Here is a 56,262-nt window from a genome sequence, read left to right on the forward strand (position 1 = left end):
GTACAGGTAGACTTCGCAGTCTCTTTGATACCAACGATTTCAACTTCTTCACCAACTTTGATGATACCGCGCTCTACACGACCGGTAACAACGGTACCACGACCGGAGATGGAGAATACGTCTTCGATTGGCAGCAGGAATGGCTTGTCAATCGCACGCTCTGGTTCTGGGATGTAAGAATCCAGGAAGCCAGCCAGTTCGATGATTTTCTCTTCCCACTCTGCTTCGCCTTCCAGCGCTTTCAGCGCGGAACCACGAACGATTGGGGTGTCGTCGCCTGGGAAATCGTACTGAGACAGCAGTTCACGAACTTCCATCTCTACCAGTTCCAGCAGCTCTTCGTCATCAACCATGTCGCACTTGTTCAGGAACACGATGATGTAAGGAACGCCTACCTGACGACCCAGCAGGATGTGCTCACGAGTCTGAGGCATTGGGCCGTCAGTCGCAGCAACAACCAGGATCGCGCCGTCCATCTGCGCAGCACCGGTGATCATGTTTTTAACATAGTCGGCGTGGCCTGGGCAGTCTACGTGTGCGTAGTGGCGAGTCGGGGTGTCATATTCAACGTGAGAAGTGTTGATGGTGATACCACGCGCTTTTTCTTCTGGTGCGTTATCGATCTGGTCGAATGCACGAGCAGCACCGCCGTAGGTTTTAGCCAGAACGGTAGTGATTGCAGCAGTCAGGGTAGTTTTACCATGGTCAACGTGGCCGATAGTACCAACGTTAACGTGCGGTTTTGTACGTTCAAATTTTTCTTTAGACACGGCTATATTCCTTACTATAGTGCTCTCCCCTTCGGAGAGAGCACGGGACTTAGGTTTTAATCCTGTGGATTACTTACCACGGGCTTCAATAACGGCCTGAGCAACGTTGTTAGGCGCATCATCATACTTCAGGAATTCCATGGTGTATGATGCACGACCTTTGGTCAGAGAACGCAGCTGAGTTGCATATCCGAACATTTCAGACAGCGGAACTTCAGCGTGGATCTTAACGCCAGTTACTTCAGATTCCTGACCACGCAGCATACCGCGACGACGGCTCAAGTCACCGATAACGTCACCGGTGTTCTCTTCAGGAGTTTCTACTTCAACCTTCATGATTGGCTCAAGCAGAACTGGTTTTGCTTTCTTAAAGCCTTCTTTAAAGGCAATAGACGCAGCCAGTTTAAACGCCAGTTCAGAGGAGTCAACGTCGTGGTAAGAACCGAAGTGCAGACGAACACCCATGTCAACAACCGGATAGCCAGCCAGAGGGCCCGCTTTCAGCTGTTCCTGGATACCTTTATCAACGGCTGGGATGTATTCGCCAGGAATTACACCACCTTTGATGTCGTTGATGAACTCGTAACCTTTCGGGTTAGAGCCCGGCTCCAGTGGGTACATGTCGATCACAACGTGACCGTACTGACCGCGACCACCAGACTGCTTAGCGTGTTTACCTTCAACATCGGTAACTTTCGCGCGAATCGCTTCGCGGTAAGCAACCTGAGGTTTACCCACGTTCGCTTCAACGTTGAATTCACGCTTCATACGGTCAACGATGATATCCAGGTGCAGTTCACCCATACCAGCGATGATGGTCTGGTTAGATTCTTCATCAGTCCATACGCGGAATGATGGGTCTTCTTTCGCCAGACGGCCCAGAGCCAGACCCATTTTTTCCTGGTCAGCTTTGGTTTTTGGTTCAACCGCGATGGAGATTACCGGCTCTGGGAATTCCATACGCTCCAGAATGATCGGGTGATCCGGGTCACACAGGGTGTCACCAGTGGTCACGTCTTTCAGACCGATAGCTGCAGCGATGTCGCCCGCACGAACTTCTTTGATCTCTTCACGTTTGTTAGCGTGCATCTGTACGATACGGCCAAAACGCTCACGCGCCGCTTTCACGGAGTTCAGGATGGTGTCACCGGAGTTAACCACACCAGAGTAAACGCGGAAGAAGGTCAGGTTACCCACGAATGGGTCGGTAGCAATTTTGAACGCCAGTGCAGAGAACGGCTCGTCGTCGCTTGCGTGACGCTCAGCCGGAGTATCTTTACCGTCGTCCAGGATGCCGTTGATCGCAGGAACGTCAACCGGGGATGGCAGGTAGTCAACTACCGCATCCAGCATCGCCTGAACACCTTTGTTCTTGAACGCAGAACCACAGGTTACCAGGATGATTTCGTTGTTCAGAACACGCTGACGCAGAGCTTTTTTGATCTCTTCTTCAGTCAGTTCTTCACCACCCAGGTATTTCTCCATCAGCTCTTCAGAAGCTTCAGCAGCGGATTCGATCAGGTTCTGGTGCCATTCGTCAGCCAGGTCCTGCATCTCAGCCGGGATGTCTTCGTATTCGAAGGTCACGCCCTGGTCTGCGTCGTTCCAGTTGATGGCTTTCATTTTCACCAGGTCGATAACGCCGGTGAAGCCTTCTTCAGCACCAATTGCCAGCTGCAGCGGAACAGGGTTCGCGCCCAGACGGGTTTTGATCTGACCAACAACTTTCAGGAAGTTAGCACCCATACGGTCCATTTTGTTAACGAACGCGATGCGTGGAACTTTATATTTGTTCGCCTGACGCCATACGGTTTCAGACTGTGGCTGAACACCACCAACTGCGCAATAAACCATTACCGCGCCGTCGAGCACACGCATGGAACGTTCTACTTCGATGGTGAAGTCAACGTGCCCTGGGGTGTCGATGATGTTTACGCGATGCGGTTCGTACTGCTTAGCCATACCTGACCAGAATGCAGTAGTCGCTGCGGAGGTGATAGTGATACCACGCTCCTGCTCCTGTTCCATCCAGTCCATGGTGGCTGCGCCGTCATGAACTTCACCGATTTTATGGTTTACACCGGTGTAGAACAGAATACGTTCGGTAGTAGTGGTCTTACCGGCGTCGATGTGCGCACTGATACCGATGTTACGGTAGCGTGCGATGGGTGTTGTACGAGCCATTTGATTCCTCGTTTGTTTCTTTAGGCGTTCAGTTAAGTTACCCAGAGCGGGCGGCTTCTCTGAAGCGCCCGCCTGGTGACTAATACTCCGAAGGGATTACCAACGGTAGTGTGCGAACGCCTTGTTGGCTTCTGCCATACGGTGAACGTCTTCACGTTTCTTAACTGCAGTACCTTTGTTTTCTGCAGCATCAGAAAGTTCGTTCGCCAGACGCAGAGCCATGGATTTATCACCGCGTTTACGAGCAGCTTCAACGATCCAACGCATTGCCAGAGCATTACGACGAACCGGACGAACTTCAACTGGAACCTGATAAGTAGAACCACCAACGCGGCGGGACTTAACTTCTACAGTTGGGCGAACGTTGTCGAGAGCGACTTCGAAAGCTTCCAGTTCATTTTTACCAGAACGCTGAGCCAGGGTCTCAAGCGCGCTGTATACGATGGCTTCTGCAGTAGATTTTTTACCATCTACCATCAGGATATTTACAAATTTTGCCAGCAGTTCTGATCCGAACTTCGGATCTGGAAGAATTTTACGCTGACCAATGACGCGACGACGTGGCATGGGAATACTCCGTTGTTAATTCAGGATTGTCCAAAACTCTACGAGTTTAGTTTGACATTAAGATAAATCAGTTTGGCCTTACTTAACGGAGAACCATTAAGCCTTAGGACGCTTCACGCCGTACTTGGAGCGAGCCTGCTTACGGTCTTTAACACCTGAGCAGTCCAGCGCACCACGAACGGTGTGGTAACGAACACCCGGAAGGTCTTTAACACGACCGCCACGGATCAGGATCACGGAGTGCTCCTGCAGGTTGTGACCTTCACCACCGATGTAGGAAGTCACTTCGAAACCGTTAGTCAAACGCACACGGCATACTTTACGCAGTGCGGAGTTTGGTTTTTTAGGAGTGGTGGTATATACACGAGTACATACACCACGTTTCTGCGGGCAGGCTTCCAGCGCAGGCACGTTGCTCTTTGCAACTTTGCGTGCGCGTGGTTTGCGTACCAGCTGGTTAACTGTTGCCATTAAATAGCTCCTGGTTTTAGCTTTTGCTTCGTAAACACGTAATAAAACGACCTCATACAATATGAGGACGCGAAATTTTAGGGCTACGTCGAAAAGGTGTCAAGAAATATACAGCGATCTCGGATCACCAGTTCATTTGACTGGCGTGCGTCACAGTAAGATTGACGAAATCAGTATAGCCAACCACGTCAATTTTGGCTGAAATTTGACCAGAAAGACCTCGCGCGTCCAGATCGTCCTTCAGCGCAGAGACTGTTATGGGGGCATTCGTGAGAATTTCAACGAAACGGCTGCCTTCCAGAGCGGCAAGCACGCCGTCCTGAATGAGCAGCAAATCATCACCTTCGCGCAGCATGCTCAACAGTGTGTCGATATCACATTGCCACGGTGAGTGGCTCAGAATATGGAGCATGGCGGCCTCAGAACGTCAAAACGGTGTCGTAGTGGGAAAGGTGTTCACGCAGATCAGAGGAAGGTAAGAGCGTCACATCCAGCACAAAAGACGACTTATCACTCAAACCGCGCGCCGTTAAGGAGTCGGCACAGACATAGCAGGTTTCGATATCGTACAGCGGCAGCACTTTGAAGGTTGCGATGTAATCGCGCGCCAGGATGGCCTGCGGCTGTTGGCCCGCGAGCAGTTGAAACACCCCATCCCCCAGAAAAAAGACGCCGATATCTTCTGTTAATGCCGATGTCGCAAGTAACGCATCCAGCCCTTCGCGGCCCGAGGCGCTACCGTGCGGCGCAGAAGTAAAAACAAATGCCACGCGCTTCATCAGAATTGCACCACTCTGTCGCAGGTTAGCGCCGCCTGAGCCAGCTCGCCCAGACCACTCAACGAAAAGCCAGGCTGAAGGTTAGCGCCCGATAACCCCAGGCGATCGGCTTCGGTTGCATCCGTCACGCCGCGACGCAGTGCCGCCGCCACGCAGATGTTCAGCTCAACGCCCTGCTTTTCATTTAACGCCTGCCACGCGCGGACCAGATCAAACTCATCGCTCGCCGGTGACGTAAACTGGTTCGCGTTATACACCCCTTCCCGATAGAAAAAGACGCTCGCCAGTTCATGTCCGGCCGCCAGTAGCGCATGCGCAAACTGCAGCGCGCTGCTGGCCTGCTGAGTGCCGTACGCCGGGCCTGTCACCATTAACGCAAAACGCATTACTTATCTTGCCCTACGAAGTCGCCACTTTTGAACTGGCGGATGTAGAGGTAGACCGTATGCTTGGAGATATTCAGACGATCGGCCACCTGGTTAATGGCGTCTTTGATATCAAAAATCCCTTTCTCGTAGAGATTGAGTACGATCTGACGATTCTTGGCATTGTTCGAGACGTTGCGATCGGCATTCACCTCTTCAATCGTAAACTCAAGCGTTTGAGTCACCAGATCTTCTACGGAGGAGGCAAAGTTAACGGAGGAGCCAACGTCTGGCGTTTCAGGCGGAATAAAGGTGCTCATGATCTGCGAGAAAGGCACATCAAGGTTCATGTTGATGCACAGCAGTCCAATCACACGATGTTCGCGGTTTCGAATCGCGATAGTTTCTGATTTCATCAGCACGCCGCTTTTGGCGCGGGTGAAATAACATTTGGAGACGCTGCTGTCCGCGCCGGTCATGTCATGCAACATACGCAATGCAAGGTCGGTGATTGGCGAACCAATTTTACGGCCGGTATGCTCACCATTAGCAATGCGGATGGCGGAACACTTCAGATCTTGCAGGGAGTGCAATACGATTTCGCAGTGGGAACCAATGAGCATCGCTAACCCGTCCACCACCGCCTCATAGGATTTAAGAATATCGAAGTCGGTCTGGTCAAAAGGACGTTGATCCAGCAAATCAAGTTCACTGGTTTCGTTGGTTAAAAGCGACCTGGACATGAAAAAAACACTCCTTTTCAGGAGCCTGTCGTTAGGTTTTCAGGGCAGGCTCATTATCTACACGGACAACTAAATTAATACAGCGTACCAGACGCTTTCCAGTGTTAATTATATCTGCCCCGCAATAAAAAAACCGCCGCCTTAAAGGCGGCGGTTTTTATTACATTACTTCTTAGCGTCTGTCGCAGCTTTCTGATCTGCCTGCGCTTCCGGTTTCGCATCCGCTTTCGGTGCTGGTTTAATGTCCAGCAGCTCTACGTCGAAGACCAGCGTGGAGTTAGCCGGGATACCCGGAACGCCCGTTTTGCCGTAGGCCAGATCCGGTGGAATAACCAGCTTGATCTTGCCGCCTTTCTTGATGTTTTTCAGGCCTTCAGTCCAGCCAGGAATCACACCGTCCAGACGGAAGGAGAGCGGCTCACCGCGGGTGTAAGAGTTATCGAACTCTTTACCGTCGATCAGCGTACCTTTGTAGTTTACGACAACAGTATCGCTGTCTTTCGGCGCATCGCCGGTACCTTCTTTCTCAACTTTGTACACCAGGCCTGTAGAGGAAGTCTTCACACCCTTCTCTTTAGCAAAGGTATCGCGGTAGGCTTTGCCTTTCGCTTCGTTGTCTTTCGCGTCCGCTTCCATCTTGGTCTGAGCGGCACCCTTCACGCGTGCTTCGAACGCCTGCAGCGTCTGCTCAATTTCCTGGTCAGACAGCTTGCTCTTATCCGCAAATGCGTCCTGTACGCCTGCGATCAGCTGGGCTTTATCCAGTTTGATGCCCAGTTTCTCTTGTTCTTTCAGAGAGTTTTCCATGTAACGACCCAGAGATGCGCCCAGTGCGTAGGCGGATTTCTGGTCGTCATTTTTGAACGCCGCTTTGCTGTCTGCAGTGGCAGCAGGCTTCGCAGCAGTATCAGCAGCGAATGACAGCGGCGCGTTCAGCGCAACAGCCATCGTCGTCGCCAGCAGCGTTACTTTAAACAGTGATTTCATCCATATCTCCAGGGCCTGGGGACTCTCACCCCAGCGTTAAACGTAAATGAGTGACGTACTATAAAACGTTGCAGAAGAAATCTACAGACAGACACTCCCAATTCTCACCACTTTTCAGACTATTTTTGTTTAAATAAGTTTCTTGCCAGCGGGATAGAGACTGCACTTAAGGATAAACTCAGTTAAACTGCGCCGCCGCTGGACCATCAGGTAAATCAGACATAAACGAGGTGAATGATGAAGGATACAACGATAGAAGCGAGAATGGCTGAGCTGGAAAGCCGCCTGGCTTTTCAGGACATCACCATCGAAGAGCTAAACCAGACCGTCACAGCACATGAACTCGAAATGGCGAAACTGCGGGATCACATGCGTCTGCTGACGGAAAAGCTAAAGGCAACGCAGCCGTCGAACATTGCCTCTCAGTCTGAAGAGACACCACCACCTCATTATTGAGGCGTAAAAAAAGCGGGGTTCACCCGCTTTTTTATTTTCCGCTTAGCGGAATTAGTGGCAACCGCAGCCGCCGTTACCGCAACCACCTTTGCCATGGTCATGACCATGGTCGTGATCGTGGCCGTGACCACCGCAGCAGCCGTCGTGGCCGTGATCGTGGTCATGGTCGTGACCGTGCGCACCGTGAACGTGGCCATGCGCCAGCTCTTCTTCGGTCGCTTCACGGATCGCAACAACTTCTACGTTGAACTTCAGGTTCTGGCCAGCCAGCATGTGGTTGCCGTCAACCACAACGTGGTCGTCTTCAACTTCAGTGATTTCAACAGGCACTGGACCCTGGTCAGTTTCAGCCAGGAAGCGCATGCCAACCTGCAGTTCGTCAACGCCCATGAATACGTCTTTAGGAACGCGCTGAACCAGGTTGTCGTCATACTGACCGTAAGCGTCGTTCGCGCCGACAGCAACGTCGAATTTGTCGCCAACTTCATGACCTTCAAGCGCAGTTTCCAGGCCGGAAATCAGGGAACCGTGGCCATGCAGGTAGTCCAGCGGCGCACTCACCGGAGACTCATCAACCAACACACCGTCTTCTGTACGTACCTGATAGGCCAGGCTGACCACCAGGTCTTTTGCTACTTTCATGATATCTCCTGAGCGTGGGAAAATTGCTGGCGCAGATTGTAGCGGAAATCTGCACCCGTGTACCCTTTAGCTTAAAAAAACTCAGGGCATATCGCTAGTCCGGATGAAAAATGCCGATTACTTGCTCTTCTTTGCGAACATGATCGCGGGCCTCTTTATCGGCCTCACGCATCTGGTGACCGCACTTAACACACTCAACGATATCAATATTATTTTCTCGCCACATCGCCAGAGTATCTTGCGCCTGGCAGGACGGGCATTTTGCACCTGCGATAAAGCGTTTACGGACAGCCATCTTTCGTTACCCTTTATTCAAATTCATCCCAGCCATCAAGCTGGCGTCGTTCCTGTTGCATCTCTCGCTGGAAGATCTCCTCCAGCTCGCGACGCGCTTCCCGCACGCGGGAGATCTGCGCCGTGTCGGTATGTACCGGCATCAGTTCGCGCAGCATTCGCATATCCAGCCGACGGAAGTGCATCTGGGCACGTTGCGCCTGATGAGGATGCATGCCCAGCGAGATCAACGCCTTGCGGCCTAACTCCAGCGCACTGGAGAACGTCTCACGGGAGAAGTGTTTCACACCCGCCTGCAACAATTCGTGAGCTTCAACACGTCCCCGGGCACGCGCCAGTATATGCAGGTGCGGGAAGTGCTGTTGACACAGCTCCACCAGTTTCATCGTGTCTTCCGGATCGTTACAGGTGATCACGATGGACTCGGCGGCCTCAGCGCCCGCCGAGCGCAGCAGCTCAAGCTGGGTCGCGTCGCCGTAATACACCTTGTAGCCATATTTACGCATCAGGTTAACCGCACTGATATCGCGTTCCAGCACCGTAATGCGCATCTTATTCGCCATCAACAGGCGACCAATCACCTGCCCGAAGCGGCCAAAGCCCACCACTATCACCTGGGGTTTATCGTCTTCTACCCATGGCGCTTCATCTTCATCGTCCGTCGGGTTTAAGCGGCGCGACAGCAGTTTATCCACCAGCTTCATCAGCAGCGGCGTGGTCATCATCGACAGCGTCACCGTCACCAGCAGCAGCGCCATCTGATCGTCCTTAAACAGCTTCTGAGAGGACGCGGCGGAAAACAGCACAAACGCGAACTCTCCCCCCTGGCTTAACACGCTGGCAAACTGCATACGTTCCGAACTGCGCAACCCGTAAATACGCGCCATGACGTACAGCACCAGCATTTTCACCGCCACCAGGATGGCGACGCTGACCACAACCCAGAGCAGATGGGTATAAAGCACGCCGAGATTGAGCGCCATCCCCACCGAAATAAAGAACAACCCTAACAGGAGCCCTTTGAAGGGATCGATGGCAATTTCCAGTTCGTGACGATACTCGCTCTCCGCCAGCAGCACCCCGGCGATAAAAGTACCCAGCGCCATTGATAGCCCCAGAGCGTCCATAAACAGCGCCGAGCCAAGCACCAGCAACAGCGTCGCAGCGGTAAACACTTCACGCACGCCCGATGCGGCAATAAAGCGGAACACCGGACGCAACAGGAAGCGTCCGCCAATCAGCATGCCCGCAAAAGCCAGCACCTTCATGGAAATCTTTGCCCAGTCGAAGCTATCGTCGCCAGAACCCGCCAGCAGCGGCACCAGCGCCAGCGCCGGGATCACCGCTAAATCCTGAAACAGCAGCACCGAAAAGCCCAGCTGCCCGGCTTCATTGCGGTTCATCCCTTTGTCGCGCATCAGCTGCAACGCCATCGCCGTCGACGACATGGCGAGACCAATCCCGCCAATCACCGCGGCCTGCCAGGAAAAGTGGGTCAGCATTAGCAGGCCAGCCAGAATCGCGGCGCTGAACAACACCTGCGCGGCACCCACGCCAAAGATAGAGCGTCGGAGCTGCCACAATTTAGAGGGATTCAGTTCCAGACCGATGATGAACATCAGGAACACCACGCCTAGCTCGGAGAAATGGAGAATTTCATCCACATCGCTGATGAATCCCAGTCCCCAGGGACCAATGGCGATCCCCGCGAGCAAATATCCCAGTACCGCACCGATGCCGAGACGGGCGGCAAGCGGAACCGCGACGACGGCCGCAAATAAAAACAGTACCCCGGCGAGGAGCAAATTCGATCCTTCCATTAACGACCTCCTGCCGGAATCGGCGATGCCAGCCACTCGCCATAAGCTCTGGCGTGGCTGGCCAGTTCTTTCGGATCCTGACGCCGTGCCCAGTAGACAATGATCGGGCTCATCCAGTGCATACGGCACATCGCCGCCGTCAGCTCGAATGGCCGCAGGATATCGCTCATCGGATAACGGTTCAGCCCGTCGTGACGGTAAGCACTTTCGGGTTCACCGGTGGTGATCACGCTACGCCAGTACTTTCCCGCCAGCTGGTTTCCCCCCACCCCACTGGAGAAACCGCGGCTCAGCACGCGGTCCAGCCACTCTTTCAGCAGTGCCGGACAGCTATAGGTGTAAAGCGGGTGTTGGAACACAATCACGTCATGCTGACGCAGCAGTTCCTGCTCGTACGGAATATCAATAAAGAAATCAGGATAGTGCGCGTAGAGATCGTGCACCGTAACGTTACTGAGCTGTGTGGCCGGCTTAAGCAGCACCCGGTTCGCCACCGAGTCCTGAGATTCCGGATGGGCATACAGCAGCAGCACTTTCGCTGTCTGAGACATCATTCCCCTCCCGGTCGTGTTTCTGTTTTTGTGTATCGTTGTTGTTTTGGGCTACCATGGCGGCCCGGTGCGGAAAATGGCCCACACCTTACATTATCATAATGACAAATTAACATAGTCGGAACATACGGCGCTTCTATGATTGTTTTCTCCTCGTTACAAATTCGTCGCGGCGTGCGCGTTCTGCTCGATAACGCCACTGCTACCATCAACCCGGGCCAAAAAGTGGGTCTGGTCGGCAAAAACGGCTGTGGCAAATCCACGCTGCTGGCGCTGCTGAAAAACGAGATTAGCGCGGATGGCGGAAGCTTTACTTATCCGGGAAACTGGCAGCTCGCCTGGGTGAACCAGGAGACGCCTGCCCTGAGCGAACCGGCCCTCGACTATGTTATCGACGGCGACCGTGAATACCGCAAACTCGAAGCGGAACTCCACGCCGCCAACGAGCGCAACGACGGTCACGCCATCGCCACCGTTCATGGCAAGCTGGACGCCATCGACGCGTGGACCATTCGCTCCCGCGCCTCCAGCCTGCTGCACGGCCTGGGCTTCAGCAATGAACAGCTGGAACGCCCGGTCAGCGACTTCTCCGGCGGCTGGCGTATGCGCCTCAACCTGGCGCAGGCGTTGATCTGCCGTTCTGATCTTTTGCTACTCGATGAACCGACTAACCACCTCGATCTCGATGCGGTTATTTGGCTGGAGAAGTGGCTTAAGAGCTATCAGGGCACTCTGATTCTGATCTCCCACGACCGCGACTTCCTCGATCCGGTGGTGGATAAAATCATTCATATCGAACAGCAAACGATGTTCGAATATACCGGCAACTACAGCTCTTTCGAGCGCCAGCGCGCGACGCGCCTGGCCCAGCAGCAGGCGATGTACGAAAGCCAGCAGCAGCGCGTGGCGCACCTGCAAAGCTTTGTGGATCGCTTTAAGGCCAAAGCCTCTAAAGCCAAGCAGGCCCAGAGCCGCATCAAGATGCTGGAACGCATGGAGATGATTGCCCCGGCGCACGTCGATAACCCGTTCCACTTCAATTTCCGCGAACCAGAAAGCCTGCCGAATCCGCTGCTGAAAATGGAAAAAGTGAGCGCGGGCTATGGCGATCGCATTATTCTCGACTCCATCAAGCTCAACCTGGTGCCGGGTTCACGTATCGGTCTGCTGGGGCGTAACGGCGCCGGTAAATCAACGCTAATCAAACTCCTGGCGGGCGAACTTAACCCGGTCAGCGGCGAAATCGGCCTGGCGAAAGGCATTAAGCTTGGCTATTTCGCTCAGCATCAGCTGGAATTTTTACGCGCGGATGAATCGCCTATCCAGCACCTTGCGCGTCTGGCACCGCAGGAAATGGAGCAGAAGCTGCGCGATTACCTCGGCGGCTTCGGCTTCCAGGGCGATAAAGTCACCGAAAACACAGAGCGTTTCTCCGGCGGTGAAAAAGCCCGCCTGGTACTGGCGCTGATCGTCTGGCAGCGCCCGAACCTGCTGCTGCTCGATGAACCGACCAACCACCTGGATCTCGACATGCGTCAGGCGCTGACCGAAGCGCTGATTGAGTTCGAAGGCGCGCTGGTGGTGGTCTCGCACGATCGTCACCTGATCCGCTCCACCACAGACGATCTCTACCTGGTGCATGATGGCAAAGTTGAACCGTTCGACGGCGATCTGGAAGACTACCAGCAGTGGCTGACGGACGTGCAGAAGCAGGAAAACCAGCCGGACGAGTCGGCGAAAGACAATGCCAACAGCGCCCAGGCGCGTAAAGACCAGAAGCGCCGGGAAGCGGAGCTGCGCACCCAGACTCAGCCGCTGCGTAAAGAGATTGCCCGTCTGGAAAAAGAGATGGAGAAGCTCAACGCCACGCTTGCCACCGTTGAAGAGAAGCTGGGCGACAGCGGCCTGTACGATCAAAGCCGTAAAGCGGAGCTGACGGATTGCCTGCAAACGCAGGCAAAGACCAAATCGAGCCTCGAAGCGTGCGAAATGGCGTGGCTGGACGCGCAGGAACAGCTGGAAGCGATGCTGCAGGCCGACTAACACACCGGGAGGGTTATGCGTTTCGATACCACGAGCGAGATTACATTCCGCAAACTCAGCATCTTCATGACCTTCATGGAGAAAGGGAATATCGCCCGTACCGCCGAAACGCTCGGGCTGAGCGGTGTCAGTGTGCACCGCGCGCTGCACACGCTGGAAGAGAACGTGCGCTGCCCGCTTTTTACCCACAAGGGGCGCAATCTGATTGCGCTGCCTTCCGCCTGGACGCTGCTGGAATATTGCCAGGAAGTCATGCAGGTGATGGAGCGCGGGCTGGAAGAGTCGCGCAAAATCGCCGGTATCGGCCAGGGTCGGTTGCGCGTCGGTACGCTCTACTCGCTCACCCTGGAAACCGTACCGCGCCTGATTATGGGCATGAAATTACGCCGTCCGGATCTGGAGATGGATCTGACGATGGGCTCTAACGACACGTTGCTACACATGCTGGACGAAGGGTCGCTGGACGCCATATTGATCTCCATCTCCGAAAGCGATATCGACCGTAACAGCCTCGAAGTACTACCCCTGTTTCACGACGACATTTTCCTTGCCGCGCCCGCGTCCGCCACACTGAACGCACATGGGCCAGCGGATCTTCGTGATTACAAACATCAGAAATTTGTCTCGCTGGCAGAAGGGTTTGCGACCTACGCCGGGTTTCAGGAGGCGTTTCATATCGCCGGATTCGAACCGGAGATCGTCACTCGCGTGAATGACATTTTCTCAATGCTGAGCCTGGTGCAGGCGGGGGTCGGCTTTACGCTGATGCCGGGCAGGATGAAGAAAGTGTATGAGAACTCGGTGCAACTACTGAAGCTGGCGCAGCCGTATCAGATGCAGCAGTTGATCGCCATCGTCTTTGCCCGCAACCGCGAGCAGGATCCCAGCCTGCGCGCACTGGCCGCCGAAGGACGAATGTATGCGCGAAGCCTCACGGCAGATACCTCGGCCCCGTAAGCGGGGTGCATGCCCCCTGTTCCAAGGTTCACTAAAACTGAACGCCACATTTGACTTATCATCCGTTACCTCTGAATATCCACAAAAATAACATGGCTTAAAGTAGGAACAGGATGTTCACACTCTACATGAAATGGGATGCAGGCTGTGATTTAGCACCGGCTGATATTCAGTTCATCCTCACGCCACGCGATGCACTGGAAATGGCGAGCGTATTTTACGAACTGGATTATCTGAAATATGCCCCTCAAACCCGTTTTCAACATTTCACCATCCCCAGACGACGTGACGGCGTATACCACCGCTTCGCGGCGCAACCATACAAACGCAAGCACCACACGGAATACGACGGCCTTTATGATGAAGTAAAATGGAATCTTGAGCAGGGCTGGATGGTTGGCGTAAACACCGCAGAGAAGTGGGACCGTTTCCGCAACCCCTTCTTCTTCGATGACGACGGTAATCTGGTTTATGACTGTTTCATGGACAGCTATAGCGACAGTTTCCAGCGGGAAGTACGGAATATTTACGAACATTGCCTGAACGCACACCCGGGACGAAAACCTGCTCCGACCATTAAACAGTATAATTCCGATGCTCCCGTACAGCACGCACAGGCCACCAAAACCATCAACAGCAAAGCAGCCGGACGATTACTAGCGGCAGGTGGAATCTACAACGGCAACATTGAAGGCTTTAGGCAAACAGCGGAACAACTTGGTGGAGATGCACCAGCAGGTTACGATCAAGTGATGGAAAACAAAGGTATTATCATGGCCGGCGCTTCTGTTGCCGCTGGCTTTGGCCTGGGTCGGTTAGGAACAATAAGTGGATTATCAAACTACAGCAAAATACCGTCGTTTGCATCGCCATATGCCAATGGATTCACAACTGAATCAGGATCATTAATCAATGCCGAACACGCCGTTGTAGATTACAGAAAACTGTCAACTTACTCTTTAGATGTTACCCATCCAATTGGGGGGCATAAGGCGAGAGTATTTCAGTCGGCGCTGGGCTATAACCCGACAAATTCAGATGTGTTAGCCAGTAGAATCCGCGAGAGCATATTAACCACCCCAGCTAAAGTTTTGGAAGCGAACCAGTACGGGCAGCGAATGGCTGTAGACATGCCGATATTAGGCATTAACGGTGAGACGGTGATAGTGCGCAGCGGTTGGATTTATGAACCTGATGCCGTCGTTCCACGCATGACGACGATTTTTGTTAAGTGAGATACAGATTATGAGAAGAGAAGAATTTGAAGTGGTAGTGTTAGCGGAAGATTTGCCGGAGGAAGGGTTAACTAAAGGCATGCTGGGTGCCATAGTATTAGTACATGAAAAACCCCATCTGGCTTATATGGTTGAATTTGTTGATGATGATGGGCGAACTATTGCGATGCCTTCACTGTTACCCAGCCAGGTGGCAGATTATATCCAACCGAACTGAGAGGCAGGAACAATTGGAGAAGTGCTCAACAGAAACTGAACGCCACGTTTGACTTATCATCCGTTATCTCAGAATACCCACAAATTAACATGGATTAAACCAGGAATAGGATGTTTACACTCAACAGGAATTGGGATGCTGAATATCATTTGGCGGCGGGTAGTATTGACAACTGCAACATTTAAGGTTCAGACAAACAGTAAAAAGATTAAAGGGCTATATGGGAAAATAAAAACAATCTTGATGACGGAGGAACAAATACTTTTGAAAACCTAACGCTGATACAAAGTTCGCCCTATCATTACACGCTTTCAAAGGCCCAGGGCACAATAACGAAAGTTCTTCCCTATAATGAAAGCGCAAAAGTGTTATGGCCTGCTCCAAAAGATGTAATTTATCCCGCTGGCATTAAGGAGAAGAAATGAAGGATACCGATGAATTGTTAGGCATATTCAAGACCCTCATGACTGCTGATAGCTACCCGATAGCCAATCCTGTTCATTCTGCCGTGATGGCAGATCTCATGCGCAATGCTCCACCCGCCGAATGGGGTAGTCAGAAAAGAACGGTTTACGAGGATATACAGCGCCTGATGGTTACCCGACCTGACTACCTGAATATGTTCAACATTATGGATGGTCTGGAGTATAACGGACTGACTTTATATAACATAGTTCAGGCAGAAAATGGTGTGCCATTATGGTCAAATATCTACATCCGCAACGTTGATACACGCACCGATGAAATCTATCTTGATCAGAATCTCACTGATAAGGTGCTCATTGGTGAGGATGGTATATCCGTTATTGTCTACAGTTTCGCTGATGATTGCTTTCAGATCCGTGATAAAGTCTCAACGGATTATGTAATAGAATCACATAACCAATTTCACGGGTTGTTATCCGCACTAATTGATACGGTGAATTAATATGCGTCAAATCTCAAACTGGCAGGATCCACGAAAAACGACCAGTAGTTGTGCGTGAAACGTGGAAAATACTGATGTGAATATACTGAGTAGTGGGGGGCTGAAATGATAAATGGAATAAAGAAAACGTTAACCAATATTATTAACATACTGCGCTCAAACAATGAGAATGCATGGGCCAAAACCTTTGAGACACTTGGTAGTGAACTTGACGTCGACTGTGAAGCTTCAATATTCGCATTAAAAAAAGCTTACGGTGGAATGGGATCATTTAACGATATTGTTCTTCACAAAAATGGGATACCGCTCCGTAAAGAGAATGACGAGCTGGAAGATTTGAGCCATAGGCTTTACCAGCAACTTGAGCAGGCAATCGATTTAATAAAAAAGGGTGTTTACCCTAACACTCGTCATCAGCGTCGCTGACGCATGCTCAGGGAGATTTCTACCCTGAGCTATAAGTGCCAAACTTACCTTACGTTTTTCGAAAGCGCCGCCGGGCAAAACTCACCGCTGAAGCCGCCCCGCCAGATGCACCGCCACATCCACCCCGCTGCGTTCCAGCGAAATGGATTCCCCTTCCCACGCCGCCTGTCGCGTTAAGCAGGTCAGCACGCCGCCGGGCGGCATCTCGATTGCCAGCCGCGCATCGCGTTCATTCGCGGATATCACCGCCTCCTGCCAGCGCACGGTACGCGCCATATTCATCGCCAGATCGTCGGCGATCTTCTCCGGCTGCCAGAGCACGCGTCCGGTACTGCCGCTCAGATACGCGCAGCGTGGGCGTGAAAGCGTGACCGATTCAAACGCTGCCGCCAGCTTCTGCGCCGGGTCCGCCAGCAGTGCGCAGTGCGACGGCACGCTGACCGCCAGCCGTTTGGCCTTGCTCGCCCCTTTCGCCAGCGCCCGCTCGGCTACCTGCGCCATCCCTTCATCGGAGCCGGCAATCACGATCTGCGTTTCGGCGTTCAGGTTCGCGATATACGTGCCCGTGCCTTCGATAAGCTGTTCCACCTGCGACAGGGTCAACCCCATAATCGCCGTCAGGCCATAGCCGTGCGGATACGCCTGCTCCATCAGATCGCCGCGCAATGCAACCAGCTTAAGGGCGTCGGTAAATTCCAGTGCGCCAGCCATCACTGCTGCCGGGTACGCGCCAATCGACAAACCGCTCACAATGTCCGGCGTCACGCCGCGCCGTTCAAGCTCGCGTGCCCAGGCCACGCCTGAAATCAACAGACAAAGTTGAACCGCGCGGGTGTGGCGTAACGAGGCTGCACTGTCCAGTGTATCGACTTCGCTTCCCAGTACCTTACGCGCCTGAGCCAGCGCCGTTCCCGGCAGGTTATGCAGCATACCTTCATGCTGCGTGCCCTGCCCCGGAAAGGTAAACAGTATTTTCATTACTCCTCCCTGCGCCACGGATCCGTTACCAGACGCGGTCCGCGGCGGGTTTTCAGCAGCGTTTTGCCGTCGCGCAGCCACTCCGCCAGCGCGAATCCCCCTTCGGGTGTATCGACCTGCGTATCCGCCCGGCACAATGCGCGACTCAGCTGCGACTGCCATGCGGTAAACGCATCAGGGGAAATCGGCTGCGGGGCGCGGATCAACAGGTCGAGATCGCTGTCGGCGTGGATAACCGGAATACCGGTCGCCAGCGCATAGCCAGTACTGCCGGTAATGCCCCACGACCATGGCCACGGCTGCTGAGAAAGTTGTAGCGCCACCTGTACCGGTGGCTGCGTCACAAAGGGCGAGCGCAGCAGATCCGCCGTTACGCTCAGTGATTCGGGTGACACCACACGCGTTACGTGTTCTGGTTTCACCCATCCGGCCGCCCGCTGGTCGCGGCGCAGGCCGCGCACGCCAACGGGAATACGGCCAGCGTTATCAACATCACGCCGCACTACGACCGGCAAACCGGTATGCCAGGCCGCCTCCACCCAGTCGTCGGTGATGCCTTCCAGCGCGTCTCGCGCGGTAAGCCAGATGAGGTCGTGGGGGCGTAATGTTATGGTCATGATTACATTCCTGAGGTCAGCGAGATAAACAGCGGCAGCGACAGGATACACAGTACGGAGCTTAACAGCAGCACGGCTTCCGCATCCGGAGACTGCACGCCAAAGCGGTTACCGAACACCACACCGAAGAAGCCCGCAGAAAGCGCAATCATCAGGATAGCGGTGATCGCCACGGAACCGTGCAGACCAAAGAGTAAAACGATACCCCAGGCAATCGCAGGCTGAATCAGCAGCTTGGCGACAGTTGACGTGATCACCATGGTGTTGATCTGCAGCTTACGGGCAGAGAGGATCACCCCGGTCAGGAACAGCGCTGCAGCGGTCGCGGACAGCCCCAGCGGTTTAATCGCCGCCAGCACCAGTTCCGGCATTTTGATACCGATGGCGGACAAAATGACACCCAGCAGCGGGCCCATCACGATCGGTTTTTTAATCGAACGCCACATCAGCACCGGCAGCATGGAGAGCGTCGAGCCAGAGTTATTCCCTTCGGCGCGCGCTTTTTCACGTTCCAGAATGAGCAGGCAGAACGGGGTCATCAGCACCGAACCGCAGGCGATGGAGACCGCAACAGACAGTGATGTCGATGAACCTTCACCCAGCACGCTGCCCAGAATAGGCAGGCCGAGCGCCGCATAGTTTGGCAGGGCGACGGTCAGCGTCAGCACGGCGGCATCCTGCGGCGATTTTTTAAAGACGCCGGTGGCGAGGAAGTAGATGGCCGCATAGGTTATCCACATCGCCAGGGTCAGCACAAGAATCAGCGGCGACTGGGCCACAATGCCGGTCCACGGCGTTTGCACGGTGGCGCTGAACAGCGCGGCAGGCAGTGCAAAATCCATCACGAAAATATTAAGCAGGGAAACGTTTTTGTTATCGACCATCTTTGCCTTACCGGCCCAGAATCCCAGCAGCATGATGACGAAAATCGGTGCAAGAGCATGAACAATTACGTAAGTCATAATTCACCTGTAGTAAAAAAGTTTAAGCACTGGCGCGATGATTATTATTTTCAGGATGCAGGTTCCCGCGCGGACGTAACGGTTACGTCCGCGGGGTCGTGCATCTGGCAGGTCTCTTTTTACTTACCAGCTTGCCCGCATGCGTTCGCGTACGAGGGCAGAGCTGCGGCGGTTGTCAGCACCCAGACGATTGTTCAACGTGGTGTCCTGACGAGCGTCACTGATGGCCTGTTGCAGGGTGGTTTTCACCTGCGCCAGATCGTTATCGGAGGGGGCATCCGGGTTGCTGATGTCCAGCAGGTTTGAAAGCAGCCCCAGGGTGGCGTAGTTGCTGATGTCATAGGCCATCGGCGGAATGGTGGCCGCCAGTTTTTCCAGCGCGTCGACGGTTCGCAACGTAATGCGCGCCGCAGACTCTTTACCCATCGCGTGGATCAGCACCCCTTTATCGTTGAAAGCAATCAGGCGGTTAGCCTGGTAGCCATGCGCCAGAAATGCGCCGGACATCGCTTTACCGACGATAAGCCCAATCACCGGATGACCGGCCAGGCGCGCGTTGGCATACGCGGCGGCTGCCCCCGCCAGCGCCTGGTGGATACCAAACGCCTCTTCGCGACGGCCATAGGCCTGGCTTGGGACGTCAATCACCGCCACAATCGGGCGCTTCACGGACTTACTGGCATCCTCGGCCACGGTTTCGCTCACCACTTTCGCCAGCGTCCAGCCCTCCAGCAGACCGACTTCCCCTTTCGCCGCGCGCGGGAAATGGTTGTGGGCATCCGGCACCACGGCAACAAAACGCACCGCTTCACCGTTCAGTTCGCCGTCTGCCGCCTGCACGGACGGGCAAAGCCCTTCCACACGTTTTACATTCGGCGCGAGCAGAGTCATCCAGAGTTCGCCACGGCTTATTGCGTTAGTCATCATTTCACCTCCCGGGCAAAAAGCGCGTTAATTTGTTCGGCATCGGCCTGTTTGCGGGTGTCGAAATTCGTCAGACGGTTCAGGTAATCGTCGTAGTTATCGGTGCGGTGTTTCGCGGGTACGCCCCTGGCAATCGCGTCGTTCATCGCCGCTTTCACCGCGTTGATACCGTCACCGACCAGCGCGTCAACCAGCCCGCTTTGGTAGCGCACTTCGCCACCGGTCATGCTCCAGATAAACGGACGGTCACGGGAGTCGTACTCTTCAATCCCCGCTTCCTGCTCGATGACCTGCGGACCGTTCAGTCCGAGACGCGCTTCGCGGGTCACAATCAGGTAGCTGCACAGCGCCGCCGCGATGGACATCCCACCGAAGCAGCCCACGGTCCCTGCGACAATCCCGATAACGGGCGTGTAACGACGCAGGTCAACAATCGCCGCGTGGATATCGGCAATGGCGGCCAGACCCAGGTTCGCCTCCTGCAGACGAACGCCGCCGGTTTCGAGGCACAGCACTGCCTGAGTCGGAATGCCGTTGCGGTTATCTTCTGCCGCCAGCTCCAGCGCCGCCGCCATTTTGGCACCGGACACTTCACCCATGCTGCCGCCCTGGAACGCACCTTCAATGGCGACCACAACGGCTGGCTGACCGTTGATCGTGCCTTTCGCCACCACCATGCCGTCGTCCGCCTGCGGAACAATGCCCTGTGGCCCAAGCCACGGAGAGATAATGCCTTCAAACGGATCCAGCAGTTCGCGATAGCTACCCTCATCGAGCAGGGCCTGCGCACGCTGGCGTGCTTTCAATTCGATAAAGCTGCTGTCATCACGCATGGCTGACCCCCTCAAAAACCTGTTCGATACGAATGCGAGCCACGCCCGGCGTCGCGCCGAAATCATGAATGGTCAGTTTTCCTGCTGGCAGGCTACTGACCGTTTGCAGGCGGTTGAACAGTGCCTCCCAGCGACCCCGGCTGTTGTCGACGGAGGTGGTGATATCAATGGTTAACGTCTGGCCCGGTTCGGCGGTGAAGAGCACCTCCATATCCCCGGAACCGACTACCCCTGCCAGGGCCCTGCCGCTTAACGCGCGGCTGGCTGGCACGGTCAATGTGATTTTTTCCATAACATCCTCTTAATGCTTTGAATAAGGCGTTTCGACGCGATCGAGAAACAGCGTGGCAGCAAGCAGGTCAGCAGCGCCGCCTGGGGAGGCGTTTAGCGCCAGCATCTGACGGTCTAAGTTCGCCAGCGCCTGCTGGCCTGCAGTCGTTGCACAACCTCCGGCGTTCAGTACCGCTCGGGCACCGTCCTGCATGGCGTCCAGCCCCTCCAGCCCGGCACGCGACAGCACGCAGGTGTCGGTAAGCGACGTCATGATCGCCATCAGCGCATCAAGCCTGGCGTGCGTTTCGCTGCTGCCGTTGAGACGGCTCAGGCGAAGCTGCGGCAACGCGCGCTGCATAATGTGCGGGAACGCCTGCTGAGCCTCTTCGCGTGCACCCGGTACGCGGTAGCGGTGCGTGGCGCGAAGGCCTTTACTGAACACTTTCGGCGCCGCCTCGTCAGGGAGTTTCGCCAGCTGCGCGGCGGTGCGGGCGACGTCGTGTGCCCTGGCTTCCCCGCCCAGCATCGCCACCGCGCTGACCAGCAACCCCAGCGCCCAAATCGCGCCGCGATGGGTGTTTACGCCACACGTTGCAGCCATCATCTGCTGCTCGCCTTCGCGACCAAGACGGCCAACGGTTTGCCGAAGCGCAATATCTGCCGGACGCAGCCAGCTTTGCTGCGCCAGCGCCTGAAACGTCGGGGTCAGGCTGCGCGCGGAGCGCTCCATCAGCGCAAGGGATAAATCGTGGTGCGCACCGTTCCCCCGACTGTCCACCAGACCGGGTTTCGGGCTTAATCGTGCTTCGTCAATCAGACACTGCGTGGCGGTTCGCGCCAGCCATTCGGCACCGCCTTCAACCTGAATCTGGGGCAGAAGTTTCATTACCAGCTCCGGAATTTCGCAGGTGGGTTGTACAGACCGCCGGACCATTCAACGAGGTCTGACACGCTGCCCGCCGCCAGCAGAGAGCGGGTGGCGTCGGTGCGGCGAATACCCATATCTTCCGGATAAACAACCTTGCCGCTCTGGCGCAGTTCCGCCACGCGCTTAGCATCCACGCCCAGACCGATATCGGTGATCCCCGCCACAGCGGCAACCATGGCGCGACGCTCCTCAAGATCTTTGGCGCGATAGAGGTAAGCAATCCCCTCTTCCGTCAGCACGTGCGTCACGTCGTCGCCGTATATCATGACCGGCGCCAGAGGCATCCCGGACGCTTTTGCCACGTCAACAGCATCAAGTTTTTCCACAAAGGTCGGCTTCACGCCCGCCTGGAAGGTTTCCACCATCTGCACGACCAGTTTTTTACCGCGCTGCATCGGGTCAGGTTCGGTGATCATGTTCAGCCAGGCCGGTGTGGCGTGGCGACGACCGTGTGGGTCGTGCCCCATGTTTGGCGCACCGCCGAAGCCGGAAAGACGACCGCGTGTCACCGTTGAGGAGTTGGCGTAACCATCAACCTGCAGGGTTGAGCCGATAAACATATCGACCGCATACTGACCGGCCAGCTGACAGAACGCACGGTTGGAACGCATGGAGCCGTCGGCACCGGTAAAGAAGATGTCGGGACGGGCTCGGATGTACTCTTCCATCCCCAGCTCGCCGCCGAAGCAGTGCACGCTTTCTACCCAGCCGCTTTCAATTGCCGGGATCAGCGTTGGGTGCGGGTTCAGGGTCCAGTGCTTACAGATTTTGCCCTTCAGGCCGAGCTGTTCGCCGTAGGTCGGCAGCAGCAGCTCAATCGCTGCGGTGTTAAAACCGATCCCGTGGTTGAGGGACTGCACCTGATGTTCCGCGTAGATGCCCTTAATCGCCATCATCGCCATCAGGATGTGTTCCTGTTTGATCAGTCGCGGATCACGGGTAAACAGCGGTTCGATAAAGAATGGTTTGTCGGCAACGACAACATAGTCAATCCAGGAGCCCGGAATATCGACGCGCGGCAGGTCGCATTCGTCGTCCACCAGTTCATTCACCTGCGCAATTACAATCCCGTCGTGGAAGGCCGCGGCTTCCACCAGTGCGGGAGTATCTTCGGTGCTCGCCCCGGTGTAGAGGTTGCCTTTGCGGTCTGCTTTAAACCCCGCAATCAGCGCCACGTTGGGCGAGAGGTCGACGTAGAGGCGTGAATAGAGCTCGATATAGGTATGGATAGCGCCGATTTCGAGCTGACCATCTTCCAGCAGCTGGGAGATTCGCAGGCTCTGCGTCCCGGAGAAGGAGAAGTCCAGCTTGCGGGCGATGCCTTTCTCAAAGATATCCAGATGCTCGCTACGACCGACGCTCGGCATGATCATATGCAGATCGTGGACAATTTGCGGGTTCACTTCAGCCAGCGAGCGTGAAAGGAAATCGGCCTGCTTCTGGTTGTTACCTTCCAGAACGACCTTATCGCCAGGGGCGATCAGTTTTTCCAGCATGGCGACAAGATCGCCGGTTGGCAGTACCTTGCCCTGCACCGGTACGGACGCCAGACGACGCGCTTTTTCGCTGCGTCGCGTGTTCCATTGCCGGGTGGGTGTTTGCCCAGATAACATTATTAACCTCCTGATTCAGCTAATCATTTTGATTTGCTTAACGTTGAGTAAAGTGTGCGCTCTGGTGGGCAAGGCATCAATTAAGCGTAGAGCGGAATCATTAGCCTGAGAGTAATAATCACGGTAAAGATTTGTGATCGGGATCAGTTCATGTTTCGGAAAACCAGGCTAAACGGGGTACAATTCGGAAAGTATCGTTAATTTCCGACAAGAATCAGCATCGCGCTTATGACCCAAATCATTCCAACAGACTTCGACATTGCAGCCGAAGACAGCACCGAGTTCGTGCCCATGCGCGGTGTGTCCAACTGCCATTTGCAGACCATGCTGCCACGGCTGATCCGCCGTAAGGTTCAGTTCACGCCGCACTGGCAGCGGCTTGACCTGCCAGACGGTGATTTTCTGGATCTCGCCTGGAGCGAAGACCCCGAGCAGGCACGTCATAAGCCGCGTCTGGTGGTTTTTCATGGTCTGGAAGGGAGTCTGCACAGCCCTTATGCGCATGGATTGATTGAGGCAGCAAAAGCGCGCGGCTGGCTCGGGGTGGTGATGCATTTTCGTGGCTGCAGCGGCGAGCCAAATCGTCAGAAACGCATCTATCACTCGGGTGAAACCGAAGACGGAACCTGGTTTTTACACTGGCTGCGGGAAAACTATGGCACCGTGCCAACGGCGGCCGTGGGGTATTCGCTGGGCGGAAATATGCTCGCCTGCCTGCTGGCCAAAGAGGGCGACAGCGTACCGCTCAATGCCGCAGTGATTGTCTCCGCGCCGTTTATGCTGGAGCAGTGCAGCTACCATATGGATAAAGGGTTTTCCCGCGTCTATCAGCGCTATCTGCTCAACCTGCTGAAAGCCAACGCCGCACGTAAGCTGAAGGCTTACCCGGATACCCTGCCGGTCAGCCTGCGCCAGCTGAAAAAGGTGCGCCGCATTCGTGAATTCGACGATCTGATCACCGCAAAAATTCACGGCTTCGCCGATGCGATCGACTATTACCGTCAGTGCAGCGCCATGCCGTTGCTCAGCAAAATCACCCAGCCGACGCTGATTATTCACGCCAAAGATGATCCGTTTATGGATCATCACTCTATTCCCGCGCAGGAATTCCTTCCCGACAATGTTCACTATCAGTTGACTGAACATGGCGGCCACGTTGGGTTTATTGGCGGGACGCTGCGCCGCCCGAAAATGTGGCTGGAGGCGCGTATTCCTGACTGGCTTACTCCTTATCTGGACGGTGCAAAATGATCATCCCCTGGCAGGATCTGTCTCCCGAAACGCTCGATAATCTGATTGAAAGCTTTGTATTACGTGAAGGCACCGATTATGGTGAACATGAACGCTCACTCGAGCAGAAGGTCAACGATGTTAAACGCCAGCTGAAAAGCGGCGACGTGGTGCTGGTGTGGTCAGAACTGCATGAGACGGTCAATATCATGCCCCGCAACGCGTTTCACGGCTGACCTTCCAACCTTTTCAGTCAGGGAGTTGCTATGTCTGCCAGACATCCCATTATTGCCGTTACGGGGTCGAGTGGTGCGGGAACGACCACCACCAGCCTCGCGTTTCGTAAGATTTTCGCCCAACTGAATCTCCGGGCGGCGGAGGTCGAAGGCGACAGTTTTCACCGCTATACGCGACCTGAAATGGACATGGCGATCCGTAAGGCGCGCGATCTGGGTAAACACATCAGCTATTTCGGTCCCGAAGCCAATGACTTTGGCCTTCTTGAGCAAACCTTCCTGGAGTACGGTCAGAGCGGCAAAGGGCAGTCGCGTAAGTATCTGCATACCTATGATGAAGCTGTGCCGTGGAATCAGGTGCCGGGCACCTTTACCCCCTGGCAGCCGCTGCCGGAACCCACCGATGTGCTGTTTTATGAGGGATTACACGGCGGCGTAGTCACCCCCCAGCATGACGTGGCGCGCCATGTGGATCTGCTGGTCGGCGTGGTGCCTATCGTAAACCTGGAGTGGATCCAGAAGCTGACGCGCGACATGAGCGAGCGCGGCCATTCGCGCGAAGCGGTGATGGATTCGGTGGTGCGCTCCATGGAAGATTATATCAACTACCTCACGCCACAGTTCTCCCGAACGCACATTAACTTCCAGCGCGTGCCGACGGTGGACACCTCTAACCCGTTCGCGGCGAAAACCATCCCGTCGCTGGACGAGAGCTTTGTGGTGATCCACTTCCGCAATCTCGAAGGCATTGATTACCCCTGGCTGCTGGCGATGCTGCAGGGCTCGTTTATTTCGCACATGAATACGTTAGTGGTACCAGGCGGAAAAATGGGGCTGGCGATGGAGCTCATCATGACGCCGCTGGTGGAGCGGTTGATGGAAGGGAAGCAGATTGCGTGAGTTGTTCTGCCCGGTGGCGCTGCGCTTACCGGGCCTACGTTCATGCTTTTGTAGGGCGGGTCAGCGAAGCGCCACCCGCCAAAAGATTAAGCCTCGATCACTTCATACGAATGCGTGATTTTTACCGCTTTCTCCAGCATTAACGCCACAGAGCAGTATTTTTCCGCAGACAGATCCACCGCACGCGAAACCGCCGCGTCTTTAAGCGCTTTACCGGTGACCACAAAGTGCAGATTAATGTGGGTGAACAGGCGTGGCGCCTCTTCGCGACGTTCTGAGGTGAGTTTAACCTCGCAATCCGTCACGTCATGACGACCTTTTTGCAGAATCGACACCACGTCAATCGCGCTGCATCCACCCGCCGCCATCAGCACCATTTCCATTGGGCTGGGGGCTTTATCGCCGGAGTTACCGTCCATCAAAATCTGGTGCCCTGACGCGGATTCGCCCAGGAACGTTAAACCTTCAACCCATTTCACGCGCGCTTGCATATTCTTTAACTCCAACGTTGCATTTTCGGTGACAGATTACGCGTGCGTTACATTTCTCGCAACGGAAGGCGACCTGCATCATGCTGAAGCGAGACACCAGGAGACACGCGGCGAAAGCTATGCTAAAACACTCAGGATGCTACAGTAATACATTGACGTTACACATGTATGCAGAGGACATCAAACTTTACTGGCTGCGAAACGTTACGACAGCCGACTTCCCAGGGTATGGGTAAGAATTCGATTGCAACCCCAGAGTCCGGGTGCATCTGATGACTCTGGTGACAGCTTATAACAGAGGATAACAGCGCATGGTGCTTGGCAAACCGCAAACAGACCCGACTCTCGAATGGTTCTTGTCTCATTGCCACATTCATAAGTACCCATCGAAGAGCACGCTGATTCACCAGGGTGAAAAAGCGGAAACGTTGTATTACATCGTCAAAGGCTCGGTGGCAGTGCTGATCAAAGATGAGGAAGGGAAAGAGATGATCCTTTCTTATCTGAACCAGGGCGATTTTATCGGTGAACTGGGCCTGTTTGAAGAAGGCCAGGAACGTAGCGCCTGGGTTCGTGCAAAGACAGCATGTGAAGTGGCTGAAATTTCTTACAAGAAATTCCGTCAGTTGATTCAGGTAAACCCTGACATCCTGATGCGTCTTTCTTCCCAGATGGCGCGTCGTCTGCAGGTCACATCCGAGAAAGTGGGTAACCTCGCCTTCCTGGACGTCACCGGTCGTATCGCGCAGACCCTGCTGAACCTGGCGAAACAGCCAGACGCCATGACCCACCCGGACGGCATGCAAATTAAAATTACCCGTCAGGAAATTGGTCAGATCGTCGGTTGCTCCCGCGAAACGGTGGGTCGTATCCTGAAAATGCTGGAAGATCAGAACCTGATCTCTGCCCACGGTAAAACCATCGTGGTCTACGGAACGCGTTAATTCCGCTCAAACGGCGTGCCATCGCAAGGTGTCACGCCGTTTTTGTCTCTATTCCCCATGTGGCGCAGGCTGATCTATCACCCGGAAGTTAATTACGCACTGCGACAAACGCTGGTGTTGTGCCTTCCTGTGGCCGTGGGCCTGATTCTGGGACATCTCCAGCAGGGTCTGCTGTTTTCTCTCGTTCCCGCCTGCTGCAACATCGCCGGTCTGGATACGCCGCATAAACGCTTTTTCAAACGCCTGATCGTTGGCGGTTCGCTGTTTGCTGGCTGTAGCCTCGCCGTGCAGCTTTTACTGGCGCGCGATATTCCGCTGCCGCTGATCCTGACCGTACTGGCGATGAGCCTCGGTGTTACCGCAGAAATCAGTTCCCTGCACGCCCGCCTGCTTCCCGCTTCACTGATTGCCGCCATCTTCACCCTGAGCCTCGCCGGGAATATGCCGGTGTGGGAGCCGCTGCTGATCTACGCCCTCGGCACGTTGTGGTACGGGCTGTTTAACTGGTTCTGGTTCTGGCTGTGGCGGGAACAGCCGCTGCGTGAATCTCTGAGCCTATTGTATGTCCAGCTTGCGGATTACTGCGAAGCCAAATACACCTTGCTGACCCAGCATACCGACCCGGAAAAATCCTTACCGCCGCTGCTGACGCGCCAGCAAAAGGTGGTGGATCTGATAAGCCAGTGCTATCAGCAGCTGCATATGCTCGCCGCCAACAAGAATCACGAATATAAACGCCTGCTGCGCACTTTCCAGGTGGGGCTGGATCTGCAGGAGCATATCTCCGTGAGCCTTCATCACCCACAAGAGGTACAAAAGCTGGTCGAGCGCAGCCACGCCGAGGCGGTGATCCGCTGGAATGCGCAGACCGTCTCCGCGCGCCTGCGGGTGCTGGCGGACGACATTCTCTATCACCGCTACCCCACGCGCTTTAACATGGATAAACAGCTCGGCGCGCTGGAGAAAATTGCTCGTCAGCATCCGGATAACCCGGTCGGCCAGTTTGCCGCCTGGCACTTCAGCCGCATTGCCCGCGTGCTGCGCACCCAGCGCCCGCTGTATCCCCGCGACCTGATGGCGGATAAGCAAAAACGTCTGCCGCTCCTGCCAGCACTCAGAAGCTATCTCTCTCTTAAGTCTTCTGCCCTGCGCAATGCCGCGCGGATTAGCGTTATGCTCAGTATCGCCAGTCTGATGGGCATGGCGCTGCATCTGCCGAAACCGTACTGGATCTTAATGACCGTGCTGTTTGTCACCCAGAACGGCTACGGCGCCACGCGGGTACGTATTCTGCACCGGGCAGGCGGCACGATGGCGGGGCTGATTATTGCGGGCGTAACGCTACACTTCCACGTTCCCGAGGGGTATACCCTGGCAGGGATGCTGGTGATTACGCTGGTGAGTTACCTGATTATCCGCAAAAACTACGGCTGGGCGATGGTGGGCTTTACGGTGACGGCGGTATATACCCTTCAGCTGCTTACGCTAAACGGCGAACAGTTTATCGTTGCCCGCCTGATCGATACGCTGATTGGCTGTCTGATTGCCTTTGGTGGCATGGTCTGGCTGTGGCCGCAGTGGCAAAGCGGATTGCTGCGCCAGAACGCCCACGACGCGCTGGAGGCTGACCAGCAGGCCATTCGTCTGATCCTGAGCGACGACCCGCAGCCCTCCCCGCTGGCGTATCAGCGGATGAAAGTTAATCAGGCGCACAACGCCCTGTTTAACTCGCTCAACCAGGCGATGCAGGAGCCAGGCTTTAACGCGCACTATCTGGCGGACATGAAGCTCTGGGTCACGCATAGCCAGTTTATCGTCGAGCATATTAACGCCATGACCACCCTGGCGCGCGAGCACACGATGCTGACGCCGGATCTGGCGCAGCGTTATTTGCAGTCGTGTGAAATCGCCCTGCAGAGGTGTCAGCAGCGTCTGGAGTATGACGCGCCGGGTGAGTCGGGGGATTCGAACATTCTGGAAGCGCCGGAAACGCTGACCCACGGGCCGATGAGCACCCTGGAGCAGCATTTGCAGCGCGTGCTGGGCCACCTGAACACCATGCACACCATTTCGTCGGTGGCATGGCGTCAGCGTCCGCATCATGGCATTTGGTTAACGCGCCGGTTAAAACGAACCGAGTATTAGCCTTTAACGATCTTCGCGACCGCCGCGGCAAAGCGGGTTAACCCGTCTTCAATGTCTTTATCTTCCACCACCAGCGACGGTGCGAAACGCATCACGTCTGGCCCCGCATTCAGCACCATTACCCCTTCGTGGGCGGCAGCATGCAGAAAATCGCGGGCGCGGCCTTTGTACTGTGGCGTGAGCTCGGCACCCATCAGCAGACCCATGCCACGGATTTCGCTGAACACATCATACTGGTCATTGATCTTTTGCAGATGTTTTACGAACAGCTCACGCTTCGCGTTCACACCGTTCAGCACTTCTGGGGTATTGATGATATCGAATGCCGCACCCGCCACGGCGCTCGCCAGCGGGTTACCACCATAGGTTGAGCCGTGCGAACCGACATGAAACGCAGAGGCGATCTCCTGAGTCGTCAGCACCGCACTCACCGGGAAACCACCGCCGAGCGCTTTGGCACTGGTCAAAATATCCGGCGTCACGCCGTAGTGCATATAAGCGAACAGATCGCCGGTACGTCCCATTCCGCACTGCACTTCATCAAACACCAGCAGCGCCTGATGCTCATCACACAGCGCGCGCAGCCCTTGCAGGAATTCCGGGGTGGCCGCCGTCACGCCGCCTTCGCCCTGAATTGGCTCCACGACTACCGCGCAGGTGTGGTCGTCCATCACCGCTTTCACCGCATGCAGATCGTTAAACGGCACATGGACGATGTCGGCCGGTTTTGGGCCAAAGCCGTCGGAATACTTCGGCTGGCCGCCGACGGAGACGGTAAAGAACGAGCGCCCGTGGAAGGCGTTGTGGAAGGCGATGATTTTGGTTTTGTACGGGCTGTGACGCGTCGTCGCGTAATAGCGCGCCAGCTTAAAGGCGGTTTCGTTGGCTTCGGTGCCGGAGTTCATAAACAGCACACGCTCGGCAAACGTGGCATCAATGATTTTGCGGCCCAGACGCAGCGCCGGCTCGTTGGTGAATACGTTACTGGTGTGCCACAGGGTTTCGCCCTGGGTTTTCAGCGCCTCCACCAGCGCAGGATGGCAATGACCCAGCGCCGTGACCGCAATACCGCCCGCGAAATCCACATACTCTTTTCCCTGCTGATCCCAGACGCGGCTGCCTTTCCCCTTAACCGGGATAAACTCAGCCGGTGCATAAATCGGCAGAATCACTTCATCGAATGTTGCGCGGGTAATTGCTGGTTGTTCAGTTGCCATGTCATGCCCATCCATTTTATGTCACATTGATTGTGAAAATATAATCACAAAATATGCATAAAAAATCACAGCAAGGCAACAGATATTCAGCGATGGAAGAAATTAGCCAGCAGGTCATGCCCTTGCTCGCTAAGGATACTTTCCGGATGGAATTGCACGCCCTCAAGATCCCACTCGCGGTGGCGAATCCCCATGATCTCCTGCGTATCGCTCCAGGCGGTCACCTCAAAGCAGTCTGGCAGCGTCGGCGGGTCAATCACCAGCGAATGGTAGCGCGTCACGGTTAAGGGATTATTGAGCCCCGTGAATACCCCGTTACCGGTATGCGTGACCGGCGACGTTTTTCCGTGCATCACTTTCGCGGCACGCACGATGGTGGCGCCGAATACCTGGGCAATGGCCTGATGGCCCAGGCAGACGCCCAGAATGGGCAGCTTGCCAGCATAGTGCCGGATAACATCCAGAGACACGCCCGATTCCGACGGCGTGCAGGGGCCGGGTGAAATCACAATTTTCTGCGGAGCCAGCGTCGCAATATCGGCCAGAGTCACGTCATCGTTACGGCGTACAACCACCTCTGCTCCCAGCTCACAAAAATACTGGTAAAGGTTCCAGGTGAAGGAATCGTAGTTATCAATCAGCAGAATCATGGCGGCTCCCGAAAAAAATGCCGCCCTATTCTACTCAGATTCCCGCGCTTCGCTCACTACTTTGGCAAAGACAGCGTTCAGCGCAGTCAAATCGCCCGTCGCGCCGCTTCGGTTCGCCGCCACCCACTGCTCGGGATCGATACCCCGCCAGTCCAGCATATACCCGGCATGAATGGCCAGCTGCTCAAAGAAGACCCGTTGGGCAATACCATTGCCGCTCATAAAAGGATGCAGCATATTGATTTCACAGTAGTAGTGACTAACTCTGTTCACAAAGGTTTCTTTCTGAAGACCCACCAGATACTTTTCGCTTTCCAGGTCCGCCATCAATTCATTGCCCATCTTCTCGATGTACTCGAAGTGGCAGAAAGGAATGTCACCTTTAAAAATATCGTCGGTACGGTATTCGCCCGCCCGCTTCAGCTCTTTGCGATACAGATGGCGGTGAATAAGGCAAAGATGGGGTAAACCGGGCGCGGAAGGCCCGAGCTCCAGCGTCTCAATATGGGGTTCTGAAGGACCATGACCTTTTTCAAGGAGACAACTGGCCTGAAGATTGACGTTACGCTGCTGCTCCCAAATACGGGATTTTTGCTTGTCGGTGAGTTTTTTCACTTAACGCCTCCCTGAATAGTCCGTTTGCCACAAGTATAAGCAGCAAAACGCGCTTTCGCAGGGAGGGGCATTACACGGGCGAGCGCCGCCCGTGTCAAAGAAGGTTACGGCAGTACTTTTGCGGAGAGGATCATGACCGGTTTGGACGGCACATTCTGGTACGGGCCGACGTCATGAGTAGGAACCTGAGAAATCTTATCCGCCACGTCCATCCCTTTCACAATTTTACCGAAGACCGCGTAACCGAAGTCGCGCTGGCCATGGTCGAGAAAGGCGTTATCCGCCACATTGAGGAAGAACTGGCTGGTGGCGCTGTCTTTATCCGCCGTACGCGCCATGGAAATCGTGCCGCGCTTGTTCAGCAAGCCGTTGTCCGCTTCGTTTTTGATCGGCGGGTTCGGCTGCTTCTGCTGCATCTGCTCGTTGAAACCGCCGCCCTGAATCATGAAGCCAGGGATCACGCGGTGGAAAGTGGTGTTGTTATAAAAACCACTGTTCACATAGTCGAGGAAGTTTTTCACGGAAACCGGAGCTTTCTGGCTATTCAGTTCCAGCTCAATATTCCCGGCAGAGGTGGTCAGCAGAACGTGAGGGTCCCCTTTGGCTGCCAGCGCAGCAGGGGAAACGGCAGAAAGAGCAAACACAGCTGCGACAGCCGCCAGTGTTGATTTGAGCATGAGAATTCCTTAACAAAGCGCAGTATAAAAAGCGAATGGCTTGATTCTAAAGAGCAGTATGAACGGAGACCAGCCTTTTACCTAATTTTACGAAATTGAAACAGTTGTAACCACGCAAACGATTGGTTACGGCGTCTTTTTATGTGACAGAGATCACATAAAAAACTGCAATGAAGTTTAAATTTCTTTGAAAAGGTATGAATAGATCACTTTAATGTCTAAAATCTGCCCGCTCTCAGCGCCCTCCGGGCGCTTTTCTTTTTTTGAACAGGCCAGACATGACTAACAGCAATCGCATCAAGCTCACATGGATCAGCTTCTTCTCCTACGCCCTGACCGGCGCGTTGGTGATCGTCACCGGGATGGTGATGGGGAATATCGCAGACTACTTCCAGCTGCCCGTCTCCAGTATGAGTAACACCTTTACCTTCCTCAACGCCGGTATCCTCATCTCTATCTTCCTGAATGCCTGGCTGATGGAAATCGTGCCGCTGAAGACCCAGCTGCGTTTTGGTTTTGTGCTGATGGTCGCCGCCGTGGCGGGTCTGATGCTGAGTCACAGCATCGCGTTGTTCTCAGCCGCCATGTTCGTGCTCGGCCTGGTCAGCGGGATCACCATGTCGATCGGTACGTTCCTGATTACCCATATGTATGAAGGCCGTCAGCGCGGCGCGCGCCTGCTGTTCACCGACTCCTTCTTCAGCATGGCCGGGATGATTTTCCCGATGGTGGCCGCCGTTCTGCTGGCACGCAGCATTGAGTGGTACTGGGTCTATGCCTGTATCGGTCTGGTTTACGTAGCAATCTTTATTCTGACCTTCGGCTGTGAATTCCCGGTTCTGGGCAAAAAAGCGCAAACCGCCGCAGAACCCGTCGCGAAAGAGAAATGGGGCATCGGCGTACTGTTCCTCTCCATCGCCGCCCTGTGCTATATCCTGGGCCAGCTGGGCTTTATCTCCTGGGTACCGGAATACGCGAAAGGCCTGGGCATGAGCCTGAACGACGCGGGTAAACTGGTAAGCGATTTCTGGATGTCTTACATGTTCGGCATGTGGGCGTTTAGCTTCATCCTGCGCTTCTTCGACCTGCAGCGCATCCTGACGGTGCTGGCGGGCCTGGCAACCGTGCTGATGTATCTGTTCATCAACGGTTCCCCGGACAATATGCCGTGGTTCATTATGACCCTGGGCTTCTTCTCCAGCGCGATTTACACCTCGATCATCACGCTGGGCTCCCTGCAGACCAAAGTAGCTTCGCCGAAGCTGGTTAACTTCGTGCTGACCTGCGGTACCATCGGCACCATGCTCACCTTTGTGGTGACGGGGCCGATCGTTGCCCACAGCGGCCCGCTGGCGGCGCTGCACACCGCTAACGGTCTGTATGCCGTGGTGTTCATCATGTGCTTCGTGCTGGGCTTCGTGACTCGCCACCGCCAGCACAACGCGGTAGCGTCTCACTAACCTTCACGCCCCTTTGCGCTACGCAGAGGGGCTGTTTCTGGCAAAGCTGACCTCTTCACCCCCGATATCCATCTGGATCCACGTCTGCGCCAGCTGCGTCGTGGCAATCACCCGCCCCTGACGAATCGACCAGCGCACTGGCACCTGACAGCGCACCGCTTCAAACCCGCTTTCCGCAGGCAAAATCACCAGATTCGCCGGATTGCCCGTGGCAATACCGTAATCGCTCAGGCCAAAGGTACGGGCGCTGTTATGGGTGATCAGATCCAGGCCGCTGTCGATTTGCGGATAGCCCATCATCTGGCAGACGTGTAACCCCATGTGCAGCACCTGGAGCATATTGCCGGTTCCCAGCGGGTACCAGGGGTCAAAAACATCGTCATGACCAAAGCAGACGTTAATGCCTGCTTCCTGGAGTTCCTTCACGCGCGTGATGCCGCGGCGCTTAGGATAGTCGTCAAAACGCCCCTGCAGGTGGATATTGACCAGCGGGTTAGCGACGAAGTTAATCCCCGACATCTTCAACAGGCGGAACAGGCGCGAGGTGTACGCACCGTTGTAGGAGTGCATGGCGGTAGTATGGCTGGCGGTCACGCGCGGACCGATGCCGGCCTCGTAGGCCAGGGTAGCCACCGTCTCGACAAACCGCGACTGTTCGTCGTCAATTTCATCGCAATGGATATCCAGCGGACGGTCATATTTCTTCGCCAGTGCAAAAGCAATATGCAGCGACTGGACGCCATACTCGCGGGTGAATTCGAAGTGCGGGATCGCCCCCACCACGTCGGCACCCAGTTTTAACGCCTCTTCCAGCAGCGCCGCGCCGTTCGGGTAAGAGAGAATACCCTCCTGGGGGAACGCGACGATTTGCAGCGTCACCCATGGGGCCACCTCCTGCTTCACCTCCAGCATGGCCTTCAGGGCGGTGAGCGTCGGGTCGGAGACATCCACATGGGTACGGACAAACTGAATGCCGTTGGCGATTTGCCACTTCAGCGTTTTCCAGGCGCGCGCTTTGACGTCGTCATGGCTGAGTAACGCTTTGCGCTCCGCCCAGCGTTCAATGCCCTCAAAGAGCGTGCCCGACTGATTCCAGTTCGGCTCGCCTGCCGTCTGGGTGGTATCAAGATGGATATGCGGCTCGATAAACGGTGGGATCGCCAGCCCGCCGCGCGCGTTCAACACTTCATAACTTTCAGCGCGGGTGTCGTCCATTGGGGTGATGTCACCAAATCGCCCGTTCTCAATGGCGAGTTGCCATAGTCCTTCCCGGCCCGGTAAGCGAACATTCTGAACAAGCCAAAGCGGTGTTGTAGACATTTCTTATCCCCTGCTCAACGCAACGTTGTTTAAGCATATTTTTGTTCAAAAATACGCCATTGCTTTGTACACAAAATCGACGCCCCCGAAAAGCCTGCGATTTCCATAACTTATAAAAATCCTGACAAATCAGCTGCATACCACCTAAGGAGTAGGCGAAGACGTATTTGATTTACATCAATAAGCGCCCCTGCTGAATCGTTAAGGTAGGCAGTAATAGAAAAGAAATCGAGGCAAAAATGAGCAAAGTCAGACTCGCTATCATCGGTAACGGCATGGTCGGCCATCGCTTTATTGAGGATCTTCTCGATAAAGCCGGTGCCGACCAGTTCGATATTACCGTGTTCTGTGAAGAACCCCGCAAGGCGTACGACCGTGTGCACTTGTCTTCCTACTTCTCCCATCATACCGCCGAAGAGCTCTCTTTAGTGCGTGAAGGTTTCTATGAGAAGCATGGCGTAAAAGTGCTGGTGGGCGAACGCGCCATCACCATCAACCGTCAGGAAAAAGTGATCCACTCCAGCGCCGGGCGTACGGTTTTTTACGACAAGCTGATCATGGCGACAGGCTCTTATCCGTGGATCCCGCCTATTAAAGGTTCTGAAACTCAGGATTGCTTCGTTTACCGTACGATTGAAGACCTCAACGCCATTGAATCCTGCGCACGCCGCAGCAAGCGCGGCGCCGTTGTCGGCGGCGGTCTGCTGGGCTTAGAAGCCGCGGGCGCGCTGAAAAACCTCGGCGTAGAAACCCACGTCATCGAATTTGCCCCGATGCTGATGGCCGAACAGCTCGACCACATGGGTGGCGACCAGCTTCGCCGCAAAATCGAAAGCATGGGCGTGAAAGTTCACACCAGCAAGAACACCAAAGAGATCGTGCAGGAAGGCACCGAAGCACGTAAAACCATGCGCTTTGCTGACGGCAGCGAGCTGGAAGTAGACTTTATCGTCTTCTCCACCGGTATTCGTCCACGCGACAAGCTGGCAACCCAGTGCGGTCTGGCCGTCGCGCAGCGCGGCGGGATCATGATTAACGATACCTGCCAGACCTACGACCCGGATATCTACGCGATTGGCGAATGCGCCAGCTGGAATAACCGCGTATACGGTCTCGTGGCGCCAGGCTACAAAATGGCGCAGGTCGCCGTGGACCATATTCTCGGCAGCGAAAACGCCTTCACGGGCGCGGATATGAGCGCCAAGCTGAAGCTGCTGGGCGTGGACGTGGGCGGTATCGGCGATGCGCACGGTCGCACGCCTGGCGCTCGCAGCTACGTCTATCTCGACGAAAGCAAAGAAGTCTACAAACGTCTTATCGTCAGTAAGGACAATAAAACCCTGCTCGGCGCAGTACTGGTAGGCGATACCAGCGACTTCGGTAACCTGCTCCAGCTGGTGCTCAACGCCATCGAGCTGCCGGAAAACCCGGACGCGCTGATCCTCCCGGCGCACGCCTCCAGCGGTAAACCGTCCATCGGCGTGGATAAACTGCCGGACAGCGCGCAGATTTGCTCCTGCTTCGACGTCACCAAAGGCATGCTGATCTCTGCCATCAACAAGGGCTGCCATACCGTTGCCGCGCTGAAAGCCGAAACCAAAGCCGGTACCGGCTGTGGCGGATGTATTCCACTGGTAACTCAGGTGCTGAACGCCGAGCTGGCGAAACAGGGCATCGAAGTGAACAACAACCTGTGCGAGCATTTTGCTTACTCTCGCCAGGAGCTGTATCACCTGATCCGTGTGGAAGGCATTAAGTCCTTCGACGAACTGCTGGCGAAACACGGCCAGGGTTACGGCTGTGAAGTGTGTAAACCGACCGTCGGCTCCCTGCTGGCCTCCTGCTGGAATGAATACGTGCTCAAACCCGAGCACACGCCGCTGCAGGATACCAATGACAACTTCCTGGCGAACATTCAGAAAGACGGCACCTACTCCGTCATTCCACGTTCCGCCGGTGGCGAAATCACGCCGGAAGGGCTGGTCGCGGTGGGCCGGATCGCCCGCGAATTTAACCTGTACACCAAAATTACCGGTTCACAACGTATCGGGCTGTTTGGGGCGCAGAAAGACGACCTGCCAGAAATCTGGCGCCAGCTGATTGAAGCAGGCTTCGAAACCGGCCACGCGTATGCCAAAGCGCTGCGTATGGCGAAAACCTGCGTGGGCAGCACCTGGTGCCGCTACGGCGTGGGCGACAGCGTCGGCTTCGGCGTGGAGCTGGAAAACCGCTACAAAGGCATCCGTACCCCGCATAAAATGAAGTTCGGCGTCTCCGGCTGTACCCGTGAATGTGCCGAAGCGCAGGGTAAAGACGTGGGTATTATTGCCACCGAAAAAGGCTGGAACCTGTACGTCTGCGGTAACGGCGGGATGAAACCACGCCATGCAGACCTGCTGGCAGCGGATCTTGACCACGACACGCTGATTAAGTACCTCGACCGCTTCATGATGTTCTACATCCGTACCGCCGATAAGCTGACCCGTACAGCGTCCTGGCTGGATAACCTGGAAGGCGGCATTGATTATCTGAAAGCGGTGATCATCGACGACAAGCTGGGCCTGAACGAGCATCTGGAAGCAGAGATGGCTCGCCTGCGCGAGGCAGTGATCTGCGAGTGGACCGAAACCGTGAATACCCCTGCGGCGCAGACACGCTTCAAACACTTTATCAACAGCACCCAGCGCGACCCGAACGTGCAGGTGGTGCCAGAGCGCGAGCAGCATCGCCCGGCAACACCGTATGAACGCATTCCAGTCACGCTGGTGGAGGAAAACGCATGAGCCAGTGGGTAAACATTTGCGAGATTAACGACATTCTGCCCGCCACCGGCGTGTGTGCGCTGCTGGGTAACGAGCAGGTCGCGATTTTCCGTCCCCGTCACGATGAACAGGTTTTTGCCATCAGCAATATCGACCCGTTCTTCGAGGCCAGCGTGCTCTCCCGTGGCCTGATTGCCGAGCACCAGGGTGAACTGTGGGTCGCCAGCCCGCTGAAAAAGCAGCGTTTCCGTTTAACCGACGGACGCTGCATGGAAGATGAAAGCGTCTCCGTGAAGCACTATGACGTCCGCGTGAAGGACGGCAAGGTGCAGCTCAAAGCGTAACCCCCCGCCTTTTCAATAGGAAAGGCTTATGACCCCTTATGGGTAACGGCAGGAAAAACCGTATATTTTCGGCGATTCCTGCTGTTATCCTGACGTCAATGCTTACCCCCTCCTTGAATGCTGTGAGGTATCGTCGTGGACCACCTGCCGATTTTTTGTCAATTACGCCATCGCGACTGCCTGCTTGTAGGCGGCGGCGATGTGGCTGAGCGCAAGGCGCGCCTGCTGCTGGAAGCGGGGGCCCGACTGACCGTGAATGCTCTCACCTTCACCCCGCAGTTTGACGTCTGGGCCCAGGAAGGGATGCTCACGCGGGTACAAGGAGAGTTTGATGAATCCCTGCTGGATACCTGCTGGCTGACCATTGCCGCAACGGATGACGATGCCGTGAATCAGCGCGTCAGCGATGCCTGCGAAGCGCGGCGTATCTTCTGCAACGTGGTAGATGCGCCGAAAGAAGCCAGCTTTATCATGCCGTCGATTATCGACCGCTCACCGCTGATGATTGCGGTGTCATCCGGTGGACGCTCTCCTGTTCTCGCCCGCCTGCTGCGGGAAAAACTGGAAGCCGTGCTGCCGCAGCATCTTGGTCAGATTGCCCACTATGCCGGACAACTTCGTTCCCGCGTGAAGCAAACCTTCGCGACCGTAGGGGAGCGCCGTCGCTTCTGGGAAAAGTTCTTTGTGAACGACAGGCTGGCGCAGTCGCTGGCGAACCAGGACACAAAAGCGGTGGAAGAGACGACCGAACAGTTACTGAACGAACCGCTGGATCACCGTGGTGAAGTGGTGCTGGTCGGCGCGGGTCCTGGCGATGCAGGCTTACTGACGCTGAAAGGCCTGCAACAGATCCAGCAGGCGGATATCGTGGTCTACGACCGCCTGGTCTCCGATGACATCATGAACCTGGTGCGTCGCGACGCCGATCGCGTCTTCGTCGGCAAGCGCGCGGGCTACCACTGCGTACCGCAGGAAGAGATTAACCAGATCCTGCTGCGCGAGGCGCAGAAAGGTAAGCGCGTGGTGCGTCTGAAAGGCGGCGATCCGTTTATCTTTGGTCGCGGCGGCGAAGAGCTGGAAACCCTGTGCAACGCAGGTATTCCGTTCTCCGTGGTGCCAGGGATTACGGCGGCGTCCGGCTGCTCAGCCTACTCCGGCATCCCGCTGACCCACCGCGATTACGCGCAGAGCGTGCGTCTGGTGACGGGCCACCTCAAAACCGGCAGCGAACTGGACTGGCATAACCTGGCCGCTGAAAAGCAGACGCTGGTCTTCTACATGGGGCTAAATCAGGCCGCCACCATTCAGGCGAAACTGCTGGAGCACGGCATGGAGGCAGATATGCCCGTTGCGCTGGTGGAAAACGGTACCGCCATTACGCAGCGTGTGGTCGATGGTGTGCTGACTCAACTCGGCGAGCTGGCGCAGCAGGTTGAAAGTCCGGCGTTGATTGTGGTGGGTCGCGTGGTTGAATTACGCGATAAGCTGAACTGGTTCTCGAATCACTGACACATATTTTTCCTTCTTCGAGTAGTCCTTAAGCGGACTACTCCCCTCTAACGGCTACCGCTAACATACCGCCCGCATAGTGGAACTTTTCCATTTATTCCCTCGTATTACATCCAATTTTTTAGACAAGGAATGCGTATGTTCAAGCTGGCAAAAGCCGCCGTTCTGGTTGGCCTGTTATCGACCCTGACGGCCTGTACCGGTCACGTTCAAAACACCAAAAATAACTGCAGCTACGATTATCTGCTGCACCCGGCGATCTCCATTTCGAAGATCATCGGTGGCTGCGGACAGGCGGCACAGCAGTAAGCCGTTTTCAGGCGTAAAAAAACCGGGATTTCCCGGTTTTTTAGTTTTGGGAAGTGCGGCCTGATGCCCTCACCCTGACCCTCTCCCACGGGGAGAGGGAACAAACCCTAAAAACGGTAACGTGGTTACCGTTTTGCTTTTACCTATGGTTTACCCACAAACCCAATCGCTTCATACACCGCTTTGAGGGTTTCTGACGCGCGCGCGCTGGCTTTTTCCGCACCGTCTTTCATCACCTTCTGCAGGAAAGCTTCGTCGTTACGGTAGCGGTGATAACGCTCCTGCAACTCGGTCAGCATGCCGGAAACGGCGTCTGCCACTTCACCTTTCAGGTGGCCGTACATCTTGCCTTCGAAGTGCTGTTCCAGCTCTGGAATGCTCTGGCCGGTCACACCGGAGAGAATATCCAGCAGGTTGGAAACGCCCGCTTTATTCTGCACGTCGTAGCGCACCACTGGCGGCTCGTCGGAGTCGGTCACCGCACGCTTAAGCTTTTTAACCACGGATTTCGGATCTTCCAGCAGGCCGATAACGTTGTTGCGGTTATCGTCTGACTTGGACATCTTCTTGGTCGGTTCCAGCAGCGACATGACGCGTGCGCCCGATTTCGGAATAAACGGCTCTGGTACTTTAAACACCTCGCCATAAAGCGCGTTGAAGCGCTGGGCGATATCGCGGCTCAGCTCCAGGTGCTGTTTCTGGTCTTCACCGACAGGAACCTGGTTGGTCTGGTACAGCAGAATGTCAGCCGCCATCAGCACCGGATAGTCAAACAGACCGGCGTTGATGTTTTCAGAATAGCGTGCGGATTTATCCTTGAACTGGGTCATGCGGCTCAGTTCACCGAAGTAGGTGTAGCAGTTCAGCGCCCAGCCCAGCTGTGCGTGCTCTGGTACATGTGACTGAACGAAAATGGTGCTCTTCTCAGGATCGATGCCGCAGGCCAGATAGAGGGCCAGGGTGTCCAGGGTGGCTTTGCGCAGCTTCTCAGGATCCTGACGCGCAGTGATGGCATGAAGGTCCACGATGCAGTAAATGCAATGGTAGTCATCCTGCATGCTGACCCACTGACGCAACGCACCCATGTAGTTACCAATGGTCAATTCACCTGACGGCTGTGCGCCACTAAATACGATGGGCTTAGTCATTATTCAATTCCTGATGTTCACTGTGCGAAAGCCCGAGTGCGGGCAACAAATCTTTGAAGTGGTCGAACACAACATCCGGCTCACTCAGCGTAATGGCCTCACCGTAGTTGTAGCCATAGGTCAATCCGACGGAAGGACATCCTGCCGCGCGGGCAGCCAGAATATCATTGCGGGAATCCCCGACAAAGAGCAGCTCCGCAGGTGTTAAGGATAATTTTCCTGCCACCAGCAACAGCGGTTCCGGATGCGGCTTTTTGTTTTGCACATCATCGCCGCCCACAATCACGGAGAAATATTTCGCGATATCCAGCGCGTCGAGAAGAGGGGCAACAAACGGCGTGGGTTTATTGGTCACTAGCCCAAGCGGGATGCCTTTGGCATGCAGCACGCTCAGGGTTTCCTGGACGTCCGGGAAGAGAAAACTCCCCTCTTCAACGGTCTCTTCATAGAAACGATTGAACAGTTTGCGCAGAATACGCAGCTGCTCATCCTGAGGGATATCCGCGTGATCGACGCTCGGTTTGCCCTGCGCGGAACGCTGCGACGCGCGCTCCTGACGAGCCCACGTTAACGCGCGCTCCATCAGCACATCGGCACCGTTGCCAATCCACGTCACAACACGTTCTTCGCCCGCAACGGGAAGTTCAAGGGCATACAGCGCCTGATCCACGGCGCTCGTTAAGCCCGGCGCGCTGTCAACCAGCGTGCCGTCGAGGTCGAACGCTACACCCCGAATTGCCTGCAATTTATCCATGACTTACCTTCGCCAGCTCGCGGCGCATTTCATCAATGACTTTTTTGTAATCCGGTTGGTCGAAAATGGCCGATCCGGCAACGAACATATCCGCGCCCGCTGCCGCAATTTCACCAATGTTATTCACTTTCACACCGCCGTCCACTTCCAGGCGAATATCGTAGCCTGACTCATCAATACGACGGCGCACTTCGCGCAGCTTGTCCAGCGTATGAGGGATGAACGACTGACCGCCAAAGCCCGGGTTAACAGACATCAGCAAAATGACGTCCAGTTTATCCATGACATGATCGAGATAGCTCAACGGCGTGGCCGGGTTAAACACCAGACCCGCCTTACAGCCATTCTCTTTGATCAGCTGCAGGGTGCGGTCCACATGTTCAGAGGCTTCCGGATGGAAAGTGATGATGCTGGCCCCCGCCGCGGCGAAGTCTGGCACGATTCGGTCGACCGGCTTCACCATCAGGTGAACGTCGATCGGCGCGGTGATGCCGTAGTTACGCAGCGCCTTGAGCACCATTGGGCCAATCGTCAGGTTGGGGACATAGTGGTTATCCATAACGTCGAAATGGACGACATCTGCGCCAGCCGCGAGAGCTTTAGCCGTGTCTTCACCCAGGCGGGCAAAATCGGCCGACAGAATTGAGGGAGCAATCAAAAACTGTTTCATCCGCATCTCCTTGAAATGTGTTTACCGGCGGGCAAAACGGCTCAGGGGCGATAAAGAGCCAGGAGTTCGTCCACCTTTTTACGTGTGCCGCCGTTGCTGCTAATGCTACGCCGCACTTTAACCTGAAAATGCTTCGCGGCTTTATACCATTCGCGCGTATCAGGCGTATCGTGATTCGAAATTAACACCGGAATTCTTTTGCTGACCAGCTTTTCCGCCATCTCCGCCAGACGCGCCTGTTCGGCCGGGCTGAAGCTGTTGGTATGGTAGGCGGTGAAATTCGCCGTCGCAGACAGCGGGGCGTACGGAGGGTCACAGTAAACCACCGAATTTACGCCTGCCAGTTCCATACACTCCTCATAGGAGAGACAGTGGAACTCTGCATTCTGCGCTTTTGCAGCAAAGTGATATAACTCGTCCTGCGGGAAGTACGGGCGCTTATAACGACCAAACGGCACGTTGAATTCACCACGCAGATTATACCGGCACAGGCCGTTGTAACCATGACGGTTGAGATAGAGGAACAACAGAGCGCGGCGGAACGGATCCTGGCTCTGATTAAACTCCGTGCGGAACCGATAGTAGACGTCAGGGTTGTTGTTCTCAGGCGTAAACAGCTTACGCGCCTCTTCCACATACTCATCGGTACGCAGTTTGACGATGTTATAGAGGCTGATAAGGTCGCTGTTGATATCCGCGAGGATATAACGAGAAAAATCGGTGTTCAGGAACACCGATCCTGCACCCACGAAGGGCTCGATAAGACACTCGCCTTTTGGCAGGTGCTTTTTAATATCATCGAGCAGGGGGTATTTCCCCCCTGCCCATTTCAGAAAAGCGCGATTTTTTTTCATGCTGACTAACTGATTACACCTTCTCCGGCTGTGGAGAAAGCTCCGACAGCATCCTGCGCTTTAAACATTACTTCAGATCGGCCTGAACCTGATGAATCGGCTTCGCCCATGGGTTTTTAGCCTGAACATCTGCAGGCAGCGACGCCACGGCACGTTTCGCTTCATCTTTGGATGCATAAACCCCGCTAACCAACACATACCACGGTTGACCGTTTCGGGTCGTCTGATAAACCACGTAGTTTTTCAGATTTGATTTCTTCGCCCAACCGTTGAGGTTGTCATAGTTAGACGAACTGCTCAACTGCAGCGTGTAGTTGCTGGATGGCGCAGATTTCAGCGAGCTGACGTTGCCTGCGGTTTTGCCTGCTGTCGTGCTGGAAGCCGTCGCGGCAGGCGCAGTGGTGGCCGCCGGTGCCGTTGTGGTCGCCGTCGCTTTCGGTGCAGTCTGCGTGACTGGCGCTTTGGCCGGCTCGTTCACGGCAGCTGTAGCCGTGTGTTTCGGCTGTGTCGGTGCGGCTTTCACTTCAGGCGCTTTGACTACGGCCTGAGGTTTGGTTTCACGCTTAGGCTCAATCACCGCCTGCTTACGTTCAGGACGTGTCGCCGTTTGCGTCTGACGCGGCTTGGTTTCCGTCGCCGCAGTTTGCGGCTGAGCGTTACCACCGCGAATCGGCGCAACGGTTGCAGGTTCAGTTGGCAGCGTAGAGTTCACCACAACGTTATCAACCTGCTGCTGGTTCTGTGGCTGCGTCAGTGCATTGTTCAGGTCTCCCTGAACTTCTACACGCTGCTGGCCTTCAGGCGTAACGGGAGCCTGGCCCTGAGCTGGGGTTGATGACACAGGCGGCAGGGAAACATCCTGCGGCGTCGTGGTGTTGCTGGCAGTCTGCTCAGCGGAAGTGGTGCCCGGCGCTGGCTGCGCACCGTTCGCCTGATCCGTCGCATCGTTACCGGAAAGATTAATGCTCTTCTCAGTAGAAGCCGTCTGCTCGGTTGAGTTCGTTGACGGTGCTTTCAGCGCGGAGCCAATGCCAACAATCAGCAGCACAAGCACCAAAACGCCAAGGCCCATCATAATATACTGGCGGGAAGCCGGTTTCTGCGCAGCGGCTTTTTTACGTTTACGCGGGCGACGCTCTACAGGCTGTTCGTCCATTGAATCTTCTTCGGACTCATAATCCTCTTCTTCTCGCTCATCACGCGCGTTGCGGCTACGCGAAGGGCGACGATCGTCTGCATCCAGTTCAACATCGTCAAAGTTGATCTGCGGCTCGTTATCACGTTCTGAAGATTGACGAGAACGACCAGTACGACGATCGCTGGGATCGGGTTTCAGCTCGTCTTCTGGTTTGAATTCATCCATTTAACACCCCACTCAAAGGCTTATGCCTACGTCTTTGCATTTCGCCTGAAGCTAAACGACCACCGGTAAAAGTGGCCTGACCTTTCTAGTTGTTACGCCTGCTGACAATCAGCGATAGCGCCAAGAACGACATCGTGCGACACTCCGCCGCGCACTTCACTCTTCCCTATTGCAAGCGGGAGTACAAGACGCATCTCACCTGCCAATACTTTTTTATCGCGCATCATGTGGGGTAAATACGCTTGCGCCGACATCTCCTGCGGCCCGGTTACCGGCAAACCTGCACGTTCAAGCAGCGCAATGATACGTGCCGTCTCTTCCGGTTTAAACTGACCCAGACGTTCAGAGGTGCGGGCTGCCATGACCATTCCGGCTGCGACGGCTTCACCGTGCAACCAGTTGCCGTAACCCATTTCGGCTTCAATGGCGTGACCAAACGTATGCCCAAGATTCAGTAAAGCACGTAAGCCGGTTTCACGCTCGTCTGCGGCGACAACTTCTGCTTTCAGTTCACAACAACGACGAATGCAGTATGCCAGTTTTGCTTCATCCAGGCGCAACAACGCATCCATATTCTCTTCCAGCCAGTTAAAGAACTCGCCATCCAGAATAATGCCGTATTTGATCACTTCAGCCAGACCCGAAGCAAGCTCGCGCGTCGGCAGGGTTTTCAGACAGTCGAGATCCACTACGACCGATGCGGGTTGGTAGAACGCGCCAATCATGTTTTTGCCGAGCGGATGGTTGACTGCGGTTTTGCCGCCGACAGAGGAGTCGACCTGTGACAGCAACGTGGTCGGGATTTGAATAAAACGAACGCCACGTTGATAACTTGCGGCCGCAAAGCCGGTCAGATCGCCCACAACACCGCCGCCCAGGGCAAGCAGTGTTGTATCGCGACCATGCGGTTTTTGCAGCAATGCGGTAAAGACGGTATCCAGTACCGTCAGGCTTTTATACTGCTCGCCATCGGGCAGAATCACACTGTCGACTTTAACGCCTGCCCGCTCAAGCAGGTGGCGTACGCGGTCGAGATAAAGCGGAGCCAGCGTCTCATTGGTGACCAGCATCGCCTGATCACCCGCTTTTAGTGGTAAAAAGGAAGCTGGGTCGTTAAACAAACCAGCCGCGATGGTGATAGGGTAACTACGTTCCCCGAGAGTAACTGTAATCCTCTCCATGACGCGACATCCACCTTTAATGCTTTACCCGCAGGCGAGTGTATATAAAGCCAGAATCAGTTGCTTTCCAGCATATGAATAATCTGGTTTGCAACCACTTTAGCGCTCTGATCGTCAGTGCGAATGGTCACATCGGCAATCTCTTCGTACAGCGGATTGCGTTCATCGGCCAACGCTTCCAGAACTTCGCGAGGTGGCGTTTCAACCTGCAGCAACGGGCGCTTTTTATCGCGCTGCGTACGTGCCAGCTGTTTCTCAATGGTCGTCTCAAGATAGACCACTACGCCACGGGCGGAGAGACGGTTGCGGGTTTCGCGAGATTTCACAGAGCCGCCGCCTGTTGCCAGTACGATGCCCTGTTTTTCCGTGAGTTCGTTGATCACTTTTTCTTCTCGGTCACGGAAACCTTCTTCGCCTTCTACATCGAAAACCCAGCCCACATCAGCTCCGGTTCGTTTCTCAATCTCTTGATCAGAATCGTAAAATTCCATATTGAGTTGTTGAGCTAACTGACGCCCAATAGTGCTTTTGCCGGCACCCATAGGCCCAACCAGAAAGATATTGCGTTTCTCTGCCATTTTATCGGTACTACTAAGACTATTCGTTAATGGTAATCCCCGCTTCGCAGACACCCGGCGTAGCAGGACATGAACTGAAACCTCATATGCAATAGAGCGAGAGTCAGACTAAAAATTATCTCAATACTCCGGCTTGTTTGGCAACTGATTAAATCACCACGCCGGTCGCATAAGGTAATAAGACGTAAGTCCAACTCAAATCGGTACTCCTTGTATGCTAATTCATGCCCCACGTCAAACATCTGCAACAAACTGAATGCAAAATCATTGCGGGGATCGTTACCCGTCAGTGAATAGCCACCAGACGTGGTGTAATAAACACCACTAACTCACGCCGTTCATTGTCTTTTCCATCATGGCGAAAAAGTTGTCCCAGCCAGGGGATGCGGCTAAGCCCGGGTACGCCGTCACTGCCGGTTTTATTCTTTTGCGAGAAAATCCCGCCCAGCGCCAGCGTTTCTCCACTTTTGACCTCCACCTGGGTTTCTATCTCCTGCTTGTCGATGGCCAGCGTTTCACCGTCAGCCTGCTGCAACACCTGTCCCGGCATGTTTTCACTGATGTGTAATTTCAGTCGCACGCGTCCACCGGGCAATACCACCGGCGTGACCTCCATTCCGAGTACTGCCTCTTTAAACTCCACCGAGGTCGCGCCGCTTTCGCCGCTTGAGACCTGATACGGGATCTCACTGCCCTGCTTGATGCTTGCCGGTTGCATATGCGAGGCCAGCAGCCGGGGGCTGGCGATGATATCGACCTGCTGTTTTTGTTCCAGCGCAGATAACTCCAGATCCAGCAGCCTGCCGTTAATCCGCCCGATGTTAAACCCCACATGGCTGGTTGCGCTGGCCACGGACAGATCGCTGCCAAGCGTCGTAATCTGTCCAACCCTGCCCGCCTCGGTAGCGTCAGCGAGATTCCATTTCACGCCCAGCTCACGGAGGCTTTTTTCATTAATGGTGACAATGTGCGCCGCCAGCTCAACCTGCTCGACGGGAATATCCATCTGCAACGCCCACTGCTGCAGCGCTTCCAGCGCGGCCGCGTTATCTCTGACCAGCAGGCGGTTGGTACGTTTGTCGACCGATACACTCCCCTTTGGACTCAGAAGCTTTTCCGCGGCTTTTTGCAGTTCCCCGGCATCCGCATATGAAAAAGGGAGGCTTTGCGAGACCAGCGGTGCATCAAGCTGTCGACGCGCCCGCTCCTGCTCTAAACGTTCCCGCCGATCGCGCAGCCATGCCGGGGTATGAACATAAAAAATGCTGCGCTCCTCGTGCAAAACGAGCCCGGCGCTGGCAACGACCGTCTGCAATGCTTGCCGCCAGGGGACGCCCGTCAGATTAAGCGAGAGCGTGCCGCTGACATCGGGCGATATCACCAGATTACGGTTCTCCTGCGTAACCAGTGCCTGGAGCACCTGGGCCACAGGAACATCATCCACCACCAGCGTGACCGGCTTTGGTGCGGCGGCCCACAGCGGGTGGCTGAACGCCAGCAGCAACAGCACTATCCTTAACGTCATTTGTATCCTTTCCTTCTCGTTGCCACGTCCATTGCCCGGGTTCACATGTCTCCCCCACGGCAATGTCCAGTTCCGTTTCATTGATGGCGATTATCTGCCAGCCCGTCGGAAAACGATCGTGCATTTTCATACGATGCCAGCGCTGTTGCCCGTCCTGTAAAATAGCCAGTCGCTGCTGTCCTGCTACCATTCCACGGTAGTGCCACTGCTTCAGCTCGCCCGTGGCGCAGGGATCGTCCGGCGGGCGAAACGGATCGCGCATGCCGGTCAGTAACAGCACTGAACAAACCAGCAGGCACTTCGCGCTATTTCGCATGTTCCAGCTCCAGCCGCAGGCGTAACGCCGTACTTTGGGGCGAAATCGTAAAAGCAGCGACCTGCACATCCCGCTGTGCCAGCCGGGAAAAGAGCGCGGGGATCGCCTGCCACGCCGATTCCAGCGCCAGTTCGCCGCCGTTCTGCAACGGCTTCCAGTGCAGGAGCGTTGTTCCTTCACCCTGAAAATCAAGCGGCGAAAATGGCATCATCTCCCGTGCCGTCTGGGTTTCAGGGCGAAGCGTTGTCTTACTGGCGGAAGGCCACAGCGACGCGTTAGTCCGCACCTCCTGGACCAGCTGCTGCTGTCGCTCTGTACACTGCCTCTCAACTGGCCGAAGCACCGTGCTCCATGCTGCCAGTCCCACAAGCAAAATCCCCAGACACATGCAGATCGCCCGACACCAGGGGCGGCTATCACACCAGCGTTCTAACAGAGTCTCCACGCGCTACCCCTCGCTTTTCAGGTACAGCGTGAACATCCAGCGCCCCTGGCTATCCTGCCGAAGCTCCCCTTCAGGCCCGGGCGTAAAGCCGACGAGTTGTTCCAACCCGTTGCGCAGCGCAGAGAGAGCCGGAAGGGTGGAGGCATACCCGATCATCATCAGCGCGGGAGGCTGATAACGCAGCTCTGTCAGCCACACCTGCGAGGGCATGGCGCGGGAAAGTGATTCCAGCACCGGTTGCCATGCGTGTCGTTGCAGCGTGCCCGCAGGCTTCTGCGTCGCGGTGGTCAGTTTCTGGCGAGACATCAGGCCACGCTGCACGGACTGCGCTCCCAAAAGCTGACTTTGCAGCGCGCGCAGCGTTACCTGATGGTTCATTCGCAGACTGAAAACGATCATCAGGATCAGCAGCGACGTGCTGATAAACATGCCGCCCCATAAACGCAGGCATCGCGCGCGACGCTGCTGACGCCAGGGCAGGAAATTGGTGACGTTCATTCAGGCTCCTCACTCATAGCCAGTGCAAGCGCGACGGTAAAGTCAGCTCCGCATTCGGGGAGAGGAGCATGGCAGCGTTGCAGGGTTTCCCATGGCGTCCGTTGGGTATCAAACAGCGCGATGTCGTTCGGGTTGAGGGCCAGCAGCGCCGCCAGCTCGGTGACGTTTTCTGCTTCAGTGGCGTATCGGCGTCCCCACTGGTGGCGCATGGCCCAAAGCCATTGCTGCTCATCCCGCCAGGCGACGCACGACACCGGTGCTACCGCAGGGAGCAGGTTCGCCAGCGCGCTGGCATCCGGGGTGATGGTCGCCAGCCGCAAACGTAGCGTTTTCGCCAGCGCCAGCAGCGTTTCAACCTCCCTGTTTTGTGCGGCAGTGACGTGATACGTATTGCTGAACGTATCCTGGGTGTAATCGAAACAGAGGGTATCTGCGGACATCTCCAGTTCGCGCGAGAGCGACGCCCCCAGCCACGAGAGCTGTTCGCTGTCGCGCAGCGCAACCGCCGGGCGGGGAAGCGACCTTTGCAGAGTGCGCGCTGCAGGGAATGAGAGATAGACCCGGTGATAATGCGGCAGCGTTTTTCGCCAGTCGCGCAGCGCGTCAACCAGCTGCTCCGGCTGGCAAATTTTGCCGTCACGAATCGTGCCTTCAGCAAGAGTGAATGCCCACCAGCGGCGTAAACACCAGCCGCCTCTCTCCCGGGCCAGCGCCGCAATCAGCACCCTATCCTGTTGAATATGAACGCCCGTTTGCCATGTTTTGAAAGCCATGCTTCACGATCTCCTTATCGCCCGTCGCCGTGACGGCTATATCAATGAATCAGGCTTGCCTTTATACTACCGCGCGATTGTTTAGAAACTGCCCAAGTGAAACCAAATGGGAAATCTCCGGTGAAGTTCGTAAAGTATTTATTCATCCTTGCAGTCTGTTGCATTCTGCTGGGAGCAGGCTCGATTTACGGTTTGTACAAATATATTGAGCCACAGCTACCTGATGTCGCCACGCTTCGCGATGTGCGACTCCAGATCCCGATGCAAGTCTATAGCGCCGATGGCGAATTGATGGCGCAATATGGCGAGAAGCGTCGTATCCCGCTGACCTTAAACCAAATTCCGCCCGTGATGGTGAAAGCCTTTATCGCCACCGAGGACAGCCGTTTTTACGAGCACCACGGTGTCGATCCGGTGGGGATTTTCCGCGCCGCGAGCATTGCGTTGTTCTCTGGTCACGCCTCTCAGGGGGCAAGTACCATTACGCAGCAGCTGGCGCGTAACTTCTTCCTCAGCCCTGAAAAAACGCTGATACGTAAGATCAAAGAGGTGTTCCTGGCGATCCGTATTGAGCAGTTGCTGAGCAAGGACGAAATCCTTGAGCTGTACCTCAATAAAATCTACCTGGGCTACCGTGCCTATGGCGTGGGGGCTGCGGCACAGGTGTATTTCGGTAAACCGGTGGATCAACTCACCTTAAGCGAAATGGCCACCATCGCCGGTCTGCCTAAAGCGCCTTCTACGTTTAACCCGCTCTACTCGCTCGATCGCGCCACCTCGCGTCGTAACGTCGTCCTGTCACGTATGCTGAGCGAGGGCTATATCAGCCAGAGCGAGTACGACCAGGCGCGCAACGATGTCATTGACGCCAACTACCACGCCCCTGAGATCGCCTTCTCTGCGCCTTACCTGACCGAAATGGTGCGCCAGGAGATGGTGAGCCGTTATGGCGACAAGGCCTATGAAGATGGCTATCGCGTGTACACCACCGTCACTCGCAAAGTGCAGCAGGCGGCTCAGGAGGCGGTGCGCAACAACGTGATGGACTACGACATGCGTCACGGCTATCGCGGCCCGTCAAACGTGCTCTGGAAAGTGGGTGAAAGCGCGTGGGACAGCAAAAAAATCACCAGCACGCTGAGGGCGCTGCCAACCTATGGCCCGCTCCTTCCTGCTGTCGTGACGCAGGCCAATCCTCAGGAAGCCGTTGCGACCCTGGCGGATGGCACATCCGTCTCCCTGCGTATGGACGGGATGCGTTGGGCACGACCTTACCGTTCGGACACTCTACAAGGGCCAACCCCGCGTAAAGTCACCGACGTGGTACAGACCGGACAGCAAATCTGGGTGCGTAAGGTGGGCGATGCCTGGTGGCTGGCGCAGGTCCCTGACGTCAACTCAGCCCTGGTCTCGATCAATCCACAGAACGGTGCAATCATGGCCCTGGTTGGCGGGTTCGATTTCAACCAGAGCAAGTTCAACCGCGCCACGCAGGCGCTGCGTCAGGTCGGTTCCAATATCAAACCGTTCCTCTACACCGCGGCGATGGATAAGGGCTTAACCCTTGCCAGCATCCTTAACGACGTGCCAATCTCCCGCTGGGATGCCGGTGCGGGTTCCGACTGGCAGCCGAAAAACTCGCCTGCGGAATATGCCGGCCCTATTCGTCTTCGTCAGGGTCTGGGACAGTCGAAAAACGTGGTGATGGTACGTGCCATGCGCGCGATGGGCGTTGACTATGCGGCAGAGTATCTGCAGCGTTTCGGCTTCCCGGCGCAGAACATCGTTCGCACCGAGTCGCTGGCGTTAGGCTCCGCTTCCTTTACGCCGCTTCAGGTTGCACGTGGATACTCGGTGATGGCCAACGGTGGCTTCCTGGTTGACCCGTTCTTCATCAGTAAAATCGAGAACGATCAGGGCGGCGTGCTGTTTGAGGCAAAACCGAAAATTGCCTGCCCTGAGTGTGATATCCCGGTCATTTACGGCAATACGCCGAAATCCGAGGTGCTTGAAAACAAGGACATGGAAGACCCTGCCGTGTCTCAGGAGCAGCCGAATATCGTTGTACCGCAGCCACAGCTGGAGCAGGCTAACCAGTCGCTGGTTGCACAGACCGGCGCGCAGGAGTATGCCCCGCATGTGATCAACACGCCGCTGTCGTTCCTGATCAAGAGCGCGCTGAACACCAACATCTTCGGTGAACCAGGCTGGCAGGGTACCGGCTGGCGTGCGGGACGCGATTTACAGCGCCATGATATCGGCGGTAAAACGGGTACCACCAACAGCTCGAAAGATGCGTGGTTCTCCGGCTACGGTCCGGGCGTGGTGACCTCGGTGTGGATCGGTTTCGACGATCATCGCCGTGACTTAGGTCGTACCACGGCATCCGGCGCGATTAAAGATCAGATTTCCGGCTACGAAGGCGGCGCGAAAAGCGCGCAACCGGCGTGGGATGCGTACATGAAATCCGTTCTTGAAGGCGTACCAGAGCAGCCATTGACGCCACCGCCGGGTGTGGTCACGGTCAATATCGACCGTAGCACCGGACAGCTCGCTAATGGCGGTAACAGTCGCGAAGAGTATTTCATCGAAGGCACGCAGCCAACCACGCAGGCGGTGCATGAGGTGGGTACAGAGATTATTGATAACGGCGAAACGCACGAGCTGTTCTAAGCATAAAAATGCCCGGTAAAAACCGGGCAAAGAATCGTTGGCCGGGTAAGGCGAAGCCGCCACCCGGCTTTTTTTATGACCTACAGTCGCCCCTGCCCCTTCAACCATTCCCGAACCAGGAACAACGCGCTCACGTTGCGGGCCTCGTTAAAGTCTGGGTCTTCCAGCAGATCCATCAGATGCGCCAGCGGCCAGCGCACCTGCGGCAGCGGTTCCGGCTCATCCCCCTCCAGCGATTCAGGGTAGAGATCTTCAGCTACCACAATATTCATTTTGCTGGAAAAATAGGACGGCGCCATGCTCAGTTTTTTCAGGAACGACAGCTCATTCGCGCCAAAACCCACCTCTTCTTTCAGCTCACGGTTTGCTGCTTCAAAGACCGTTTCGCCCGGGTCAATAAGTCCTTTGGAAAACCCAAGCTCGTAAGATTCTGTTCCCACGGCATATTCGCGGATCAAAATCAGATGATCGTCGACAATAGGCACAATCATCACCGCTTCGCGCGAAGAGGGGCGCATACGTTCATAAACACGACGCACACCGTTGCTGAACTCAAGGTCCACACTTTCGACATTAAACAGGCGCGATTTGGCGACCGTTTCAACCTTCAGAATGGTGGGTTTTTGTAGTGGTTTGCTCATTTTGATGGGGTCTTAGCAGTGTAAACTGGCATTATTGTGCGATACGCTGCACGGTTTCGGCAATGTCAATTGTTCTTTATTTACATTTATGCAACGTATTTGAGATCAATCCTCAATTCAAAACAAATGTCAAGAGGTTGAAATGTTTCCAGGAATTTGCTGATATCGCGCCATAAGAGGCTTTGCTATCATCACCGGTCACTGGGATGCGCTTCAGAATGCTCAAGTTCGACTCCATACTTGCCGATAGCCAGCCACAGACTCTCATTCAATGTTTAAGGTGCTACTGATTACACCTGTAAGAAGATTAGTAAGATGGGGAAAGCATGAGCACCATTTTGATTGTTCTCGCTGCTATGCTGGCCAGCGCATTGATTGCAGGGTGGCTGTACTGGCGACGCGCACAGCGCCGTTACCGGCTGCCTTTTTTAAATGCCTTCGCGGGTGCAACCACCCGTAAACTCTCGCAAGATGAGCGCGATGCAGTTGAAAACTATCTCGAAACGCTGAACCGTTCCCAGTTAACGCCTGGGCCGACGGGAGCCACTGCTGCGCCTGTCGCACTGAAACTTAACGCGCAGAGCGACACCGTGCTCTGCGTGACGCGCTCCATTACTCGCTACGGTATCACAACGGACGACCCCAACAAGTGGCGCTACTATCTTGATTCCGTCGAGGTACATCTGCCCCCCTCCTGGGAACAGCACATTAACGACGAAAACAGCGTTGAGCTGATTCATACCGATTCGCTGCCGCTGGTTATCTCGCTTAACGGTCATACCCTGAGTGAATATCTTCACGAAGCTCCGCGTTTTGCGCTGGAACGCGCGAGTTCAACACAGGCCTCCATTCGTGGCGAAGAGACCGAGCAGATCGAACTGCTGAACATTCGTCAGGAAACGCATGAAGAATACGCCCTGAGCCGTCCGGACGGCATCCGTGAAGCCATTCTGATCGTTGCCGCTTTCCTGCTCTTTTTTGTCTGCCTGCTGACACCGGACGTCTTTGTTCCGTGGCTGGCAGGGGGCGCTGTGCTGCTTCTGGCTGCCGGACTGTGGGGGCTTTTTGCACCGCCGGCCAAAACCTCGTTGCGGGAGATCCACTGCCTGCGCGGCACACCAAAGCGCTGGGGTCTGTTCGGTGAAAACGATCAGGAGCATCTCAACAATATTTCGCTCGGTATTATCGACCTTATCTATCCGCGCCACTGGCAACCGTGGATCGCGCAGGATTTAGGGCAGAAAACCGATATTGATATCTACCTTGACCGCCACGTTGTGCGTCAGGGACGCTTCCTGTCTCTGCATGATGAAGTGAAAAATTTCCCGCTTCAGCACTGGCTCCGTAGCACGGTCATTGCTGGCGGCGCCGCGCTGGTGTTTATCATGCTGCTGCTTTTCGTGCCGCTGGATATGCCCATCAAATTCACCCTGTCGTGGATTAAAGGCGCGCAGACCATCGAAGCGACCAGCGTCAACCAGCTGGATGAAGCAGGGGTACGGGTGGGCGATACGTTGCGCCTGAAGGGAACCGGGATGTGTAATATCCACAGCCCGGGCGGATGGAACACGCGGCAGAGCTCGCCTTTCATGCCGTTCGACTGCTCGCAAATTATCTGGAACGATGCGCCGCCGCTGCCATTACCGGAATCCGAAGTGGTGAATAAAGCCACGGCGCTGACCCAGACGGTTAACCGCCAGCTGCACCCGAAAGCGGATGACGATTCACGCGTCAGCCCTGCGCTCCGTTCTGCCATCCAGAAGTCAGGCATGGTTCTCCTGGATGACTTTGGCGATATCGTTCTCAAAACCCAGGATTTATGTTCGTCGCAGGATGAGTGCATACGCCTCAAAAACGCGCTGGTTAACCTGGGGAACAGCAAAGACTGGGACTCACTGGTCAAACGCGCCGAAGCGGGACGACTGGACGGCGTCAATGTCCTGCTGCGCCCGGTAAGCGCCGAATCGCTGGATAACCTGGTCGCCACGTCGACATCGCCGTTTATGATGCGCGAAACCACCCGCGCGGCGCAGGCGCTCAACAGCCCGGCACCGGGCGGCTTTGTGATTGTCAGCGATGAGGGCAGTGACCTGGTCGATCAGCCTTACCCGCAGGTGGCGCTTTATGACTATCCGGCACAGGAGCAGTGGGGTCAGTTCCAGCGTCTGGCGCAGATGCTGATGCAAACCCCCTTCAGCGCCGAAGGGATTGTCACCAGTATTTACACCGATGCCAACGGCACCCGTCATATCGGCCTGCACCGGATGCCGGATAGCGCAGGATTGTGGCGATACATTGGCACCTCTCTGCTGATGATCGCCATGCTTATCGCCATTGTCTGGAACGGTATTATGGCGCTGCGCCGCTATCAACGCTCGCGCACCCGTCTTGCTGAGATCCAGCAATATTATGAAAATTGCCTTAATCCCAAGCTGATCCCCTCCTCCGAGAGCCTGATCTGATAACCTCGT

Annotated in this window: 59 protein-coding genes; 19 read left to right on the forward strand and 40 right to left on the reverse strand. The window is 55.4% G+C overall.

From position 1 onward, the window contains the following. The 9 genes from ACOTYN_RS11110 to fkpA form a co-directional block, all read right to left on the reverse strand. Window positions 1-770 (reverse strand): elongation factor Tu (locus ACOTYN_RS11110; protein WP_421634677.1); only part of this gene is annotated, 770 nt, incomplete at its 3' end. Window positions 771-839: 69 nt separating this feature from the next. Beyond that, window positions 840-2,954 carry an elongation factor G gene (gene fusA, locus ACOTYN_RS11115; RefSeq protein WP_023331453.1) on the reverse strand — a complete coding sequence of 705 codons (2,115 nt, stop codon included), beginning with the start codon at window positions 2,952-2,954 and terminating at the stop codon, window positions 840-842. A gap of 96 nt (window positions 2,955-3,050) precedes the next feature. Further along, window positions 3,051-3,521 (reverse strand): 30S ribosomal protein S7, encoded by a 471-nt coding sequence (rpsG, locus tag ACOTYN_RS11120; protein WP_003861706.1) that lies wholly within the window; start codon window positions 3,519-3,521, stop codon window positions 3,051-3,053. Between the two features lie 96 nt (window positions 3,522-3,617). After that, complete coding sequence (rpsL, locus tag ACOTYN_RS11125; RefSeq protein WP_000246815.1) at window positions 3,618-3,992, reverse strand: 30S ribosomal protein S12; 375 nt, start codon at window positions 3,990-3,992, stop codon at window positions 3,618-3,620. A 124-nt stretch (window positions 3,993-4,116) separates the two neighbouring features. Continuing rightward, on the reverse strand, window positions 4,117-4,404 hold the full coding sequence (tusB, locus tag ACOTYN_RS11130) for a sulfurtransferase complex subunit TusB (RefSeq protein ID WP_014885486.1): 288 nt from the start codon (window positions 4,402-4,404) through the stop codon (window positions 4,117-4,119). 7 nt (window positions 4,405-4,411) lie between these two features. Then, window positions 4,412-4,771, reverse strand: coding sequence for a sulfurtransferase complex subunit TusC (tusC, locus tag ACOTYN_RS11135; RefSeq protein ID WP_014885487.1), 360 nt, complete (start codon window positions 4,769-4,771; stop codon window positions 4,412-4,414). Further along, on the reverse strand, window positions 4,771-5,157 hold the full coding sequence (gene tusD / locus ACOTYN_RS11140; RefSeq protein WP_014885488.1) for a sulfurtransferase complex subunit TusD: 387 nt from the start codon (window positions 5,155-5,157) through the stop codon (window positions 4,771-4,773). The genes tusC and tusD overlap by 1 nt, the downstream gene beginning before the upstream one ends. Beyond that, on the reverse strand, window positions 5,157-5,879 hold the full coding sequence (locus ACOTYN_RS11145; RefSeq protein WP_014885489.1) for a helix-turn-helix transcriptional regulator: 723 nt from the start codon (window positions 5,877-5,879) through the stop codon (window positions 5,157-5,159). Before ACOTYN_RS11145 ends, tusD begins: the two co-directional genes overlap by 1 nt. A 165-nt stretch (window positions 5,880-6,044) precedes the next feature. Continuing rightward, window positions 6,045-6,866, reverse strand: a complete 822-nt coding sequence (gene fkpA, locus ACOTYN_RS11150) for an FKBP-type peptidyl-prolyl cis-trans isomerase (protein ID WP_023331457.1) — start codon at window positions 6,864-6,866, stop codon at window positions 6,045-6,047. 237 nt (window positions 6,867-7,103) lie between these two features. Here fkpA and ACOTYN_RS11155 point away from each other — a divergent pair, with 237 nt between their 5' ends. After that, on the forward strand, window positions 7,104-7,322 hold the full coding sequence (locus ACOTYN_RS11155; protein ID WP_008503009.1) for a protein SlyX: 219 nt from the start codon (window positions 7,104-7,106) through the stop codon (window positions 7,320-7,322). A gap of 51 nt (window positions 7,323-7,373) precedes the next feature. Here the strand turns inward: ACOTYN_RS11155 and slyD are convergent, their stop codons facing one another. The 4 genes from slyD to kefG form a co-directional block, all read right to left on the reverse strand. Then, window positions 7,374-7,964, reverse strand: coding sequence for a peptidylprolyl isomerase (slyD, locus tag ACOTYN_RS11160; protein WP_014885491.1), 591 nt, complete (start codon window positions 7,962-7,964; stop codon window positions 7,374-7,376). Between the two features lie 94 nt (window positions 7,965-8,058). Next, window positions 8,059-8,259 carry a YheV family putative zinc ribbon protein gene (locus ACOTYN_RS11165; RefSeq protein ID WP_003861689.1) on the reverse strand — a complete coding sequence of 67 codons (201 nt, stop codon included), beginning with the start codon at window positions 8,257-8,259 and terminating at the stop codon, window positions 8,059-8,061. Window positions 8,260-8,272: 13 nt separating this feature from the next. Beyond that, window positions 8,273-10,078, reverse strand: a complete 1,806-nt coding sequence (gene kefB / locus ACOTYN_RS11170) for a glutathione-regulated potassium-efflux system protein KefB (RefSeq protein ID WP_014885492.1) — start codon at window positions 10,076-10,078, stop codon at window positions 8,273-8,275. Further along, window positions 10,078-10,632: a glutathione-regulated potassium-efflux system ancillary protein KefG gene (kefG, locus tag ACOTYN_RS11175; protein WP_021242220.1), complete on the reverse strand. Its 555-nt coding sequence runs from the start codon at window positions 10,630-10,632 to the stop codon at window positions 10,078-10,080. The genes kefB and kefG overlap by 1 nt, the downstream gene beginning before the upstream one ends. Window positions 10,633-10,767: 135 nt before the next feature. Here kefG and ACOTYN_RS11180 point away from each other — a divergent pair, with 135 nt between their 5' ends. The 6 genes from ACOTYN_RS11180 to ACOTYN_RS11205 all read left to right on the forward strand — a co-directional run bounded on the left by ACOTYN_RS11180 (window position 10,768) and on the right by ACOTYN_RS11205 (window position 16,435). Then, window positions 10,768-12,672: an ABC transporter ATP-binding protein gene (locus ACOTYN_RS11180; RefSeq protein WP_023331460.1), complete on the forward strand. Its 1,905-nt coding sequence runs from the start codon at window positions 10,768-10,770 to the stop codon at window positions 12,670-12,672. A 15-nt stretch (window positions 12,673-12,687) separates the two neighbouring features. Continuing rightward, window positions 12,688-13,629, forward strand: a complete 942-nt coding sequence (locus ACOTYN_RS11185) for a LysR family transcriptional regulator (RefSeq protein ID WP_014885495.1) — start codon at window positions 12,688-12,690, stop codon at window positions 13,627-13,629. A 113-nt stretch (window positions 13,630-13,742) separates the two neighbouring features. Beyond that, window positions 13,743-14,864 carry a DUF6883 domain-containing protein gene (locus ACOTYN_RS11190; RefSeq protein ID WP_063433777.1) on the forward strand — a complete coding sequence of 374 codons (1,122 nt, stop codon included), beginning with the start codon at window positions 13,743-13,745 and terminating at the stop codon, window positions 14,862-14,864. 10 nt (window positions 14,865-14,874) lie between these two features. Next, window positions 14,875-15,081, forward strand: coding sequence for a DUF4926 domain-containing protein (locus ACOTYN_RS11195; protein WP_047626370.1), 207 nt, complete (start codon window positions 14,875-14,877; stop codon window positions 15,079-15,081). A gap of 421 nt (window positions 15,082-15,502) precedes the next feature. Then, complete coding sequence (locus ACOTYN_RS11200; RefSeq protein WP_063433778.1) at window positions 15,503-16,009, forward strand: YrhA family protein; 507 nt, start codon at window positions 15,503-15,505, stop codon at window positions 16,007-16,009. A gap of 105 nt (window positions 16,010-16,114) precedes the next feature. Continuing rightward, window positions 16,115-16,435: a DUF6966 domain-containing protein gene (locus tag ACOTYN_RS11205; protein WP_071922829.1), complete on the forward strand. Its 321-nt coding sequence runs from the start codon at window positions 16,115-16,117 to the stop codon at window positions 16,433-16,435. Window positions 16,436-16,516: 81 nt separating this feature from the next. On the opposite strand, the gene mdcH is transcribed toward ACOTYN_RS11205, so the two are convergent. The 8 genes from mdcH to mdcA all read right to left on the reverse strand — a co-directional run bounded on the left by mdcH (window position 16,517) and on the right by mdcA (window position 23,563). Next, window positions 16,517-17,413, reverse strand: a complete 897-nt coding sequence (gene mdcH / locus ACOTYN_RS11210; protein WP_045134900.1) for a malonate decarboxylase subunit epsilon — start codon at window positions 17,411-17,413, stop codon at window positions 16,517-16,519. Further along, on the reverse strand, window positions 17,413-18,030 hold the full coding sequence (locus ACOTYN_RS11215) for a malonate decarboxylase holo-ACP synthase (protein WP_071922828.1): 618 nt from the start codon (window positions 18,028-18,030) through the stop codon (window positions 17,413-17,415). The genes mdcH and ACOTYN_RS11215 overlap by 1 nt, the downstream gene beginning before the upstream one ends. 2 nt (window positions 18,031-18,032) lie before the next feature. Then, window positions 18,033-18,992 (reverse strand): AEC family transporter, encoded by a 960-nt coding sequence (locus tag ACOTYN_RS11220; RefSeq protein ID WP_014885501.1) that lies wholly within the window; start codon window positions 18,990-18,992, stop codon window positions 18,033-18,035. Between the two features lie 123 nt (window positions 18,993-19,115). Beyond that, entirely contained in the window at window positions 19,116-19,916 is an 801-nt protein-coding gene (gene mdcE / locus ACOTYN_RS11225) for a biotin-independent malonate decarboxylase subunit gamma (RefSeq protein ID WP_032645410.1), read from the reverse strand. After that, window positions 19,916-20,749 carry a biotin-independent malonate decarboxylase subunit beta gene (locus ACOTYN_RS11230; RefSeq protein WP_014885503.1) on the reverse strand — a complete coding sequence of 278 codons (834 nt, stop codon included), beginning with the start codon at window positions 20,747-20,749 and terminating at the stop codon, window positions 19,916-19,918. The genes mdcE and ACOTYN_RS11230 overlap by 1 nt, the downstream gene beginning before the upstream one ends. After that, a complete protein-coding gene (gene mdcC, locus ACOTYN_RS11235; protein WP_014885504.1) occupies window positions 20,742-21,041 on the reverse strand; it encodes a malonate decarboxylase acyl carrier protein in 300 nt (99 codons plus the stop codon). Before mdcC ends, ACOTYN_RS11230 begins: the two co-directional genes overlap by 8 nt. Before the next feature lie 9 nt (window positions 21,042-21,050). Beyond that, complete coding sequence (locus tag ACOTYN_RS11240) at window positions 21,051-21,908, reverse strand: triphosphoribosyl-dephospho-CoA synthase (RefSeq protein ID WP_023331470.1); 858 nt, start codon at window positions 21,906-21,908, stop codon at window positions 21,051-21,053. After that, complete coding sequence (mdcA, locus tag ACOTYN_RS11245; protein ID WP_014885506.1) at window positions 21,908-23,563, reverse strand: malonate decarboxylase subunit alpha; 1,656 nt, start codon at window positions 23,561-23,563, stop codon at window positions 21,908-21,910. Before mdcA ends, ACOTYN_RS11240 begins: the two co-directional genes overlap by 1 nt. Before the next feature lie 228 nt (window positions 23,564-23,791). On the opposite strand from mdcA, the gene ACOTYN_RS11250 reads away from it, so the two are divergent. The 3 genes from ACOTYN_RS11250 to ACOTYN_RS11260 are packed head-to-tail and all read left to right on the forward strand — an operon-like array spanning window position 23,792 to window position 25,929. Further along, window positions 23,792-24,814 (forward strand): hydrolase, encoded by a 1,023-nt coding sequence (locus tag ACOTYN_RS11250; RefSeq protein WP_023331471.1) that lies wholly within the window; start codon window positions 23,792-23,794, stop codon window positions 24,812-24,814. Then, window positions 24,811-25,029: a YheU family protein gene (locus tag ACOTYN_RS11255; protein WP_003861664.1), complete on the forward strand. Its 219-nt coding sequence runs from the start codon at window positions 24,811-24,813 to the stop codon at window positions 25,027-25,029. Before ACOTYN_RS11250 ends, ACOTYN_RS11255 begins: the two co-directional genes overlap by 4 nt. 30 nt (window positions 25,030-25,059) lie before the next feature. Continuing rightward, on the forward strand, window positions 25,060-25,929 hold the full coding sequence (locus tag ACOTYN_RS11260) for a phosphoribulokinase (RefSeq protein WP_014885508.1): 870 nt from the start codon (window positions 25,060-25,062) through the stop codon (window positions 25,927-25,929). A gap of 86 nt (window positions 25,930-26,015) precedes the next feature. Here the strand turns inward: ACOTYN_RS11260 and ACOTYN_RS11265 are convergent, their stop codons facing one another. After that, the gene (locus ACOTYN_RS11265; protein WP_014885509.1) at window positions 26,016-26,420 is read right to left on the reverse strand and encodes an OsmC family protein; all 405 of its coding nucleotides are present in this window, start codon (window positions 26,418-26,420) and stop codon (window positions 26,016-26,018) included. A gap of 311 nt (window positions 26,421-26,731) precedes the next feature. Between ACOTYN_RS11265 and crp the strand changes: the two genes are divergently transcribed. Next, window positions 26,732-27,364 (forward strand): cAMP-activated global transcriptional regulator CRP, encoded by a 633-nt coding sequence (crp, locus tag ACOTYN_RS11270; protein WP_000242758.1) that lies wholly within the window; start codon window positions 26,732-26,734, stop codon window positions 27,362-27,364. A 57-nt stretch (window positions 27,365-27,421) separates the two neighbouring features. After that, complete coding sequence (locus ACOTYN_RS11275; RefSeq protein ID WP_023331472.1) at window positions 27,422-29,509, forward strand: YccS/YhfK family putative transporter; 2,088 nt, start codon at window positions 27,422-27,424, stop codon at window positions 29,507-29,509. Here ACOTYN_RS11275 and argD read toward each other — a convergent pair. From argD to ppiA, 4 genes are all read right to left on the reverse strand, one after another. Further along, window positions 29,506-30,726, reverse strand: a complete 1,221-nt coding sequence (gene argD, locus ACOTYN_RS11280; RefSeq protein ID WP_170860683.1) for a bifunctional acetylornithine/succinyldiaminopimelate transaminase — start codon at window positions 30,724-30,726, stop codon at window positions 29,506-29,508. The genes ACOTYN_RS11275 and argD overlap by 4 nt on opposite strands. Window positions 30,727-30,812: 86 nt before the next feature. Continuing rightward, window positions 30,813-31,376, reverse strand: coding sequence for an aminodeoxychorismate synthase component 2 (gene pabA, locus ACOTYN_RS11285; RefSeq protein ID WP_071922826.1), 564 nt, complete (start codon window positions 31,374-31,376; stop codon window positions 30,813-30,815). Between the two features lie 30 nt (window positions 31,377-31,406). Then, window positions 31,407-31,991 carry a putative adenosine monophosphate-protein transferase Fic gene (locus ACOTYN_RS11290; protein ID WP_014885513.1) on the reverse strand — a complete coding sequence of 195 codons (585 nt, stop codon included), beginning with the start codon at window positions 31,989-31,991 and terminating at the stop codon, window positions 31,407-31,409. Between the two features lie 104 nt (window positions 31,992-32,095). Further along, a complete protein-coding gene (ppiA, locus tag ACOTYN_RS11295) occupies window positions 32,096-32,668 on the reverse strand; it encodes a peptidylprolyl isomerase A (RefSeq protein WP_332957835.1) in 573 nt (190 codons plus the stop codon). A 278-nt stretch (window positions 32,669-32,946) separates the two neighbouring features. Between ppiA and tsgA the strand changes: the two genes are divergently transcribed. Then, on the forward strand, window positions 32,947-34,128 hold the full coding sequence (tsgA, locus tag ACOTYN_RS11300) for an MFS transporter TsgA (RefSeq protein WP_048997509.1): 1,182 nt from the start codon (window positions 32,947-32,949) through the stop codon (window positions 34,126-34,128). Between the two features lie 18 nt (window positions 34,129-34,146). Here the strand turns inward: tsgA and ACOTYN_RS11305 are convergent, their stop codons facing one another. Next, window positions 34,147-35,448, reverse strand: a complete 1,302-nt coding sequence (locus ACOTYN_RS11305; RefSeq protein ID WP_023331477.1) for a cytosine deaminase — start codon at window positions 35,446-35,448, stop codon at window positions 34,147-34,149. A 239-nt stretch (window positions 35,449-35,687) separates the two neighbouring features. On the opposite strand from ACOTYN_RS11305, the gene nirB reads away from it, so the two are divergent. From nirB to ACOTYN_RS11325, 4 genes are all read left to right on the forward strand, one after another. Further along, entirely contained in the window at window positions 35,688-38,231 is a 2,544-nt protein-coding gene (nirB, locus tag ACOTYN_RS11310) for a nitrite reductase large subunit NirB (protein ID WP_071922825.1), read from the forward strand. Then, a complete protein-coding gene (gene nirD, locus ACOTYN_RS11315) occupies window positions 38,228-38,554 on the forward strand; it encodes a nitrite reductase small subunit NirD (protein ID WP_014885518.1) in 327 nt (108 codons plus the stop codon). The genes nirB and nirD overlap by 4 nt, the downstream gene beginning before the upstream one ends. Before the next feature lie 135 nt (window positions 38,555-38,689). Further along, window positions 38,690-40,063, forward strand: a complete 1,374-nt coding sequence (gene cysG / locus ACOTYN_RS11320) for a siroheme synthase CysG (protein WP_014885519.1) — start codon at window positions 38,690-38,692, stop codon at window positions 40,061-40,063. Between the two features lie 138 nt (window positions 40,064-40,201). After that, on the forward strand, window positions 40,202-40,372 hold the full coding sequence (locus ACOTYN_RS11325) for a YhfL family protein (protein WP_014885520.1): 171 nt from the start codon (window positions 40,202-40,204) through the stop codon (window positions 40,370-40,372). Between the two features lie 143 nt (window positions 40,373-40,515). Here the strand turns inward: ACOTYN_RS11325 and trpS are convergent, their stop codons facing one another. The 12 genes from trpS to ACOTYN_RS11385 all read right to left on the reverse strand — a co-directional run bounded on the left by trpS (window position 40,516) and on the right by ACOTYN_RS11385 (window position 50,477). Beyond that, complete coding sequence (trpS, locus tag ACOTYN_RS11330; RefSeq protein ID WP_014885521.1) at window positions 40,516-41,520, reverse strand: tryptophan--tRNA ligase; 1,005 nt, start codon at window positions 41,518-41,520, stop codon at window positions 40,516-40,518. Further along, window positions 41,513-42,274: a phosphoglycolate phosphatase gene (gene gph, locus ACOTYN_RS11335; protein ID WP_023331480.1), complete on the reverse strand. Its 762-nt coding sequence runs from the start codon at window positions 42,272-42,274 to the stop codon at window positions 41,513-41,515. Before gph ends, trpS begins: the two co-directional genes overlap by 8 nt. Next, complete coding sequence (gene rpe, locus ACOTYN_RS11340; protein ID WP_014885523.1) at window positions 42,267-42,944, reverse strand: ribulose-phosphate 3-epimerase; 678 nt, start codon at window positions 42,942-42,944, stop codon at window positions 42,267-42,269. The genes gph and rpe overlap by 8 nt, the downstream gene beginning before the upstream one ends. A gap of 41 nt (window positions 42,945-42,985) precedes the next feature. After that, entirely contained in the window at window positions 42,986-43,798 is an 813-nt protein-coding gene (dam, locus tag ACOTYN_RS11345) for an adenine-specific DNA-methyltransferase (protein ID WP_014885524.1), read from the reverse strand. A 67-nt stretch (window positions 43,799-43,865) separates the two neighbouring features. Then, a complete protein-coding gene (gene damX, locus ACOTYN_RS11350; protein ID WP_014885525.1) occupies window positions 43,866-45,161 on the reverse strand; it encodes a cell division protein DamX in 1,296 nt (431 codons plus the stop codon). Window positions 45,162-45,253: 92 nt separating this feature from the next. Further along, window positions 45,254-46,342 carry a 3-dehydroquinate synthase gene (aroB, locus tag ACOTYN_RS11355; RefSeq protein ID WP_045268728.1) on the reverse strand — a complete coding sequence of 363 codons (1,089 nt, stop codon included), beginning with the start codon at window positions 46,340-46,342 and terminating at the stop codon, window positions 45,254-45,256. A 56-nt stretch (window positions 46,343-46,398) separates the two neighbouring features. Next, entirely contained in the window at window positions 46,399-46,920 is a 522-nt protein-coding gene (aroK, locus tag ACOTYN_RS11360) for a shikimate kinase AroK (RefSeq protein ID WP_003861630.1), read from the reverse strand. Window positions 46,921-47,206: 286 nt separating this feature from the next. Then, complete coding sequence (hofQ, locus tag ACOTYN_RS11365; RefSeq protein WP_023338839.1) at window positions 47,207-48,445, reverse strand: DNA uptake porin HofQ; 1,239 nt, start codon at window positions 48,443-48,445, stop codon at window positions 47,207-47,209. After that, window positions 48,357-48,761 (reverse strand): HofP DNA utilization family protein, encoded by a 405-nt coding sequence (locus ACOTYN_RS11370; RefSeq protein WP_071922824.1) that lies wholly within the window; start codon window positions 48,759-48,761, stop codon window positions 48,357-48,359. The genes hofQ and ACOTYN_RS11370 overlap by 89 nt, the downstream gene beginning before the upstream one ends. After that, window positions 48,751-49,206 carry a HofO gene (locus ACOTYN_RS11375; RefSeq protein WP_071922823.1) on the reverse strand — a complete coding sequence of 152 codons (456 nt, stop codon included), beginning with the start codon at window positions 49,204-49,206 and terminating at the stop codon, window positions 48,751-48,753. Before ACOTYN_RS11375 ends, ACOTYN_RS11370 begins: the two co-directional genes overlap by 11 nt. Before the next feature lie 3 nt (window positions 49,207-49,209). Further along, complete coding sequence (locus tag ACOTYN_RS11380) at window positions 49,210-49,704, reverse strand: PilN domain-containing protein (RefSeq protein WP_071922822.1); 495 nt, start codon at window positions 49,702-49,704, stop codon at window positions 49,210-49,212. After that, on the reverse strand, window positions 49,701-50,477 hold the full coding sequence (locus tag ACOTYN_RS11385) for a DNA utilization protein HofM (RefSeq protein WP_071922821.1): 777 nt from the start codon (window positions 50,475-50,477) through the stop codon (window positions 49,701-49,703). The genes ACOTYN_RS11380 and ACOTYN_RS11385 overlap by 4 nt, the downstream gene beginning before the upstream one ends. Before the next feature lie 120 nt (window positions 50,478-50,597). Between ACOTYN_RS11385 and mrcA the strand changes: the two genes are divergently transcribed. After that, entirely contained in the window at window positions 50,598-53,150 is a 2,553-nt protein-coding gene (mrcA, locus tag ACOTYN_RS11390) for a peptidoglycan glycosyltransferase/peptidoglycan DD-transpeptidase MrcA (RefSeq protein WP_332957830.1), read from the forward strand. A gap of 80 nt (window positions 53,151-53,230) precedes the next feature. Here the strand turns inward: mrcA and nudE are convergent, their stop codons facing one another. Next, window positions 53,231-53,791, reverse strand: a complete 561-nt coding sequence (gene nudE, locus ACOTYN_RS11395) for an ADP compounds hydrolase NudE (RefSeq protein WP_332957827.1) — start codon at window positions 53,789-53,791, stop codon at window positions 53,231-53,233. A gap of 326 nt (window positions 53,792-54,117) precedes the next feature. Between nudE and ACOTYN_RS11400 the strand changes: the two genes are divergently transcribed. Then, the gene (locus ACOTYN_RS11400; protein WP_332957825.1) at window positions 54,118-56,253 is read left to right on the forward strand and encodes an intracellular growth attenuator family protein; all 2,136 of its coding nucleotides are present in this window, start codon (window positions 54,118-54,120) and stop codon (window positions 56,251-56,253) included. Window positions 56,254-56,262 lie beyond the last annotated feature (9 nt).

The sequence above is a fragment of the Enterobacter cloacae complex sp. IR5458 genome (genome assembly GCF_049238025.1).
GTDB classification, from domain to species: domain Bacteria; phylum Pseudomonadota; class Gammaproteobacteria; order Enterobacterales; family Enterobacteriaceae; genus Enterobacter; species Enterobacter kobei.

Coding starts and splice junctions, on each gene's coding strand:
- mdcC (WP_014885504.1), bottom strand. CDS start 21,041: ATGGAAAAAATCACATTGACCGTGCCAGCCAGCCGCGCGTTAAGCGGC.
- trpS (WP_014885521.1), bottom strand. CDS start 41,520: ATGACTAAGCCCATCGTATTTAGTGGCGCACAGCCGTCAGGTGAATTG.
- tusD (WP_014885488.1), bottom strand. CDS start 5,157: ATGCGTTTTGCGTTAATGGTGACAGGCCCGGCGTACGGCACTCAGCAG.
- ACOTYN_RS11205 (WP_071922829.1), top strand. CDS start 16,115: ATGATAAATGGAATAAAGAAAACGTTAACCAATATTATTAACATACTG.
- ACOTYN_RS11400 (WP_332957825.1), top strand. CDS start 54,118: ATGAGCACCATTTTGATTGTTCTCGCTGCTATGCTGGCCAGCGCATTG.
- fkpA (WP_023331457.1), bottom strand. CDS start 6,866: ATGAAATCACTGTTTAAAGTAACGCTGCTGGCGACGACGATGGCTGTT.
- crp (WP_000242758.1), top strand. CDS start 26,732: ATGGTGCTTGGCAAACCGCAAACAGACCCGACTCTCGAATGGTTCTTG.
- damX (WP_014885525.1), bottom strand. CDS start 45,161: ATGGATGAATTCAAACCAGAAGACGAGCTGAAACCCGATCCCAGCGAT.
- ACOTYN_RS11255 (WP_003861664.1), top strand. CDS start 24,811: ATGATCATCCCCTGGCAGGATCTGTCTCCCGAAACGCTCGATAATCTG.
- ACOTYN_RS11180 (WP_023331460.1), top strand. CDS start 10,768: ATGATTGTTTTCTCCTCGTTACAAATTCGTCGCGGCGTGCGCGTTCTG.
- rpsG (WP_003861706.1), bottom strand. CDS start 3,521: ATGCCACGTCGTCGCGTCATTGGTCAGCGTAAAATTCTTCCAGATCCG.
- mdcH (WP_045134900.1), bottom strand. CDS start 17,413: ATGAAAATACTGTTTACCTTTCCGGGGCAGGGCACGCAGCATGAAGGT.
- ACOTYN_RS11215 (WP_071922828.1), bottom strand. CDS start 18,030: ATGACCATAACATTACGCCCCCACGACCTCATCTGGCTTACCGCGCGA.
- slyD (WP_014885491.1), bottom strand. CDS start 7,964: ATGAAAGTAGCAAAAGACCTGGTGGTCAGCCTGGCCTATCAGGTACGT.
- ACOTYN_RS11200 (WP_063433778.1), top strand. CDS start 15,503: ATGAAGGATACCGATGAATTGTTAGGCATATTCAAGACCCTCATGACT.
- nirD (WP_014885518.1), top strand. CDS start 38,228: ATGAGCCAGTGGGTAAACATTTGCGAGATTAACGACATTCTGCCCGCC.
- ACOTYN_RS11385 (WP_071922821.1), bottom strand. CDS start 50,477: ATGGCTTTCAAAACATGGCAAACGGGCGTTCATATTCAACAGGATAGG.
- ACOTYN_RS11370 (WP_071922824.1), bottom strand. CDS start 48,761: ATGCGAAATAGCGCGAAGTGCCTGCTGGTTTGTTCAGTGCTGTTACTG.
- rpsL (WP_000246815.1), bottom strand. CDS start 3,992: ATGGCAACAGTTAACCAGCTGGTACGCAAACCACGCGCACGCAAAGTT.
- nudE (WP_332957827.1), bottom strand. CDS start 53,791: ATGAGCAAACCACTACAAAAACCCACCATTCTGAAGGTTGAAACGGTC.
- fusA (WP_023331453.1), bottom strand. CDS start 2,954: ATGGCTCGTACAACACCCATCGCACGCTACCGTAACATCGGTATCAGT.
- pabA (WP_071922826.1), bottom strand. CDS start 31,376: ATGATTCTGCTGATTGATAACTACGATTCCTTCACCTGGAACCTTTAC.
- ACOTYN_RS11240 (WP_023331470.1), bottom strand. CDS start 21,908: ATGAAACTTCTGCCCCAGATTCAGGTTGAAGGCGGTGCCGAATGGCTG.
- ACOTYN_RS11250 (WP_023331471.1), top strand. CDS start 23,792: ATGACCCAAATCATTCCAACAGACTTCGACATTGCAGCCGAAGACAGC.
- ACOTYN_RS11305 (WP_023331477.1), bottom strand. CDS start 35,448: ATGTCTACAACACCGCTTTGGCTTGTTCAGAATGTTCGCTTACCGGGC.
- ACOTYN_RS11165 (WP_003861689.1), bottom strand. CDS start 8,259: ATGGCTGTCCGTAAACGCTTTATCGCAGGTGCAAAATGCCCGTCCTGC.
- ACOTYN_RS11260 (WP_014885508.1), top strand. CDS start 25,060: ATGTCTGCCAGACATCCCATTATTGCCGTTACGGGGTCGAGTGGTGCG.
- argD (WP_170860683.1), bottom strand. CDS start 30,726: ATGGCAACTGAACAACCAGCAATTACCCGCGCAACATTCGATGAAGTG.
- aroK (WP_003861630.1), bottom strand. CDS start 46,920: ATGGCAGAGAAACGCAATATCTTTCTGGTTGGGCCTATGGGTGCCGGC.
- tusC (WP_014885487.1), bottom strand. CDS start 4,771: ATGAAGCGCGTGGCATTTGTTTTTACTTCTGCGCCGCACGGTAGCGCC.
- ACOTYN_RS11155 (WP_008503009.1), top strand. CDS start 7,104: ATGAAGGATACAACGATAGAAGCGAGAATGGCTGAGCTGGAAAGCCGC.
- ACOTYN_RS11190 (WP_063433777.1), top strand. CDS start 13,743: ATGTTCACACTCTACATGAAATGGGATGCAGGCTGTGATTTAGCACCG.
- tusB (WP_014885486.1), bottom strand. CDS start 4,404: ATGCTCCATATTCTGAGCCACTCACCGTGGCAATGTGATATCGACACA.
- gph (WP_023331480.1), bottom strand. CDS start 42,274: ATGGATAAATTGCAGGCAATTCGGGGTGTAGCGTTCGACCTCGACGGC.
- ACOTYN_RS11145 (WP_014885489.1), bottom strand. CDS start 5,879: ATGTCCAGGTCGCTTTTAACCAACGAAACCAGTGAACTTGATTTGCTG.
- ppiA (WP_332957835.1), bottom strand. CDS start 32,668: ATGCTCAAATCAACACTGGCGGCTGTCGCAGCTGTGTTTGCTCTTTCT.
- hofQ (WP_023338839.1), bottom strand. CDS start 48,445: ATGACGTTAAGGATAGTGCTGTTGCTGCTGGCGTTCAGCCACCCGCTG.
- mdcE (WP_032645410.1), bottom strand. CDS start 19,916: ATGACTAACGCAATAAGCCGTGGCGAACTCTGGATGACTCTGCTCGCG.
- dam (WP_014885524.1), bottom strand. CDS start 43,798: ATGAAAAAAAATCGCGCTTTTCTGAAATGGGCAGGGGGGAAATACCCC.
- ACOTYN_RS11325 (WP_014885520.1), top strand. CDS start 40,202: ATGTTCAAGCTGGCAAAAGCCGCCGTTCTGGTTGGCCTGTTATCGACC.
- nirB (WP_071922825.1), top strand. CDS start 35,688: ATGAGCAAAGTCAGACTCGCTATCATCGGTAACGGCATGGTCGGCCAT.
- rpe (WP_014885523.1), bottom strand. CDS start 42,944: ATGAAACAGTTTTTGATTGCTCCCTCAATTCTGTCGGCCGATTTTGCC.
- aroB (WP_045268728.1), bottom strand. CDS start 46,342: ATGGAGAGGATTACAGTTACTCTCGGGGAACGTAGTTACCCTATCACC.
- ACOTYN_RS11185 (WP_014885495.1), top strand. CDS start 12,688: ATGCGTTTCGATACCACGAGCGAGATTACATTCCGCAAACTCAGCATC.
- tsgA (WP_048997509.1), top strand. CDS start 32,947: ATGACTAACAGCAATCGCATCAAGCTCACATGGATCAGCTTCTTCTCC.
- kefG (WP_021242220.1), bottom strand. CDS start 10,632: ATGATGTCTCAGACAGCGAAAGTGCTGCTGCTGTATGCCCATCCGGAA.
- mdcA (WP_014885506.1), bottom strand. CDS start 23,563: ATGTTATCTGGGCAAACACCCACCCGGCAATGGAACACGCGACGCAGC.
- ACOTYN_RS11380 (WP_071922822.1), bottom strand. CDS start 49,704: ATGAACGTCACCAATTTCCTGCCCTGGCGTCAGCAGCGTCGCGCGCGA.
- ACOTYN_RS11275 (WP_023331472.1), top strand. CDS start 27,422: ATGTGGCGCAGGCTGATCTATCACCCGGAAGTTAATTACGCACTGCGA.
- ACOTYN_RS11195 (WP_047626370.1), top strand. CDS start 14,875: ATGAGAAGAGAAGAATTTGAAGTGGTAGTGTTAGCGGAAGATTTGCCG.
- ACOTYN_RS11265 (WP_014885509.1), bottom strand. CDS start 26,420: ATGCAAGCGCGCGTGAAATGGGTTGAAGGTTTAACGTTCCTGGGCGAA.
- ACOTYN_RS11220 (WP_014885501.1), bottom strand. CDS start 18,992: ATGACTTACGTAATTGTTCATGCTCTTGCACCGATTTTCGTCATCATG.
- ACOTYN_RS11230 (WP_014885503.1), bottom strand. CDS start 20,749: ATGCGTGATGACAGCAGCTTTATCGAATTGAAAGCACGCCAGCGTGCG.
- kefB (WP_014885492.1), bottom strand. CDS start 10,078: ATGGAAGGATCGAATTTGCTCCTCGCCGGGGTACTGTTTTTATTTGCG.